The sequence below is a fragment of the Psychrobacter sp. ASPA161_9 genome (assembly GCF_051970275.1).
In the GTDB taxonomy this organism is placed as follows: Bacteria; Pseudomonadota; Gammaproteobacteria; order Pseudomonadales; family Moraxellaceae; genus Psychrobacter.
The window spans coordinates 173,015-230,685 of sequence record NZ_JBEFNI010000002.1 but is presented as its reverse complement, the minus strand read 5'-3'; the positions used below and the strand labels follow the sequence as shown (position 1 = coordinate 230,685).

Sequence of the window (57,671 nt, the reverse complement as noted above, 5' to 3'; positions counted from 1 at the left end):
TATATAAGCTATAGACAAAAATTAGTACGATTTGCCAATTATGTAGACGTTTATAGTCATTTTTAATATGCGATAAATGGCCTACCATCCACCAAAAAAACAATCCCATCAGCGTTATGGTTACCCATATTGGATATAATAGCGCCATATCTACATAGCTGCCAAAGGCATCTTGCCGTAACCATACAAGTAGACACCATAACCAATGCATGGTGACTTCCATCACAATGAACAAGGCTAACAATGATGCTCTATCCGCAGCTTGCCACTCAAAAATCATTTGGGAAAGTTTTTTGTAGCCTAGCCGATATATCGATGTAACCATATACGCGTTACCACGTGCACATTCAATCTGTCGTTAACACTAACCCAAACGGAATCGTTTGTTGATAGCCACTGACAGACTGATAGATAAGTTCAAAGCATTAAAAGCGTTGCGCCTTTATTACTATATTAGTATTAATCCTAGGATATGGCAGATGAGCATCTTATTGGTTTACTCTTTAAATGATTGATATGCTTTGTAATTTTTATCAAGCCATCCATCGACGCAGCACTATACTCGTTTTTGTGAATGTTATTCTTACTCGTATAATTCTAATATGTTTATTATTGAGTTTGACAACTTTCAAATAGTTTAGCAATACGATTGTTATAAAGGGTATCTATATACGATATATGGTTGATAATTGCTTCATAATTAATAACTAGTATTTTCAAAAAGTTGCCAGACTCCGAGCTGCTCAGTAGTCAGACTTGGCACATCACCCAAACGTCGCCATGGCATATTACTACCATGAAAGTCACTACCAATTGAAGCGACAAGCTCATGTTCAGCAATACTACGATCAACCATTTTTCGGGTGCTGATCGGCTCACTAGTCGCTGGTAACTCACAAGCATCACCGCCAAGCTGAGCAAACTCTTCGATAAGCTTACGTACTCGTGTAGCCGAAAGCTGATAACGCGTTGGATGCGCGAGCACTGCTTTACCGCCGCAAGCATGAATCAGCTCAATACCATCCGCCATACTCAGGGCATCAATCGCCACATAAGCGGATTTATTGTCGGCTAAATATTTATCGAAAGCCTTTTGTACGGTCTTAACTTCGCCACGCTCAAATAACACTTGCCCAATATGCGCACGCCCAACTGCTTGTGGATTGCCACCAGCTTTATCAAGTACGGCTTGCCAAAGCTCATCATAATCAATATCCAGCAGCTTACTGAGTTTTTCAGTGATACGCTGACCACGAGTTGCCCGGCTTTCTTGCAATTGTAATAAGGTTTCATGCATTTTTTCGCGATCTGTAAAATCGAGTCCAAGCACATGAATGATTTTATTAGTTGATTTATTCTTACCATAACCACCGTTTAGCGTATGCTCACAGCTAATCTCAACGCCATTGATAAGCGTCATTCCATATGCAGTTGCTGCTGCTCTAGCTTCATCAATGCCTAGTAAAGTATCGTGATCAGTTAATGCCAGCACATCGACACCAGCTGCATGCGCGCGCTGCACTACATCTGCCGGTGCATAAGTGCCATCAGAACAGGTACTATGGCAATGTAAATCGAATTTCATAAAGTTGGCCTTAGGTTTTTAATACGGATATTGATGGATTAATTGGGAATAATTGAATAAATAATATAATTGATTCAATTTAAAAGATGTACAAGGCAACCGAGTGCAGATGTATAAGTGATACTTCAAACGAGGTTAACGCTGTAACTCTTTTATAGTGGATTGACTATAGCTAAATGGATGAATAGTAATGATACGTATTATGGCTTACGCCTATTATCGAATATGATTGTAGTGTTGTCTGCTTTTTTTTAGCGCAGTAGACGTGTAAACTACCCACTACGTTTTTGTTGGACATCCCACTTGTTATGAAAGCATTACTAGACTTCATTCCTCTGATTGCCTTTTTTATTACTGCCCGTCAGAGCGGTATTTTGGCAGCAGCAGGTGCCTTGCTGATTGCAACTATTATCATTTATGCGATTCATTTCGTGCGCCAAAAAGGTAAATTCGATAAGCAGCAATGGGTTGTATTACTATTAACCATTGTGTTTTGTGGTGGTACGCTACTGCTACGTGATGACATCTATCTACGTTGGAAATCACCAATTATCAACGGTATCTTTGCCTTAACGTTGTTTATTAGTGCGGCTATCAACAAGCCTCTAATGCAACTAGCGATGAAAGATGTGTTCACCCTAACGATGAGTGGCTGGAAAAAGCTAACTGTCGCATGGGCACTGTTCTTTGCCTTTATGGGCGTATTACATTATATCACGGCATTTACAATGTCTGATGAAGCATGGATTAACTTTAAAACCTATGGCTGGATTCCGATTATGTTGGTGTTCGTTGTCGCTCAATTTGCGGTATTAAAAAAGCATCTAAATCCAGCCTTAACTGACAAGTCTGCGAAATAAAGGTTAATAATAGTATCCTGCTTGCTTACTTCTATCAGCATTAAAAATAAAATATACTTTGGTATTCGTTATTTTATAATAAAAGTTAAATGGTTTCTAAATACCCATAGCGACAATAATTAATTGTTAATGACAAATCAGTATTATTCTTACCGATTATAACTCTTTATTCTTACTACTTATTAAGGAAGGATTATGTCTTTATTTGCTATCATTGGTCATGATGTGGCCAACAGCGCAGCACAGCGTCAAATTACGCGTGCTGAACACGTTGAACGTTTACAAGCTTTAAGTCGCGAGCAACGCCTAGTTATTGCAGGGCCAACCCCTATTGAACATGGTAAAAGTGATATGTCAGGCAGTCTCATTATTGCAGATTTTGACTCACTTGAAGCAGCGCAGGCATGGGCAAGCGCAGAACCTTATCTACGTGATGGCGTGTACAGTCACGTTGATATCAAGCCTTTTATAAAAACGTTGCCAGCACCTACTAACGACATAGCAGATAAGGTAGTGCCATCGTGAGTCAGCGCTCATCTTTGTTAAAAAAATGTTATAAATATAATCTTGCTAGCATCATTGTCATCACTGCGATATCAGCGCAAGCTGCCCCAACGGTCACGAATACCGATCCGGCAGCAACGCCGCCTGCAACGAATCAAAATAACGCTAATCAATCAACGACACCAGCTAACAATACTTTAGCAGCACAACTACAGCCTTCAGATAAAGCATTATCCGATGCCAACCAAGCGCTACTCAGTCGCAATGCACAGCTACAAAGACAAGTTAATGATCTGCAAACTCAAGTTAACGTCTTAGTCTATGAGAGCAAAGGTCAGTTGTTTTTATATGGTGCTTTCACGGTGTTGATTAGCTTATTGGTCGGTATTTTTGTTTCGTGGTTAGTGTTTGTGCGTCGTGAGCGCTGGTAGTATCAGCAGTTGTTATTGATAGACTCTATTCGATATTTCACGCCTACTACGCCTAACTATTTCCAAGCTGATTTAATGTTTAAGCTTCTCTAATAGAGCCATCAACGCTCCTAAGAACGTTTTCATGCCTACCGCTCAAATCAAAAATGCTGAACCATCAAACGTCATTACTCCTGCCAAGATTGATTGGCAAATGGATGATACAGGTAATATGGTGCCAGTGTCAGGTGAGTTTGAGGATGTTTACTTCTCACATGCCGACGGACTAGCAGAGTCGCGTCATGTGTTTTTGGCACATAACCAGCTACCAGAGCGACTGGCAAACCTTGCACCAAAGCAATGCTTTACCATTGCTGAATTGGGTTTTGGTACTGGACTAAATCTCTTGGCAACTTGGCAGCTATGGCGACAACTGCGTGAAACGCATCCACAATTAGCGACTGCGAAACTGCATTTTATTACCACCGAAAAATTTCCTATACCGCTTGCGGATTTAACGCAGATACTGGCATTATGGGGACAGCGTGCGCCCGAGCTGACAGAGATAATTGAGCTATTTTTATCTGCCTATCCTCCTCTTATCGCGGGCTGTCATCGCTTGCATTTTTTCAATGATAATTTGACCGTTGATATATGGTTGGGCGATGCAGCTATCAGCTTAGCCAAATTAGCTTTGGATACTTCTACCAAGCCAGCGCCCTACATTGATGCATGGTTTTTAGATGGCTTTGCACCTTCTTGCAATAGTACCTTATGGGCTGAAAATATCTTTGCACAAATTCAGCGCCTGTCACGTTCAAAGACGACTGCAGCCACCTATAGCTGTGCCGGTATTGTCAAACGTGCGCTACAAAATTGTGGATTTGAGATTAAAAAAGTTAAAGGCTTTGGGCGTAAGCGTGAAATGCTAACGGCGGTCATGGCTGATAAAGTATATTCGAATGATAGTGATAGCAGTTCTACGCTATCTAGCGCTCACAATCATATCGTAGTTATTGGTGCTGGCGTCTCTGGACTGCTAACAGCATGGTCGCTAGCCAATCGCGGTATCATTGTCACCTTACTAGATAAATCAGCCCCCTTAGCCGGAGCATCAGGTAACCCTCGCGCCCTACTCGCACCCAAAATGACGCCTATCCATCATGTCGACGAGCATCTGCATACCATAGGTTATCTCTATAGCAGCAGACTATATCGAAAGCTTAATGACAAGGCTGCAAAGCAAAATACAGCGCCCGTACTTGAGTTAACTGGCGCCCTTGATCTACTTATTAAAGCCAATATCGGTACGGAGCAAATTTTAGATTATCCCGACGATATGGCAACCACGCTATCGCTTGCACAAGCAAAAGAGACTACTGGATTAAAAGATCAGGATTTATCAGAGAATTTGTACTTACCCCAATCCGGTTTGGTCAATCCTCAAGCATTAAAAAATATAATACTGACGCATCCGCTAATTCACTTTCAACAATTAGAAGTTAGCAGCATTAACGAGATGGAAAGCCATGTTTGTATTGAAGGCAGTAATCACGAAAAAGGCACGATGACTATTAGCGCTGATAATGTGGTGATTTGCGCCGCTTATGAGAGTCATCAGCTAGATAAGCGTATTTTTGATTGCCGTAAAATCCGTGGGCAACTCTCTTGGTTTATACCCTCAGCAGCACAATGGGCAAAACTGCCCAAACTTCCTCTCAAGTACGGTGGCTATTGCACCTCATTTAGCGGGCAAGCTGGTGACAGTAAGTTGAATGAGGTAGTAGAAGGCGAACAGTATTTATTACTAGGCGCAAGCTTTGTGCGCAATGATACAGACACTGATATTCGTAATGAAGAGCACCAGATTAGCCGCGAAAAACTAGTCACTGCCATTCCTGAGATGGAATCGGTCATTCCAACAGATACCAGTCTGTGGCAGGGACGCGCAGGCATTCGCACCCAGACCCCTGATTATCATCCGATGGTTGGGCAGTTAGTCGGTAGTAAACGAATTTGGACAATGAGTGCAATGGGCGCTAAAGGTTATGCGCTGGCACCAATATGTGCTGAAACGCTAGTAGATATGATGCTAGGCTCGTTTGCACCATTGTCAGCGGCGATGCTTGCACGACTCTCGCCAAATCGCACGCGTTTGCAAACGCCGCTCAATTAAAGAACCTTGAAGTGAGTTTCGTCCTTCTTAAGGCATCGCTTTCAACGCCTACGAATATCTTGTAATATTAAGTATTGAAAGTAATTTTAATACCGTTCCCAAAAATCAGAGTATCAAGCAAAACGAGGTTAAGTACTATGCCTTATGGGCTAAATGAGTTTGACACCGCTAAGTATATTTTTTGGGTTTGGTATAATAACGAGACATATTCAAATGGCTTACCAACAAACCACTCTTACATTGCCTGCCTATGCGCGCGGTATTCATATCATAACACCAATGATTGAAGATGCCATCGAGGCGCTAATACCTCATACATCTAAAGCAGGTCTAGTACACCTATTTTTACAGCATACTTCCGCCAGTCTCGCTATCAACGAAAATGCTGATCCAGATGTCAGATTAGATACCGAAGACTGGCTTAACAAAATAGCACCAGCCGACCAGCCAGAATATCGACATACGCTAGAAGGTTCAGACGATCTGCCAGCTCATTTTAAAAGTATAATGCTTGGGGTCAGCTTAACCGTTCCACTTATCAATGGCGCATTAGGACTAGGAATGTGGCAAGGTATTTACCTATGTGAGCATAGAGACAACCTCGAAAAATATGGCGGACAGCGAAAGCTAGTTATTACCGTAAGCACTTAGTCATATATTGTCATTCAATAGCAAATTACTGCTCACAGCTTACTATGCTTAAATAAACCCCTCTTGATGGATAACAACCTCATTATGAAAGCCCCTACTTTAGCTTCACTAAAATCCAAGTCCTACTTGCGTGTTTTTCCCGCCATTTTTTTTAGTGTGCTGATACTGACTGCCTGCCAAAAGAAACCAGAACCTGAAACAGCTAACGAAGCCCAAGCTGAAACAACCGTTCAAAGTACGCCTGTTAATGATAACAGTGATAATGATGTAGCTATAGACAGCTCTCAAAACTCGGTTGATTCCATCACAGATTCAGAGCACGATGTTAACTTAAACGAGCTTGAAAACGATATCGAAACGGTAGAAATAGAACCAAATACTGCAGCCGCGACCCCTAATCCAGAACAAGCGATTAAAGGCGCGCAAATCACTGATGTACGTTATAAAAGCGCGTCAGGTGAAACTTTATCCGTCGTCTTTGAAACCTCGGCTGCGGGCGTACTCAATGCCATCGTAACCTTACCTAATAAACCCAAAATGACCCTAAGCGCACCAGAAGGCCAAGGTAATAATCCTACTTATCGCTCAACAGATGGTAGTATTCAGCTGGTCAGTCATGGTGGTGGTAGCGCTATAGATCTTATTCAAAACAATAAAGTCACCAGCTTCGATGCTGTCAGTGCTGAAGCTGAAGTCATCACTGAATAATTTATTAGAAGACACATAGCTTAAGCCCATTAAAAATAATATTTTAAGCAATAAAAAAGGCGGTACACGTTACGATCGTGTGCCGCCTTTTTTATTGCTTTGGTTTAGCCAAAGCCAGTTGTTTGCCCAAACAGGCTGACCAGCCAGCTCATCACGGCCCACAATCCCCAAACAATAAATATCAAAACGACTAGCCCTAATATGTCAGGTATATGCAGATAGAGCCAAGCAACGATTGGATTACGCCAAAAGCGACTTTGCTGCTGTTTGTCTTCTAGTGATTGATGTAAAAATGGCCGATCCATATGCATGGTTTCAGTGATGCCATACTCATCTTGTAGGTGCTGATGTACGATGCTCAATGTTTTACGACTAGGACGTATAAAGATATCCAGCAGCGTCCCGATACCAGGTACGATGCCAACCACCATATCGATGAGCGCCAGTCTGACTGCTGGTGTCATTTTATGCGCTGGGACACCTAGCTGACGACCCAATACAAACGCATAGCTGGTCAAGGCAAGTCCAGCCAAATCTCCTGCTAGCGGAATAGTCGATAGTGCCGCATCAGCGCCCATCCCTTGTTTGGTAAAAGGGATACGTACTAACGAATCCATGGTATTAGCAAACTTCGCCAATTTACGTTCGGTAGCGATGACTTGCTCGCGTGTTAACCCATGCTCAGCCAGCTTTGCTTGATAGTCTGCCATAGGTTTATCTGTTGGCTTTTTCGCTTTTAATCTCGAAAATTTATTTAATTTATCCATTAAAAGTCGTCCATAGACAAGCAATTGCTATAAGAGCAAAGACGTAACGCCCTACCCAAATATTGGCTAAAAATGCCTGAAAACATGCTAAAGCTTGACGACTGGCACAAGCACTGTTTTGCTTGGTAAACATCATTGCTACTAGCGCCAAACCAAATACTGGAGTGACACCTAACGTCGTCGGCGCAAAATAATGCCACATAACCACGCCCATAATGAGCAAGAACAACGTTTGTAGCAGCGAGATAATAACTACATCATAGCGACCAAATAATATCGCCGTTGACTTAACCCCAATCTTTAAATCGTCCTCACGGTCAGCCATGGCATACTGGGTATCGTAGGCTACTGTCCAGCACATGTAAGCTATAAACAACAGCCAACACCAGATATCAGGGGAGCCTTGCACTGCTACATAAGCCATCGGTATTGCCCAACCAAAAGCGGCGGCTAAAAACACTTGTGGCAAATGCGTAAAACGCTTCATAAACGGATAAATAAACGCCAATATGACCGCACCCAGAGACCAATAAAACACTTCAACGGGCAAGAAAAATAATAGACTGGCACTTAACAACACCAACAGCAAAAATGCAGCGATGGCCTCTTTAGCAGATAAGCGACCATCTGCCAATGGACGGCCTTTGGTACGGGTCACATGACCGTCTACTTTGCGATCGGCAAAGTCATTAATCGCACAACCTGCTGCCCGCATAAAAATCGCGCCCAGAGCAAATAACACAAATATCTTCAGACTTGGCAGACCTGCCGTTGCTCCTTGCTGCTGCGCTTGACCCATCGCTGCCAGCATTACGCCCCATAACGTTGGCCATAGTAATAGCTCAATGCCTACTGGCTTATCAAAGCGCGTTAGCTGCATGTAGGCGTGTAACTTTTCTTTGAAACTCAAAGCTGAGGGACTGTTGGTCATTGAATCATCTCTAAACATATAGCTTCTAAATATAACGGCTCTAAGTATCTATAGCCTCTAGATATATAGCTTCTAAATATCCTGCCACATCCGATTTGCTTCAATCAGTGATATCTCAGGATATTGTTTACGTAAAGCTTTGATAGCAGGGATTTTATCTTTTTGTGCTGCTTGTTGACGCAAAAAGGCTAATTGCTCTTGTGGGTTGCTCAATTCTTTTAAACGCGCCTCTAACCTTAAAATTCGAGTACGCAGTATGATGTTTATCAATAATAGGCCTGCACCCATGGCCCAAATTATTAGCGTTGTCACTACGTGCTCCTGAGCCTATTGAATTTAAGCTTGTTAATTAGTTTGTTTTACATAGATAGCTAAATAAAATAACCATCAAAGCGTACTGCTTCATTATTCCAGCTTTCACTTGGTTGTTGATTAGCAAGTAACGGCGCAAACTGCGGCCGCTTCACGACCACGCGACCTTGTTTTTCACCATTTTGACTAACAACAGCTTGCGCACTTTGTAGCAATTGTCGTTCTTCTTCTGATGTTGGCGGGCTAGCTAATTGATGCAGTGCTTGCATATGCTTACCTACTTTAGCACCTTTACCTGTCTTGCTATCTTGGTAGCTATCCTCTGGAAACATTGGATCCAAATACACCACATCAATCATTTTGCTATCTGCAGTTACTGATTGAGTTTTTAGATCTGAAAAATAGCTGAGCGCATCGGTATTTATAATATGTAGACGCGTCATCAACTTTTGCCAATTCGGTAATGCACTCATCCGCTGCTGCTCTGCTAACAATAGCAATGCCATCAAGGGTTGCTGCTCAAGCATCGTTACTTGCGCGCCGGTACTGGCCAATATCAGACTATCATGACCAAAGCCTGCTGTCGCATCGATGACCATGCTATCCGATGTGATTTTAGCAGCTTGTAGTAGCAATTCAGATTTACGTCCAGCACTCACCACACGGCGTTGTAGCTTATCCCATTCCGGTGCCACACTCAGTCCATTACTAAGCCATGACAGCTTATTTTTTTCTTCTAACAATAAAATAGGCTGGGTAGATATCTGACTTAATTTCTGGCGACGTTTTTGATTGAGTTTATCGGTAATTAGCTCGGTATTTAAAACGATTGGCAGTTCATGTTCAGTTATTAACGTCTGCAAGCTATCAATCTGCGCTTGCTGTGATTCGCTAACATAGAGTAGCTGGCAATGCACAAAGGCGGTAGCCTCTCTAAACTCTTGCTGCAAAGCGGTCATACCTGCCCTCCCTTTATGTTATCTGTAAACCTAGTAAAACAACGTGCAAATCTAGCCAGCCATCTGATAACCAAACAACCAAGACGCCAGTAATACCACCACCCCAGTAATAATGCGTAGCCACGCAAAAATCGTAAAATCACGGCGACTCACCCACGCGACTAACCAGCGAATACAAAGTAGCGCTACGATAAAGGACACTACTGTGCCTACGCCTAATACCAACCAATCCTCGCTACTGGTCAACACATCACCGTGTTTGAGCAAGTCCAACAAGGCTGCACCTACGATGACTGGGATACCCAAAAAGAATGAAAACTCTGCTGAAGCTTTACGCGAGACCCCAAGCCAAAGGGCACCAATAATAGTGGCCCCTGAGCGTGACGTACCTGGTATCAATGCTAAACACTGAAACAAACCAATCATTAGCGCCGTTTTTAAACTGACCTCTTCGGCTTCTGTAGCAATGATCGTCTTGGGACGTTTTTCCACGTAAAAGATCAGCAAACCACCAATGATTAGCATAATGGCGACAATCATAGGATTGAACAAATAAGTTTTGATTTCATCCGCAAAGGTGAAGCCAACGAGCATAACCGGAACAGTGGCAACGATCAGACTCAGTCCCAACTGCCTTGGATTGGTCATGCCTTCTGCTTTGCCCGTCAGCAGACCCATCAATGCTTGCCATAACCTGCCCCAATAATCATAAATGACCGCTAATATCGCACCTAGCTGAACCACAACAATGAACAAGTCAACTTTGTCTTTGGTCCAAAAGCCCATCAGATCAGCTGATAAGATTAGGTAACCAGTACTAGAGATGGGCAAAAACTCAGTGATACCTTCAACGATACCCATGATGACAGCTTGAATTAACAAGAGTATATCCACAATTATTTTCCTAAAAACAGACCTGTTGGCTGTCCTATATTGTCGTTGCTTTTATAAGGTTTGGCGCATGGTTAATACTACGCATCTAGCTATTATGAATGACGTTTACATTACTGTATTTAAATGACTATATTAAAAACTATGCTTTACCTTGTTCTTTTAACGTTTTCCACGCTTGGTTGCGCAGATACTTTGGTAGTGCATGCGCCGCATCGGTGCCGCCAGAAGTTATAAACTGAGCAATACCCAGTTGTCCAATCACTGTCGCATCCGGCCAAACATCGTCATGACATATTTGTCCATCATATAGTTTTAATAGCAACGCGCCATTACCAGCAATAGGAATATCGAGTACTGTTTGGCTATCATAATCCAGCAGTTGCTCAGTGCTCTCTTCATCATTGACTAACACTGGCTGCATGACAGCATGATCTGATTGAGGATCTGATTGCTCGCTATCTTTTATTGCATATTGCCCAAAGTAAACTTGCTGCATACGTGCGTCAAGGGCGCTATATACTTGCGTTACACCATATTGTTGATATGCCCGCTGCGCAATCGCTTGCAGACTTGAGACTCCTATGCAAGGTAAATCATGTGCCACTGATAGCGCTTGTACCACCGCAGTATTAATACGAATACCGCTAAATGCACCTGGACCTCGATTAAATATTAATGCCTGCATGTCCGCAAGGCTCAGTTTAGATTCGGACAGAGCTGCATCGATCATTGGTAAAATTTGTTGGGTCTGCTGGCGCTTACCAGTCTCGGTATGACTCGACAGTACTTGACCACTCGCATCTAAAATTGCGATTGAGCACTGATCGAACACGGTATCCATTGCTAAAAACATTGTAACCTCGGCTTATACTTTTGGCACTATAGTCAGTCCACTATAAAAGTGTTGCTGCGTTAACCTCATTTGAAGTATGACATAACCATCTACGCTCGGTTGCCTTGTCCCACTCTCAAAGTACCACTTTCAAATTGAATCGACTACATAAAAAATACGCCCTAATAAAATAGCGCCTATCATAGCATTTAGGGTAAGCGATTTTTATCACTTTCTACGTTTTTCACACTTTATTCATGAGAAGACATATAAACATAGGTATTCTAATAGATGTTCTAATAGGTGTTCTAATAGGTGATCTAAATAGCATCCATAAAAAAACCCAAAACTACTTTAGCTCTGGGTTTCTATTAGACTTATAGTACTAATAAATTTAACTACTGTTTAAAAACGCGTTTTAAACTTTTTTGGCGCTTGGTTTTCCATCTCTTGCATCTGCTTTTGCATCTCTTCAGTGCTAGGCATATTATTAGGATCAAGTCCCATTTGCTTCGCCATTTGTTGCGGGTTCACATCTTTAGGACCGCCTTGCTGACCGCCGCCGCCAAATAAAGGACCGCCGCCCCCAGCTCCGCCACCGCCGCCGCCCATTAACCCTTGCATAGACTTCATCATCTTACTGATGCCTTCAGGCTTGGATATCATTTTCATCATTTTTGCCATTTGCTTGTGCTGCTTGAGCAAACGGTTGACGTCTTGGATCTCACGCCCCGAGCCTGCAGCAATACGACGCTTGCGACTAGGGTTAATCTTATCAGGATTCTGACGCTCAAATGGGGTCATAGAATTAATTAACGCTTCCATTTCACGGACTTTTTCTTCAGGTTTAGCGTCTTCGACAGCTTTTTGCATATCCGAACCGCCCATGCCTGGCATTTTATCAAGGAAGCCCGACATACCGCCCATATTTTTCATCTGCTGGAACTGAGTCAATAGATCCTCAAGGTCGAAGTCGCCGCCCTTTTGCATCTTTTTCGCCATTTTTTCGGCTTTATCACGGTCGATTTTTTGTTCGACTTCTTCAACCAGACTCAGTACGTCACCCATACCAAGAATACGCTGGGCAATACGCTCAGGATGGAATAGCTCTAAGGCGTCGAGTTTTTCACCGCGACCTAAGAACTTAATCGGCTTACCTGTGATAGCGCGTACAGAAAGCGCTGCACCGCCGCGAGCATCACCGTCAGTCTTAGTTAAGATAACACCCGTCAATGGCAACGCATCGTTAAAGGCTTTGGCAGTATTGGCTGCATCTTGACCTGTCATGGCATCAACCACAAACAGCGTCTCGGATGGATTAACCGCAGCGGTTAACGCCTTAATCTCATCCATCATGGTCTCATCGATAGCTAGACGACCCGCCGTATCAATAATCAAGATGTCTTGGTATTGAATTTTTGCTTCTTCGATAGCGCGTAGGGCGATATCAATTGGGTTCTCGTCGCTACTTGAGTTAACGAACTTGGCGTCAACTTGACCGGCTACTTGCTGAAGCTGCTGTATTGCCGCTGGACGATAGACGTCAGCTGAGACCAGCATGACCTTTTTCTTATGGCGCTCTTGTAGATATTTGGCCAGTTTACCTGCAGTGGTGGTTTTACCCGCACCTTGCAGACCCGCTAGTAAGTATACGACAGGAGGCTTACCCGTCATCTCAAGCTGCTGATTAGCACTGCCCATCATTTCGGTCAGCTCATCGTGGACAATCTTTACAAACGCCTGACCTGGAGCTAATTCTTTTAGCACCTCAGCACCAAGCGCCTGCTCTTTAACGCGTTTAACAAAATCGCGAGTGACCGGTAGCGCCACGTCGGCTTCTAACAACGCCATACGCACTTCACGTAACGTGTCTTTGATATTGTCTTCAGTCAGTTGCCCCGTGCCGGCGATATTGCGTAGGCTCGACGATAGACGTTCTGTTAAGGTATCAAACATAAATAACTCTCAATTAAACAATTAAAATATTTTTATAAAAAGGCTTCTTGTTAAGGTATATGCAGTCAAAAAGCACTTTATTAAAGATGGATTAAACAAAATGGTTTAGGGTATCGCACATTTACATCGAATATGATTTATCTAAAAATGATTGACTATCAATACTATAGCGTAATTTCCGCTAAGACTTTAGACGCATTTGGCTTTAATCTAATGCATTGACAGCCATATTAATACGGTTAAACAAATACTGTTATATAAATACCGCTATATAAACTGTTACCTATTGAGTGGCTTATATAAACCTTTATAGGTAGTTGCTGCCTCATAATGAATAACTATTTATGATCTTAGCATCTATGAATAATAATAGAGATGATTCTCAACTAGCCTTCATTTTATGATAGATTGGACGATTATTCTAATAATACCACTTTAGCGTTAAATTGAGCGGCGATTTTGCGCTCATTATGGGATGAGGCTTTTACCTGTGCACCTTGCGTTCATAATTGCTAGTATGGCTTATATAGCAGTCAGTATCCATATCAGTTGGGCGTTGACGAAGAGCAACCCTATTCATAAAGGCTTAAGCCTTGGCTTACTGGTCGTCGGTATGCTCGCACATGCCGCCCTATTATATCCGTATGTGGTTACGTTATATGGGCTAAATTTTAACTTATTTAACATAATCAGCCTAATTAGTCTGTTTTTCTTGTTTTTCTATGTACTCTTCTGTCTGTACCGTCCTATTCTTAGTCTAGGTATCCTAGCCGCACCGACTGCGCTTATTGGTATGACAGTGGGCTATGTTGGCCGCGCACCTTATCAGCCACTAACTGATGTCAGCATCGGTCTTGAAGCGCATATTCTATTATCACTTGCTGCCTACTGTGTGCTGCTGATGGCTGCAGTGCAAGCGCTATTTTTGCGTCTGCAAATTCGTGAGCTTAAGCATCATACCATCCATCGTTTTTGGGTCAATAAACTACCGCCTCTACAAAGTATGGAGAGCTTATTATTCGATATGATATTGGTAGGCTTTATACTACTTAGCATCGCGCTGGGAATTGGCTTTATCTATGTAGAAGACTTGATGGCGCAGCATATTGTGCATAAGACGGTATTTAGCATGTTATCTTGGTTGCTATTTGGCATACTTTTGATAGGCAATTGGCGCGCTGGCTGGCGTGGCAAACGTGCGGCTAATATTACTTTCTATGCCTTTATCTTATTAGCAATTGGCTTTGTCGGTAGCAAGTTTGTCTTAGAGCTAGTGTTATAGAGTAAGCGTCACAGTCGGTCATCATAAACGATATTGCTGACCGTAACGCTTATTTAATAAAATCTTCTCTCTAATTAAAGACCACTGTTTTATTGCCTGTCACAATGACTCGATTTTGCACATGCCAGTTCACTGCGCGTGCCAATACATTGCGCTCAATATCACGACCAATAGCACGTAATTCTACTACGCCCTGACGATGGGTCACACGGTGCACATCCTGCTCAATAATAGGGCCTTGATCGAGCTCTGCAGTGACGTAATGCGCAGTCGCACCGATAAGCTTAACGCCTTTGTCATACGCCTGACGATAAGGATCTGCTCCGACGAAAGCTGGTAAGAATGAATGATGAATATTGATAATCTGCATTGGCCAGCGTTCAATGAAATCAGACGATAGTATCTGCATATAGCGTGCTAATACTATTAAGTCGTTACCTGCCATCAATTCATCAACTCGCTCTTCCGCCTCAGGTTTATTATCCTTAGTTACCGGTACGTGATGAAAAGGTATACCGAAGTTTTCTACCGCTTGACGCAGATCTTCATGATTACTTACAACAGAAGTAATCTGGCAATCGAGCAATCCGCGTTGATGACGCCATAACAAATCCAACAAGGCATGATCAAACCTCGATACCAAAATACCGACCTTCGTCTTAATGGCATTGTCATGTAAATGCCAAGTCATATTATGGCGTTTGGCAACCGTATGCCCGAAGCTGGCCTCAAAGTTATTAATAATCTCGCTCAAACCTTCTAGAACAAACTCTAAACGCATAAAGTACTGTCCACCTTCATGTGCAGTTGAATACTGATCAAGAGTGATAATATTGCCGCCATAGCGATGAATAAATTCTGATACCGCCTGCACAATACCTGCTTGATCGCGGCATTTGATTAAAAGTGTTGCAGTATCGATAGCAGTAGTAATAGGCAGCACTTTAGATGCCACTTGAGGTGAGGTTTTTGATGAAGTATTCGTTTCAGTGTCTGACATAATGCATCCAATTTAAGAAGAAAAACTTTCTACCACTAAGTATTAAAGCCCAGCTTAAAAATCAGCGTTAGCATAGGAATTGGTTATTTTAATCGTTTTTGCCATGTTTTGCTTACTGAGTTGGTTTTTTTTGGTTATTTATATTACCAATACAAAAACCCCCAACACGAGGGTTGGGGGTTTGAATATTTTTATTTTAATATTATTCATGATAAGAGCAATTTAATCAGCGTTAGTACAACTTTCTGTGTTTGTTCCAAATGGACTTATCATATTCGGACGCATAGGAATGTCGATGTCTACATCGTCCACTAAGTCTGGAAACTCTACTAAGCGCGCTTGCTGCGATTCGCTACCATCGACGCGAGTGTTGACGGTAATTTTTGCTTGATACCATTGTGCATACTCTTTAGGGTAACGTACTGAGAAGTCAACTTTACCAAAGGCATCAGTTGAGAGGTTGAAGCTCTGATTTGAGTTTGCGCTGACCTCATTGCCATCTTTATCGAGTACAGCGACCACATTAACAGGATCTAACTGACCATTATTGTTAATATCTTCACCTGAATCTAAAATGCCATTGTTATTGATATCTTCGTTACTACATTCGATATATGGACTTCTCAACCAGACATTTTTATCAAGAATAACATCTCTAACAACTCGAAACACTCCTTTACCATATCTATTTGGTATGAGATTTACCGATACTTGCTGATTGACAGCAGGCTTTCCAGTATTATTTAGTACGCTGATAGAACCCTTTCTATAATAATAGACATTTCTATCACCTGAGGACACTGTATTGGCAAAAGAGAAGCTAATAAATGTCGATTTGGTTTGTACAGTAATGGCTGAACTATCAGGCGGTGGTGGTGCATCAATAGTTTTTTCCGTACCATCTGGCAGTTTAATAGCTTGCACTTCAGCCTCAATGACTACGCCATCTGTTTTTGTTGGGTTCTGTCCTGCATTGTAAGTCACCACCGCCTGACCATTATTATCTGTATAAGCGACTGCTTGATCCAGACTACCACCTGATGCATCTTTGGTGGTTGTAAACTGTACAATGGCGTTTTTAACTGGTGCATCATCATCATCCAGTACTTTAGCAATTACCTCTGTTGAGCCACCAGTACTTATTACTGCACGCTCTATTTGTAATAGTAGCTTCTTAGGATCAATAGAAACAAAGTTTATCGTCGTAGCTTTATTGTCATTACCATATCCTGCGGTAATGGTAGCATTACCCGGTACCGCAGACTCTACATAAAAAACAATTTTATTATTCCTAACTAGAAAAGTACGGCGTGAACTGGCTTTCGTATCGTTTGTGCTATTTAATATTTTACCTTTATTGGTTGATAGTACTACTGCTTCACCATCATTCACATTCGGTAGAATGAGTGTCATTGGTTGTGGTTCATTAACCTTAATATCTGATGTCGGTGCAAACGTGACATCAGAGCTATTAGCAGCAACTACAGTCAATAAATCAGAGATACGCTGAGTAGTTTGATTGCCCTTTACATCAAGACTAAAGTTATAGTCTCCATTTACAGTAGTAAGTGTGGCTGCATTGGTATCAAATATGAACTCGCCTTTGTTATCGGTCGTTACGCTGGTTACTTCATTTCCATTGTTATTTAGCACTACAGTTGTATTAGCAAGTACTGCCCCTTGACCATCCAAGATACCACCAGATATACTAAAATTTTCTGTGGCTGTGACTGAGTTTTTTGAAGCAATAACATTATTAGCACGAGTGCCTGATACTATAATTGGTAAGCTTTGTTCTACTCCACTGCCGTCATTTGCTGTTACGGTTAATATACTTTCATGGTTGAGTCGTGAATCGATACCGACTGAACTTTGTCTTAATGTTACTCTAATTAAACCATTATCATCAGTAGTCTGAGTCGAGCTGCCCTCTATTGATAATCCATATTGTGCTGCATTATCAATACTAATGGTTACTGGTACACCTGCAACGATACCACCGTTTTTATCAATAGCTCTGATTTCAGCCGTCGTGCTATCCTCACCAGTTAACAGTTGGTTTTTATCCACAGAAATATAGATCTGATCAACTTTAGTTGTTGATGCATCTGAATCACTATCTTCACTACTACCACCCGTTCCAGGCTGCGTAACACCTAAATCAGGTTCTGGTGCAATCGTATCACCGCCACCGCCGCCCCCACAACCAGCCAAGGTGAGTGCTAAAGTCAGTGCTGTCAAATGAAACAGCTTAGAAGTAAAAGGTAGCGGGCTATATGACATTTTTTGGACTCCGAATCAACAATGATGTATTCGAGAAGATAAGCAAGAATCGTTCCCAATCTACAAATATATAAGCAAAAGTAGATAAGGTTACCGTATGTTTACTATATATATAAATTGTATTAAATTTCTAACAGCAACTTTACTGACTTTTGTTATAAGTTACAACTAAAAATTATACCTATGGGTTAAGTAATCGATGACATACGAACGTAGATTCAGGGTATAATAGGTGACTTTTATGACGACGATTATCACAAAATAATTTGAATGTTTACTGATTTTATGGTATAAATGTCGGCTTTAAAATTTTCTGAATTGGTCAGTCTGTTATTTGCCTTTAGATGACAGCGAAAACCAGCTCAACCTTCATATAGTTTTGTTTGGTGCAATGGTGCCGCTTGCTGTGTCCATGCCGCAAATACGCGCAACTTGCCCAGACTGGTATGAGAATCCCTCATACCTCATAGATCAGGAGTTCGCCATGTCTAGAGTTTGCCAAGTGACTGGAAAGCGCCCTATGGTGGGTAATAATGTTTCGCACGCAAACAACAAAACCCGTCGTCGCTTTCTACCAAACCTTCACAACCATCGTTTTTGGGTAGAATCTGAAAACCGTTTTGTACGTCTACGTATATCTACTAAAGGTATGCGCATCATTGACAAAGTTGGTATTGATAAAGTGTTAGCAGATTTGCGCGCACAAGGTCAAAAAGTTTAAGCCACGCGCTTGTCTGCCATCATTTAAAGGAAAGCTATCATGAGAGATAAAATCAAGTTGGTATCAACTGCTGGTACTGGGTATTACTACACCACTACTAAAAATAAGCGCACAATGCCTGGCAAAATGGAGATCAAAAAGTTTGATCCTAAAATTCGCCAACATGTGATCTTTAAAGAAGCAAAAATCAAATAATTTGTATTTTTTATAGAATAATTTTCTATAAATAAAATTATTTGAACAATAAAAAAGGGCCTATCAATTGATAAGCCCTTTTTTATTTTCTGCAATTTATATCTTATTATGAATAAATTGCCTTAAGTTCAATCATAGCCTGTTAGCTATAATTCGTAGGTTCTTTATCATAGACATGCGCATGCCACTGACTCATCTGCTTTTGCATAATCACTTGAATAGCTGCATGAATCATATGCTGACCGATAGCTTGAGTATCACTACCAAGCAACTCTTTAAGCTTATCAGAAAAGTCGATGGTCATTAGTGGTGCTTCATCTTGTTCAGCATCACGCAACAATAATCTACCGTCATCTGCTTCTACCAGTTCAAGAGTCGTCTCTTTAGCAAATCCTGCAAACTTATCTTGGGTATCGTTGTCTACTTCTATCTCATTATCAATATCATATGGCATTTAATGTATCCTCAATTATACCGTCTTGTCATTGCATAGAGTTTTACGTCTCAAGACAACATGGGTAAATGTATCATACTCATACAATGGACGCTTTGACCCTAGAATTCAAGAGCATTAACGCAAGTCTTATAAATAAGCCGATATTGACTACGTTATAATAACTGTTCAATTAACGCCAGTAGCGCAATTTGGCTAAGGTAAATAACAAGGCGACGAACATACCCAGATAATACATGAGTTTTAACTCTAGCGTCGGGTCACGATATTTAAATGGCAGTGCGACGGCGGCAGTAGCGGTGGGAAATATTAACAGCATCAGTAGCCAGCTCTCAAAAACATGTAACCAGCCCTGAAACCCTTCGCCATGACTCAGCGAAGCTAACCCTAACAATAGACAAGCAATAATAAGGCTAGTGAACAAAACATTAGGTAAATCTTTTGGGTAAATAATATTCGCAATACGGGTGGGCATAATTTGCATATAAAATTCCAGTCAAGACGAAAATCATGACTTAATAATGATAAAAAATTTATGAATAATGTGAAATTTAGCTATAAGTGCCCATCAACCATAGCAATGAGATACAAGAAGTCAGATAACCGAGACTTATCGCATTCCAGCCCGCAATGTCAGTACCATTCAACTTGTTGAATACACGCGCACCAAGCCAAAAAAGTAACGGAATACCGAGCACAAAAGCAGGTACTATTACCGCCGCATGGCGTAACACATCTCCGACATCATCCCCCACCATTAAGCGAAAACCATATCCAGCAAGGCTCAGTATCAACGAAAATATCGCTAAGCCAATGGTAATTCCTTTGGGTACTAAACTGCGTTTTTGTTGTCGATTAGACGAACCCTTATCGTCATGGTTTGGTGAGGTTGGCTTATCCATAATGCACCTTTTTGTGACGTAAGACTATTCTTACCTGTATCACTATAATGGCTATTTGCTGCTATTTACCAAAGCCAACTCTTGACGCATGGCAGTAATAGCTTCCTGATAATCATCTTGATTAAAGATAGCAGAACCAGCTACAAACATATCAGCACCAGCCTCAGCGATAGCACGGATATTACTCGCTTTGATACCGCCATCTACCTCTAACCTAATATCACGGCCGCTAGCATCGATACGCTGACGGACTTCGCGCACTTTATCCAAGGTACTTTCGATAAACGACTGCCCACCAAATCCTGGGTTGACGCTCATCAGTAATATTTGATCGACTTTATTCATTACATAATCTAAATAATGCAGTGGCGTGGCTGGGTTAAGTACCAAACCACATTTAGCCCCGCCGTCTTTAATCAGTTGCAAGGAGCGATCAACATGTCCACTAGCTTCTGGGTGAAAAGTAATGACGCTAGCACCCGCTTCTAAGAACTGCTCAATCATACCATCGACTGGGCTAACCATCAGATGTACATCAATGGGTGCATCAATACCATAATCACGCAACGCCTTACAAATCATACTACCAAAGGTCAGGTTCGGTACGTAATGGTTATCCATCACATCAAAATGTATGACGTCGGCGCCTGCTTTTAAAACAGTCTCCACTTCTTCGCCCAAACGCGCAAAGTCAGCAGATAATATTGAAGGGGCGATTAGATATTGTTTAGAAGGGCTAATCATAATTGAGCTACCTAATTAATGTTTTGATAAATTGATAAGTTTGGTAAATTGACAAAAACGAGAAGGCTTACCTCAACACTATTAATGCTAGATAAACCGATAAACTTTCTATTCTAAAAAATGATGCCTTAAAAGCTTATTCTTCGGAGACTTGTGCCTCGAAAACTGATGTCTTAAAAATTGCTGTCTTAAAACTACTATCGTGGCTTATATTGGGTTTTACAATAGGCACGGCCTATTTCGAAAGATCGTTTCGCTTGATGCTTAGTAGAACGGCCGGTTACACGTTGTCGCCATAAACGAAAAGACGAGGGTTTTAGCTGTTGACGCATCAATTTAATGACGTTAGCTTCACTAAGTCCATAGCTATGCTCTATAGCGCCAAAAGGCGTTCTATCTTCCCATGCCATCTCTATCACACGTGATATTTGCGCGGCATCCAGTATTTTATCAACCGCTAGATTATCTGGTCTTGACTGCAACTGATCTGAGCTCACAATATCTAAACTGAGCGTATCTTTGGTCTTATTACTGGCTGATCGTTTTGTGCGTAAAGCTGTATCTATGTCAGCCTGCATAGTAGCAAGTGATGATTGTATATTCTGTTGCTGATTATTTAAACGTTCACCTACGGATGACGCTTGATGATATACCATAAACTCTTACCTTTTGCGTATTAAGCATTTAATTAACCAAGCCCTATTTTATATCAATAACTGAGCTTGGTTAAACTATCCGCTAAGCCGTCTATCTACAGTACAGTCACAAAAATTGCTTTATAAATAATAGTTTAGGGTAAATATACAGATAAGCATAAGGGTATAACTAGCTCAACTGCGCCATACGCCAATGATGCTCGATATGATCATTAATCACGGTTTGAATAAAGTAATAGCTGTGGTCGTGACCTGCTTGATAGCGTAGTGTTAACGGCTGTTTGGCTTCTTCACAAGCTTTTTGTAGTTTGGACGTTTGTAGCTGACCTTCTGCTAAGAAGTTATCATCGGCACCTTGATCAACTAAGATACTTGAATACTTGCGACCAGCATTTTTAATCGTCTGCGCTGCATCAGCTTGAGCCCACAGATCGTTATCATCACCGAAATACTCGGTATAAGCTGCTTGACCCCATGCTGACTCACTGGCGGCACACACTGGCGATAGCGCTGAGACACTGACAAACTTACTTGGGAACTTAAAACCTAGTAGCAGCGCACCATGACCGCCCATTGAGTGGCCTGTAATACCAAGACTACTAATGGCAAACTCAGAGCGAAGCAAGTCATACAACTCATCTACGATATAACTTTGCATATTGAAGTTTTCAGCCCATGGTGCATTAGTCGCATCGACGTAATAGCTTGCGCCTTGACCCACAAAATAACGCTCATCGTTCGGCACTTCGTCATCTTCGCTACTTCTAGGAGACGTATCTGGTGCAATAAATATCATGCCAAGCTCGCTACATCTTTGCTGAAAGTGCGCTTTATGAGTAACGTTATCGGCGTTACAAGTCAAACCTGACAAATACAATATGGCGGGGCAAAGCTTTCCTGCAAGCGCTTCATCTGGCAAATAAATACTAAACGTCATTGGCGTTTTGGTCGCTGTTGATTGATGACTATAGTAATGCTGTTCACCGTCAAAGCAGCGGTTCACGCTTTTTTGCGTGAGCTGGGTGTTGGCAGATAGACTATTATTGTAAGAATTATTCATGATTGATATCCTTTTTATCGAAATTAAAACAAATGATGCTTATAAAAATTATGCAATAAGACATTTATCCAATAAGACCATGATACCATTTTCAAAAATTAAAGGAGCGCTGAAAAAAGGAACGCTGAAAAAGGACGCACGTATCAACAGCAATTAGGCAAAACGAATAATAAGAAATCTCAAGTAGTAAGACTTCATAAATAGTGTAGTCAATAATTTTTATAGAAACAATTTTTAGGATGAGCTGGAGCCAAGGTAATTGCTATAACATATAGTCATTTCGAAATAAAATCGATACTTTAATAGCCACATGCTACTGGTATAAATTTTTATTGCGTGCTGTTCGCAAGCGTGACAGAGGCTGCAAAAAATTTACCCCAGCAGCACTGTATCGGTTTTAAAATGATCCAATTATAGAAAATTAGCGTTTATCTTCTACTCTGTAGTAGACGTAGCAGTATTCTCCAGCCTATCAGTAGAATCTTCAGGGATAATATTAATAGGGACAGCAGTATTGTTAGTGATGTTCGCTACTGAGGAGCGCGTCTTATCAAATAACGTCTTTTCAAATGCAGGCAAGGCGGTTTTCATTAAGCTACCGACGACCATTTGTGGCTCTGATGACTCAAAGCCCATAAAGCTTTCGCGCTCACTAACACGTAGGCTGGCATCCTTGAACGCTGCCGCAAAACTGGTGTTTTCACGTAAACTTTCCGCAAAGAAGGCTTGACCAAAATAGGTCATTTCAGCCGTATTAGTACAACCAAACGACATTTTATCGGCTGCTGAAGCGGTAATAACCACAGTCGTTGGTGACGTTAGCTCATCAATGAATGAACCAGAATAACAGGCTGATACTACGATCACGCGCCAGCGAATGCCTGATGCGTCAAGTGCCTCTCGTAGCCATGCGGCATCTAGATTATCCATCTCTAGTGGAGGGTTGGATAAATGAATAAAGTCTTGGTCACCATGCGATGATAAGGTCATAAATAACACATCTTCATCAGCATCCATTTGCTGACCGATTTTTTTCAAGCCTTGTAAAATACTAGTCTTAGTCGCCACTGGCTCATCTAACCAGCTATAAGTATTATTAATTAGCGCCAGTGAATGGCCACTGGTTCCAAAGCGCACATCAAACAATTCTCGCACTTTATTAATTTCAGAGCGAAAGACGTTTTGATCAGAGAAGCCTGCCACACCCATGAAATACCAATCACTCTTACCAGGCATACTTGGGTCAATACTGGCTAATGCTTGCTGCAATAAGCGTGGCTGCTTATAAAGTGCCGCTTCCTCTAAAACAGGCTGTACAGGTATTTGCTTAAAAATAGGTTGATCAGCCACGTTACGTTGCCAAATAGTCAATAGTGCCACAGCGCCTATTAGTATAATAATCCGCTCCCACCACGGTGTACGTTGCCTACGAGCAAAGATCCACAATAATGCTAGCGTTTGCCATAAGAACAGTACTAGAAACAATATCGGTAAAAACGAATAGCTCCATTCAGGTAACCAGCCGTGACTGCCTAAAACTTGCACAATGCTTTGTAGCAGTGCAGATAACGTGTCGGCCACTAACCATAGCACTACTGGTACGAATACCAGCATCTGGTTGCCAGAACGCCTCGCAAGAATAATACCGACCAAAGAGATGATTGCGGGCCAAATCAAATAGCTGACCAATCCTTGTTCATTGAAGACACTACCCGCTTCAGCAGCTAACCAAGAAAACAGTACGTTGCTGCCTAGCGCTAATAAGGCGAATAAGGCAAATTGTACAAAGGTTGGTTTTACCCAAGAAAACGCACGGGTCGACCCTACCAACATCCAAAGGGCAGCGATAATATTGGCAGCGAAATTGAGCGAGAAGCGCTGAAGTGAAATGGTTTTTAGCGACGAGAGTGGCAAAGACTTAGACCTCTATCCAGTCGAGAGAAATGACTATCATCATACCGATAACATAACCTCATAGTTTATCCTGCTAATCTATCGCGATTGTAACGGATTGTCAGCTAAGACGATAAGCATAATTTGTAAAAACCCATATAAAATATTAACTTAAAAAGCGAATAAAAAAAGGAGGCCTTGAATTCAAGACCTCCTTTCACATCAGCTACTAGACATTACCGCATCAATAATTCATTGACACGTTTAAGATAAGCAGCTGGATCTTCTAACTGACCGCCATCAGCCAATAATGCTTGGTCAAAGATGACTTGCGCAAGGTCGTCAAACTGCTCACTACTCTCAAGCTTTTTGATAAGCGGATGATCAGGGTTAACTTCTAATGTTGGCTTACTCGCTGGTACATCTTGACCCATCTGCTGAAGCATTTGAATCATTTGTGGTGACAGCTCGCCTTCACCAACGACTAAGCAAGCTGGACTGTCTACCAGACGTGTTGAGACTTTGACATCTTTTGCACGTTCGCCTAACGCCACTTTAAGTTTATCGACGACTGGCTTCATGATTTCTTGTGCCTTTTCAGCTTCTGCCTTTTCTTCATCGTCCTGCAAGTCGCCCAAATCTACAGCGCCTTTAGCGATGTTTTGTAGCGGCATATCATCAAACTGAGTCAAGAAGTTCATTGCCCATTCATCGACACGGCTAGTCATTAAGATAACTTCGATGCCTTTTTTCTTAAACAGCTCAAGTTGCGGACTGTTTTTGGCAGCGGCTAAGTTATCAGCCGTTAGATAGTAGATAGCCTTTTGACCGTCTTTCATGCGCGCTTTATAATCTTCAAAGCTAGTCTCGACCTTATCATTAGTGCTGGTGGCATAACGAAGTAACTTGGCAATACGTTCTTGATTGCCCATGTCTTCGCCAACACCTTCTTTGATAACATCGCCAAATTCTGCGTAGAACTGCGCGAATTTTTCTTGCTTGTCATTGTCTTCGCTATTGGCCAAACTTGATAGCATTGTCAGAATGCGACGCGCGTTACCATCACGAATAGATTTCACATCACGTGATTCTTGTAGTAATTCGCGGCTAACATTCAATGGCAAGTCTGCTGAGTCGATAACCCCTTTTACAAAGCGTAGATACATCGGTAGCAGTTGCTCAGCGTCATCCATGATAAATACGCGTTTGACGTAAAGCTTAAGACCATGCTGCTGTTCACGAGTATATAAATCTACTGGTGCTTTTTTGGGGATATACAGCAATTGCGTATATTGAACGCGACCTTCAACACGGTTGTGCGTCCAAGTCAGCGGCGCATCCATGTCATAAGTGATGTTTTTATAAAAATCGACATACTCGTCATCTTCAATCTCAGACGCTGAGCGGGTCCAAAGCGCACTGGCTTTATTGATAGTTTCCCACTCATCGGTAAGTACCATCTCGCCGCCAGCTGGAGTATTGCTCGCCTCAGAGTCTTCCCCTTCTTCCTTTACATCTTCTTGCCAGACTTCTTTACGCATCTGAATCGGCAGGCTGATATGGTCTGAATATTTATTGACCAAACGCTTAATTTTGCCGCGATCTAGGTAGTTATCTTCGCCTTCAGAATATTCTTCTTTTAGATGCAAAGTGATGGCTGTGCCACGCGCTGCTTTATTGATAGGCTCAACCGTAAAGCTACCAGTACCATCTGATACCCAGCGCACCCCTTTATCCGCGGGGTCGCCTGCTTTGCGCGATTCAACACTAATCGTATCAGCTACGATAAATCCTGAATAAAAACCAACACCAAACTGTCCGATCAATTGACCGTCTTGCTTTTGTGATTCAGACAACTTATCTAAGAATGCTTTAGTACCTGATTTAGCAATCGTACCCAAGTTTTCGATGGCATCCGCTTCATTCATACCGATACCATTATCAGTAAAGGTAATGGTTTTGGCCTCGATATCGACTGCAATACGAATACGCAGCTCACCATCGTCTTCATAAAGACTATCGTCATTGGTAGCTTCAAAGCGCAATTTATCACACGCATCAGAAGCGTTAGAAACCAGCTCACGCACAAAAATATCGGCATTAGAATAAAGCGAATGGGTCACTAAATGCAGCAGTTGCGCAACTTCCGCTTCAAAAGTGTGTTTTTTTAATTCAGGGGTACTTTCATTAACGTTACTGTTATTAGTATTGAGATTATCAGCGTTGTTATTATCCGCTTGGGTCTGTTCACTCATAAAAAACTCCTATTATTCTTACCAAAGATGCTGTTAGCAGCATATATTAATCACAAGAACTGCAAGTACTAGCAAATAAGCGCAGCTAATTGATAAAAATCTGCGATAAATACTGCTAGGCTGGTTAATCAAATAGGGGCACGGTCAAAAATTTCAAGCATAAATGGGAGCTTTATTAAGTTTAAAGCATCATTTAACTTCTTTTTGCTTATCCTGAATCACAGATTAGCGCGGCATCGGTCGAATAGTTAGGATTTGCTCGCTGCGACCAAAAGGCCCATGCACATCATGCAGTACTGCACTGGTAAGCCCTATTCCGTCATCGCCATATTGCTGTACCGCTTCGATGCCAAGCCAGCGACCTTTAGGTGCGCGGTGCATATGAATTTGCAAATCAGTATTGGGGAACATCCACTGGGCGGCTGACAGCTCTATTCCAAGCCGTGGCACGACGCCATTGGCCGTATCAACCATACCTAATAGATGTACCAAATCATCGGTTGGTTCGCCTGCCACCATCTCGATATCATTGGTTATCCAGACCATGCCTTTACCCGCACGACGATCTGGAGAAGCAACCAAACGCACGCTTTCAATAAAACCGCCAGGCCAGCCTTTCATGTCGTCCCAAACAGGCAACCCATCTGGCTGATGCAACGCCTTTTGATCTTCTAACCCTGCAACAACGCTAGTATCTTGAGTCATCAGTCGCCACGCACGAGCGATAATACAATCGCGGCCACGACTGCTCATTACTGCTTCTATTAGCTCGATGGTCTTGCCCGGACGAATGCAACGGGTAGTAACCGTAAACTCATCAAGCGGAATCAGTCCCAAGATATCAAGACTAATACGGGCAACGCGCATATTGACTTGCGGTGCAAACTTTTCTAATTCAACCGCCAGTAACCCAGTCGCTGGCGCCATGTGTTGTTCATGTTCATTCCACGCACCTTGCGCATGCTCAGTTGGCTGATAATGCGCAACGCAGGTACCATCTGTTTGCTGTTCACGTTTTATAAAGTTGTAATAAGCTGACATAACCATCCTTAGTTTTTTATAAAATCTCTCGGACCAATCCATTGTTTCGATTGTTATGAGAAGTGGCTGTATGTAAAAAACATCACTACGTTTTATTATGAGGGTTTATTAAATACACTCTAATAGTGTTTTTTTGAACTCAGTATTTTTAGACTCAGTATTATTGTGTTACTCATAGACTATTTGGGCGCTGGTTTACCTTTACGCCCTACCTAATAAGCTCTTGTTTTCTTATATTAAGAATCTTGCGACTCTTTATAATTAAGAATAACAAAAAAATCATAATCACAATTAAGGCACTATAAAAAAGACTATTGTCTTTCATAAAATGCACGATATTCAGCCCAAGCAACACGACAACCAATCCAATTACAAACATATTTATTTTCAATTGCTTGTTAACCTCGTCAAGAGTCGCTTCTGCTAGTACAAACCTTTTTTTCTGTTTTTTCATTCTACCTAACCTATTAGTAGATGGTTTTTATTAAGCACTTTATTTTGAACGGATTATACCTCTACTTGCCTACTTGGGTAACCGGAATACGCAAGGCTTTCGGCAAACTAAACGTCACGTTTTCCTCAATACCCGACAACTCACTAGGCAAATCACCGCCCCAATCTTGTAGTTGTTGTAGCACTTCTTGAATCAGTATTTCAGGCGCTGAAGCTCCAGCGGTTACCCCAACACTTTGAATCCCATCGAACCATTTACGATTCATCTCGCTAGCATCATCAATCAGATATGCTTGGCAATTCATGCGCTCTGCTAACTCACGCAGACGATTAGAGTTTGACGAGTTTGGTGAGCCCACCACTAAGACGACTTCACAGCGACCGGCCAAATCTTTGACCGCATCTTGACGGTTTTGGGTGGCATAACAGATATCGTCTTTGCGCGGACCTTGAATACTAGGAAACTTGTCACGTAATGCATCGATGACACGAGCGGTATCATCCATCGAAAGCGTGGTTTGGGTGACAAATGCCAAACGTTCAGCATTTTGCACTGTCAACGCTTCGACATCAGTTTCATTTTCAACGAGGTGGATTTGTCCACCATGACGACGGTTAAAGCGCCCCATCGTGCCTTCAACTTCAGGGTGTCCGGCATGTCCGATTAGTACTGCGTCCATACCGTCTTGCGCAAATCTTGCGACCTCGATATGTACTTTAGTGACCAAAGGACAAGTTGCATCAAATACAGTTAGGTCTCGACGTGTCGCTTCGTCTTCAACGGCTTTTGAAACTCCATGTGCGGAGAAAATAACGATTGAGCCGTCCGGCACTTCATCTAGCTCTTCGACGAATACCGCGCCACGATTGGCCAAGTCTGAAACCACAAACTTGTTATGCACGACTTCATGACGCACATAAATAGGTGGCTCAAAACGGGTCAATGCTTCGTTAACAATCGCAATTGCGCGATCCACACCAGCACAAAATCCGCGTGGATTAGCAAGATAAATTTGCATAAGGCAGCCTATCATTGGATAATTTAGATTCTAAAAAATTAGGGTGAAACGAATACTCTACTTTAGCATAATTTGCTTTTATTGCCTTTTAAAATACCACCGTTCCAGTCGTAATTGAACTGGAGAGGCGACTAACTAAAATAAAAGTATTAAAAGCAGTTTATAATTACCAAGCAATCATGCTTTCTATCACTCTACATGATGGCATTTTATCTTTTTACCAGCCTTTATCCGTTCATTAGGACACACTGTATGACAGGTTCATTATTTATCATTACTGCCGCCTCCGGTACTGGCAAGACCTCACTGGTTAAACAGCTACTTGCTACCACCAACGATTTGACTGTTAGTGTCTCTCATACCACGCGCGCTCCACGACCTGGCGAGATTGACGGTCAGCATTATCACTTTACCAGCATAGATATGTTTACAAAGGCTATCGGCGAAGGACAGTTTTTAGAGCACGCCGAAGTGTTTGGTAACTATTACGGCACCTCAGAGTCAAGTGTACGGGCGCAGTTAGAAGCGGGCATTGATGTCATTTTAGAGATTGACTGGCAAGGCGCGCTGCAAGTTAAAAAGATATTTGCCGAGGCAATCATGATTTTTATCTTGCCACCGAGCGTTGCGACGTTACGTCAGCGTCTATCGACACGTGCGACAGACAGTACCGATGTTATTGAACAGCGCTTAGCAGGCTCAGTTAATGAGATGTCGCAGTATGTACATGCAGATTACGTGGTAATTAATGATAATTTTGAGGTTGCCTTGACTGAACTGAAAGCCATTATCGTTGCTGACAGACAGACTTTAACACGTCAACAACAGCGATATAGTCGCGTTATTACAAGCTTATTATCAGGCTCGCCTGACCAATCATAAGCCTAATATCCAATCTTATATCCTCTAAAAGATTAGACGTAAAAAGCAACTGCGCGTTTGGGTAAATAAATGCTATAATAGCCAGTTATTACCCCTTATATTTTTGATACTATTTTTATCGAGTTGCGGGCAATGTCCGTTACTGATAAAAACAACCGAGGTAGCTATCTATGGCACGAGTGACGATTGAAGATTGTTTGGAAAATGTTGATAATCGCTTTGAATTGGTATTAGTTGCCAGCAAACGCGCTCGCCAGCTGGCTAAAGGTATTGCTGAGCCGCTAGTAGAAGTCGACAATGACAAACCTACCGTATTGGCGCTACGTGAAATTGCCGCTGGCAAAATTACTCGCGATATCCTAAATCAGCCGGAGCATACTTTTGCGAGCAGCTCACTAGATTTAGCATTATCGGGTGATCATAGCTTTTAGAGCTGTATAATCTTGATTTTATTTAATCTGTAGCAATATAATTTATATTACAGTTTGAAATGAATGCTATAACAAAAACCACAGTGTCATGCTGTGGTTTTTGCCGTTTAAGTCCAATAGGTAAGTCCAGCATGATTTTCTAAACGATTGTCAATAGTCGTTACTCGGAGATAGCTGGTATCATTTATTATTACTTAAAGGTTTTAAACTGTCTACTCGCTTAGTAGTTGACATTCAACGCAATTTACGATTAATTAGAGGGTGGCGTAGTGATAATGAAGATGAAAAACAGTAATTTTCGAGCTTGCCTATTTTCAAAAAGCATAATCTTTTAAAAGCATTATCGTCCAACCAATATTTAAATAGCATTGTTCTATTTAACATATAGGCATTGGGCAAGTAGCTTCTACCAAAATCGTAACGAACAATAGGATCGCCACTCTATGAGCCAAACCTTACCCAAACTCAGTCACTATTTGGTTGATGAAGCTCAGTATAACTTACTGCGTTCGGTTGGGTATCTATGTGCAGCTGAGCGCCATGACATTATTGATGCTTGCGCGTTTGGTGATGTTGCGCACATAAAAGACAAGCGCAAGTCAGGAGAGCCTTATATTACGCATCCTATTGCGGTCGCTGAAATATTAGCCGGCTTTCGCTTAGATCGGGATACCATCATTGCAGCTATTTTGCATGATACAGTCGAAGATACTGAGGTTAGTGACGAGCAGCTTGAAGAGCGTTACGGTAAGATAGTCGCGAGACTGGTCGATGGGGTCACCAAATTAAAATCCTCCACTCATAATAAGCAACAAAATAAAGCCGCTACCTTTCATAAAATTCTCACCGCCACTTTGAACGATCCACGCGTATTAATTATCAAGCTTGCCGACCGTTTGCATAACATGTCTACACTTGATGCCGTTCGCCCTGAAAAGCAACGCGCTACTGCTCAAGAGACTTTAGATTTTTATGTACCATTTGCACGCTTAATGGGGCTCAATGATATTGCCGATTATATTGAAGTCTTATGTTATCGCAATCTTAACTCTGATATGTATAACAAAATATCTGACAAACTGTTACAGCATGGTCTTGGGCGTAATTTTCAAAGGGAAGCTATTCATCGCTATCTGACTATAGTACTCAATAATTTAGAGCTTGGTGGACACGTAAAAGTATTAGACAACCGCGTGGTTATATATCGACAATTTTTCCGTAATCGCGGTGAAATCAACGCCCTGCTCCGTCATTATGCTTTTGAGATTGTGCTCGATAATATTGAAGCTTGCGACAAGCTGGCTTATTATTTAATCAAAAAATACCAGATTGATGATTCTCATATTGAAGACAATATTCGCAGACCGCTACCTGGTGGCAATCAGTCGCTCACCCTCATCTATGAGCGTGATAACGACTGTGTCAAAGTGACTATTTTAACCAAGCAGATGCAGAGTGCGGCAAGACTTGGCGTAATCGGAGCAGAACACGCTTCTGACGTTAGTCAATCAGTCATTCAAGCTTCGTTACGCAATATGAAAGACTTGGTCGATGAAGACACTTTAGATGAAAACAGTCCTGACTTTACGGCGGCTGTCTCTACCATTAATGAGCTGATGGATTATTTGCATTCCAGTAAAATCATTTGCTATAGTCCGCAGGGACGCGCTTATGAGCTACCGCAAGGTGCAACCGCACTAGATTTTGCCTATGCGGTCGGTCCTATGGTCGGAAACGTCGCCGTTGGTGCAAATGTCGATGGCAAAAAAGCCAAGCTTGGTACGGTTGTGAAAAACGGCCAGCTGGTTGAAATTGAAGTCAATAGCCACTCAGAACCAAAAGCTGAATGGCTTGGTTTTGTGGTCACCAACAAAGCACGTGAAGAGATTTTACGTTGGTTCAAAGATTTATCTGCCGCTGACAAGCAGCATCATGGTCAACAAGCTTTAGATCGAGCGTTAAAAACTTACCAAAAAAATCTTGATGATTTGACTGATAGCGATTGGAAAAACTTAATTGAATGGCGCGGCTTACCAGAAAAAAGTGCTCTGTTTGAGCAGATAAGTTCTGGCACGCTACTACCGCAGCTGGTGGTATCACGCTTATTTAGCGATGAGGTAAGCAATCTACAAGTGCAAGGACATAATGACGATATGACGCAGCCGCAACAGCTGATTGCCAATGCTGCAGGTGTTGAGATTGATTTTGCCAATTGCTGCCATCCTATCTATGGCGACCCTATCGTTGGGCATTTATCAAAGCATGGTCTGGTTGTACATCGACATAAATGCTTCTCACTGGACGATATTCGTAAAGACAATCCTTATCAGGTCATACAATTGCGCTGGCGTAGTGATAAGGGGATAAAACAAGGTGAGGCAGTTGAGCAAAGCGGGAAAGAAGGCGGAAAAGTTCGTTTTCCAGCTTATCTAAAACTATCTATCGCTCTTAGCGACGAACAAATCACTGAAGTCATCTACCACTTGCGTCAGCTGAATATCGGCGTCGAAACGGTCGATGTACGTAGCAGTGATACCATTGTTCATATTATTGTCCGTAGCCGCGATCACTTAGCGCAAGGTATTCGTGAGCTGCGCTCTTTATTGGGCTTTCCTAATATCGTACGCCTATATCAGCTCTAAAAAAATTTATAACAATTATCTAAATTTTTATTGATTAGGGCGTGTCCTAGATAATCTGTCAAAAAATCGATACTTTTAGCCTAAAATTTTAGAAAAATTCAAAACAATGCTAGACTCTTCTGCTAACTTTTTAGCATACTAAACTAATGAACATACAATAAGGATATAAAATGAGCCGTCAAACCATCCAAACTGATAAAGCTCCTGCAGCCGTTGGCACCTATTCACAAGCAGTTAAAGTGGGTAACACTGTTTATATTTCAGGACAGCTTGGTTTCGATCCTGATACGATGGAATTACGAGACGGTTTTGAGGCGCAAGCGAAGCAAGTATTTGCTAACTTGAAAGCCGTTTGTGAAGCAGCTGGTGGTAGCTTAAATGATGTGGTTAAGTTTAATGTATCTTTAACTGATTTAAGCGACTTTGCCGTACTTAATGAAGTTTTCGTTGAAAACTTAAGTGAGCCTTACCCTGCCCGCGCTGCTGTACAGGTTGCTGCATTGCCTAAAGGTGGCGTGGTTGAGATTGAAGCTATTTTATATATTGAGTAACGTTATATATTGGATTAGGCCGTGTCACCAATTAGCACATTGGTACATTTAATGGTCTTAAAATATTAAGTCAAAAAAGTTACTGCTAAAAAACTTCTAGAGTAAGCCCAAATATAGCTATTTGGGCTTATTGCTATTATCCTCATCAATATCATTTTCTAAATATCTAAAAGCTAAATATAAAAGCTAAATATCTAAACGTTGGGGATGCATTTATGTTGGTACAAGTTGCTCTACCCGTGCCCCTTTATCGGGTATTTGACTATAGCGTACCGGCCGATATAAACGCCTTATCAAGCTCTTCTTTGCCTCATGTTGGTAGTCGCGTCGAGGTATCATTTGGTCGTCAGACCCTAATCGGTATTGTGGTCGCTCATATCTTGGAGGCGGATAGTAACGTACCCAGCAATAAGCTTAAGCCCATCAATAAATGCCTAGATACTGAGTCTATTTTAGATGCCAGTATGTTAAAGCTTGCTTATTGGCTAGCGCGTTATTACCACTATCCTCTCGGTGATGTCTTAGCAGTCATCTTGCCAAGCCTAGTTCGTCAAGGCAAACCACTAGACTTACTCATTACCCACTGGCGAATTTTGGCGAATGCGAGCGACAACGACTTTCGTGCCAATGCAAAAAAGCAAAAGCAGCAGTTTGATATGCTCAAACTACATGGCGAGCGCGGTGCAAGTGAAGACGTACTATTATTGGAAGGTATGGAGCGAGCTTTTTTAAAAACGCTAGAAGATAAAGGTCTTATCGAGCGCTATATTGAGCCAAAACAAGCGCCATCTCCTGTCAAATTAGCAAAAATGCCACTCGATCTCAATGATGAGCAACAGCTTGCCGTTGCAGCCATTGTTACCGCCCATGAAGCTGAACGCTATACAGGATTTTTACTAAACGGCATTACCGGTAGTGGCAAGACCGAAGTCTATCTACAAGCGATGCAAGCTGTATTAGAAGCTGGCAAGCAGGTTTTGATTTTAGTGCCGGAGATTGGACTGACCCCGCAGACGCGTGCGCGTTTTGCCAGTCGCTTTGCCGCTCATATCGTCTTACTGCATTCAGGCATGAACAATACTCACCGCCTACAAGGCTGGCAAGATTGCCGCACTGGTCATGCTCAAATCATTATCGGGACGCGTTCAGCGGTACTATATCCTTTTAAAGATTTAGGACTTATCGTCGTTGATGAAGCACATGATGGTTCTTATAAGCAGCAAGATACACTGCGTTATCATGCTGCCGACGTCGCGCTTTATCGTGGTCTGCAATACAATATCCCAGTCGTGCTTGGTACCGCTACCCCTTCTCTTGAGCATTTAAAACTGGTCGATGACGGCAAGTTAGTAGAGTGCCAACTGCTTACTCGTCCTGGCAATGCGAAGCCTGCAACGATGCAACTGATCGATGCGCGCTTGCAAAGTACTCATCAACAAACAACGGATGATGGCGCGCGCTATGATACAGGTTTGACTGATGCGTTAATTGGTGCGATACGGCAAACGCTCGAATCGGGTAATCAAGTATTGATATTCTTAAATCGTCGCGGTTATGCCCCTGTCTTATTGTGTGAGGCTTGCGGTTGGCAGGCGGACTGCCCGCGCTGTGATGCCCATTTAACCGTTCATTATAATAGCCAAGCTCAGCATAGCAATTACTCAAGCAACTCATATCTGAAATGCCATCATTGTGATTGGCAAGCTTATATTCCTACTGTTTGCCCTGATTGCAGTAGTCAAAACTTAGATGCCAAGGGTATGGGTACCACAAGGCTGAGCGAAAATCTACACGCTATCTTTGCCAATCCGCAAACCAGTAAAGAGCTGTATCCGATTATTCAAATCGATCGCGATACTACCAGGCGTAAAGATAGCTGGGAGAATATTTATCAGCGTATCAATCAAGGCAATCCTGCTATCTTAGTCGGCACGCAAATGGTCGCCAAAGGTCATCACTTTCCCAATGTCACCTTAGTTTGTTTGCCCAATGCTGATCGTGGCTTTTTATCAGCAGACTTTCGCTCGCCTGAACATACCGCTCAGCTAATGGTTCAGGTGGCAGGCCGTGCTGGACGCGGTGATAAATCTGGTCGCGTACTGATTCAAACGCTGCAACCAGATAATGAGCTATTATTAAAGCTGGTGAAAGACGGTTATCTGTCATTCGCGCGTGAGCTATTGCAAGAGCGTAAAATGATGGGATTACCCCCTCATAGCCACGCCGCACTAATACGCTGTGAAGGCAAAACCCTTGAGGCTACTACTCAAGCCCTTAAAGATGCCATTGCCAATCTGCCTCATGGGCACAACCTCGCCGTACTTGGTCCTATCGATGCACCGATGAGTAAAAAGAACAGCCGTTATCACGCACAATTGCTGCTCTTAGCAAAAGATCGGCAGCAATTACACCATGTATTAAATCAATGGTGGCAGCCAGTACTCGCCTTGCCCAGCGCCAAATACCTCAAGCTTACTTTAGACATTGATCCTGTTGGTTGGTAGTCTTAGAGCGTGTCCTCAATCTGAACATTAAATTCTAAATGGGCTAAAAAGGGCTAAATAATTTTCCGTTATATCTATTCTCCATTATTTATCTACCGTGTTTTTACCTCGTCATTACAGCTTCTAATACTCGACTATGTTAAATTCATAATTAACCTTTGATAGATTCTGACAAAAATGCAGCATCTACTTTGTATAAAGCATAAATTAATATCGACTAGTTTATTTAAATTTCAGCAAACCTGAGTGTTGTTATGAATCAAAAAAATTCAAACCCTGAACAAAGTAACCACTCTTATCAGAATGGAGCGGCTGTGCCTGAGCATCTGCACAAAGATGATGAGAGCAACTACACTCATGACAATCAAGACACTCACGACCACGATGAACACTTAGAGCAAACAACAGCGCCGCGTGATACCAAAGGCTATCAGCGCACTTTGCTGTTTAGCTTTATTATCATTACTGGCTACATGTTTATTGAAGCTATCGGCGGCTGGCTCACTGGCAGTTTAGCGTTATTATCTGATGCAGGTCACATGCTAAGCGATGCTATAGCACTTGGCGCTACCCTAATGGCTTTTAAAATCGGTGAAAAAGCAGCAACTCATCAGAAGACTTTTGGTTATAAACGCTTTGAGATATTAGTTGCTACTGTCAATGGTGCCACACTTGTTATCATTGCGCTGATGATTTTCTATGAAGCAATCAAACGCTTCAATTCACCGCCTGAAATCGCTACCCAAGGTATGCTTATTGTTGCCACCATCGGTATGCTAGTCAATATTTTGGTTGCGTGGCTTATGCATCGAGGTAGCCGCAGTGGAAATGGAAATGAACACGCTCACAATCACAGTCATAGCTCAAATAAAGATAATGCAAAAGCCGGAATTTCTGACACTAAAGAACCCGTTAACCTCAATATGCAAAGTGCTTACTTACATGTACTGAGCGATTTAATGGGATCCGTTGCCGCTATTGTTGCTGCGCTATTGATGATGAGTTTTGGTTGGGTTTGGGCAGATGCAGCGGCGTCAGTGATTGTGGCGATACTAATCTTAATCAGTGGTTACCGCGTCGTACGTGATTCGGTGCATATCTTAATGGAAGGTACGCCAGAAGGAATATCACTGGTTGATGTTGAGGATAAATTGGTTGCCCATCCACAGGTACAAAAAGTCCATGACCTGCACGTTTGGAGCATCACCAGCGGCTTAAACGCCTTATCTTGTCATGTGGTGGTCGATGGTGACATGAGAATCTCGGATGCCAGCTTATTGATTGCCAATCTTGAACAAAGCTTGTTAGAGCTCGGTATTCATCACGCCACAATTCAGGTCGAAAGCCTATCGCATCCGCAAACTGAGGCACATAGTGATGCGCTAGTCTGTGATATCTCAGAGCGTCCTGCTGATGGTAATAGCCATATTGGTCACAGCCATTAGTAACAGTCATTAGTAATGAAGAATCAATTACTGGCCATTAGGTTAGAATCGTAGACGATACAGATGCAGCTAATTAGTGGTTACCTCTAATGCAGCGATAAATATAGCGTAATATAGGCCAGAATAACCAAGCTACTGTGATAATCCAAACGATAAATCCAAGACCTAACAACTTCATTCTAATCCAAAAGTCTAAACATCCATTACACACATTAGTCAGATAAGCTGGCCCCATATTCGACGCCATTACTAACCAAAATCCAGAGGCTAGTGCTAAGACTGCAACCAGTATTCTGACAAATACTTTTCCGATAGATATTAGGGCGTGTTGAACATTCATAATTTAAGCCAGATAAAGGCACAAGCTAGCGCCACTGTATTCTCATAGCTTTGTTTAAGCTTGTCGTATCTAGTGGCTATTGCTCGGAACCGTTTTAAGTGAGCGAATGCATTTTCAACTAAGTGGCGAACTTTGTACAAGTCCCAGTCCATATGGTTATTATCCAATTTTGTATTCTGCTTTCTAGGAATATTATCGAAGCTTCCTGCTCGTTTAATATGTTCTCGCAGCGCATCAGAGTCATAGCCTTTATCAGCACATAGAATATCTGTATCACTCAGATCGATATTATCAACTAAATCTGGTGCTACCTTAACATCGTGAGTCGTACCATCTGATACGATAAAACTGATCGGGTTATCGTGAGCATCCACTGCTAAGTGAATCTTAGTAGCGCGACCTGCCACACTTTTACTAATAGCTTGCGCAGTCTCATGAGCACCACTACTGTGCTGATGCGCTTTTATATGAGTACCGTCTATAAACACCCATTCAAGGTCTGAGTCTTTGATTAATAAAGCAAACAGTTGAATCAACTTATTGCTGCGAAACCAACGCTGATATGCCTTATAGACGGTGTTGGGCTTGCCAAAGTAAGCTGGCAGATCACGCCAAGGACAACCAACACGCATCCGATAAAGGACGCCTTCAACGGTTAGTCTAAGATTTCCTTTGTCATAGATGTTAAGTTCTAGTAGTATAAATCTTAGTCTTGTCCAGTTCTCATTCGTGAGCATTGTCCGAGGCATAGCGAACGGTATCTTTTTTGTGTGAGAACTTAAAGATTACTGCTTCGCTATTTTTTTTGCCATCAATTTATTCCCAATGTTCAACAGACCCTAATAATGCATGTTGCTTATTTATAGTAGGAAGGGAGTTTGGTTGATGCTCCATGATAAATTAGTCTCGATTTTTACTTTATTCCATTTTTCTCAATCCTATAAAGCCTGTCCATTTATAACCTCGTTTGCCTCTTCCGTTAAAATCACCTTAACAACTTTTATCAAGCTTTTGCTTACCCGATTTCAAAAAAAACCATTCCAAGCAGGCTTATATGGTTATAATAACTATTGTAAACCACCATTTAAGCTATAGATTGACTTTGGCAAACATACTTATTAGTATTTTTTCAACTTATCTATTGATGATATAACACTATGTCTAGACGCTCGGCGCCCTTTGTCGCCCCCGACTATATCGACAACCCTACTTCAACAGACGGCAAAAAACACGCCAAGGTTTTGCTATCAACGCTGCAAGAGGATATCTTCAGCTTTCGTAATGAGCAGTTTCCGCCTGATATTTTGCGCCAAATTCGTGACATGCCCATTTATGAAGGTAACTTAGCAGAAGTCCAAGCCTACCAACAACGCTGGCAAAATCTGCTTGAGCGCGCAATGGCATTTTATCCTGCTGCCAACCTACCACCCGACTATCTACCATTGCCGGCCAGTCTTGAGATTCCACAGTTTATCTACCATGTTCAGCGCCTACATCTAACCAAGACCCATGCAAAAGAATCCAAAAGCTTTGGGTCGGTCGGTGCGCTTACCGATAAATGCGGTGATTACAGTGCTGATGAGATCGCGCGTATGTCGTCAGTATTTGATAATGACGATGAGGCGCGCTTAGTTGCCCATCGTGAATTTATTGATTTGCGAGCGTATGTTTTTTGCCGTGACCATAAAAGCGAGATGTTAGAGCCTGAACGCATACGCTTTTATCGTACTGGGCTTATCGTCCATGCGCTGCCAGATTTCAAAATAATTGATAGTCGGCAGACGCCGCGTAAGCGTCGCAATGACGCATATAGCAATCCGCTAGCGGACAATGGAGTGTGGAAAATTTACCGTAAAAAATAACCATATTATTATTTTATTTACGCGTGTCATTGATTATATTTTGAAGCTTTAAAATAGACAATAGCGTGCTCTATAGTTTATTTAAGCTTATTTGGTTACAGGAAAGATGAGTGAAAGTACTATCAATAGTAGACTAAGCGAACCTGACACCGTATCTAATGTAGATTAGATTGACTATATTTTTATATTGATTGCTAAGGATTTTATATGTTCGCTGCCGCTGCCGGCTCACCAAACTTGATGTTACAAGCCACCATATTTTTGGGTGCAGCGCTGCTTTTTGTTCCACTTGGTAAACGCTTCGGTATAGCCACTGTCCTCGGTTATCTGATTACAGGACTGATATTAGGCCCAAGTGCGCTAGATGTGGCAGGTGATGCCGAGAGCTTGCTACACTTTTCTGAGTTTGGTGTGGTAATGCTGCTATTCATCATTGGTCTTGAATTGCAACCATCACGGCTTTGGGCACTACGACGCTCTATATTCGTCCTTGGCGGCTTACAAGTTGGGCTTACGGGCACGCTATTGATGGTAATTCTGTATCAGTTTTTCTCTCTAAGACTAGATACTGCTTTCATTGTCGGCTTCGGCTTAGCGCTCTCTTCTACTGCCTTTGTACTACAGATACTGACCGAAAAACAGCAACTCTCTAGTACACATGGGCGTGAAGCATTTACTATCTTACTATTCCAAGATATTGCCGTTATTCCATTATTAGCAGTGATTCCATTTTTATCAGGTGTGCGCGAACAAAGCTACGATTTGATTTACTTTGGCAAAGTTTTTGCCGTCTTTGGTGGTCTTATCCTTGCTAGCCGTTATGTTATCCGACCATTTTTTAAGTTTGTAGCATCCAGTGGTGCTTCAGAGCTACTGACCGCTGTCGCCTTGTTTATCGTCATGGGCGTATCTATTTTGATGGGACAAATCGGTCTGTCAATGGCTTTAGGTGCATTTTTGACCGGTGTACTATTAGCTGACTCTGAATATCGTCATGAGCTAGAAGCAAGTATTGAGCCATTTAAAGGTTTATTGCTCGGCTTATTTTTTATGTCAGTAGGTATGCTGACCGATATCAAGCTTATCTTAGCGCATCCTATATTCATAATAAGTTGTGCGTTGGCGTTGATGTTTATCAAGTTTGCCGTGATTACTGCTATTGCAAAAATATCAGGCAATCGCTGGCCGACCAGTATTCGGCTTGGTGTTACCTTAGCTCAAGGCGGTGAGTTTGCCTTTGTTTTATTCAATGTCGCGGCGACTCAAAATGTATTAGCGCCTGAACTGGAAAACACGCTTAATCTAATCGTAACCATTTCTATGGCACTCACACCGTTGGCATTTTTATTACTAGATAAAGTCGGCGAGCCTTTGTTCGCTAAAAGTAAGCCTAGTCGCGAACACGATACGATTCCCGACCATGAGCATCCAGTCATTATCGCTGGTTTTGGACGAGTCGGACAAATTATCGGGCGAGTACTACGCATGCATAATATCGAATTTACTGCCATTGAACGCTCGGCAAATCGAGTGGATTTTGTGCGTAAATTTGGTAACCAAGTCTATTATGGCGATCCAAAAAACCCTGAAATTCTGCGTGCTGCCGGTATCAGTAAAGCACGTATTTTTATTATCGCTGTTGATGATTTAGAGCGCTCTATCACTACCGCTGAGTATCTTCGCAAAAACTATCCTGATTTAGTTGTGCTAGCGCGAGCTCGTGACCGTCAGCATTATTACCGCTTACGTGAGGTCGGTGTGCGTCATATCTGGCGTGAGACCTACTTATCCTCGTTAGATATGTCGCGCGAGTCCTTACAGCTGCTTGGAATATCACCTGAAAAAGCACGTGAGACCATTCAAACTTTCCGCAACTACGATGACGATTTAATTGAACGTCAGCAAGCGATCTATGGTGATGAGGCGCGCCTGATTGAATCAGCACAATCGGCTATGGCTGAGCTTGAAAGCTTGTTTGATGAAGATATCGGTAAAGCGCGCAAGATGGACTTAGGTGAGTTTTATGAAGTCCTTAAGAATCAAGCAACGCCCGTTGATGACGCCCCAGATGATGTCGTTACTGACCCTAAGGCTTAGATGATTTGTGGTTTATTGCTCAGTTTATCGATAGCTCGGTTTGACAGTTACTTAGCTTGATAGTTACTTAGTTTGACAGCTACTAAATTTTAAGTGCCAAACATGATTTAATTAGCCATGCAGCGTTTGGGAGCCTGTTTTTTATTAAGTGAGCTTATACAATTCCAGCTATCGCTATCAGGGTTATGGTGAAACACTAAGGTTTGACCATTTAGATAACGTATAGGGAACTTGGCATTTTCAACTGTCGCCACCACTGCACAGTCAGTAGCGGATACACCTTCTACTTGCGTAGTAATATGCATGCGTACCTGCTGTGCATCGGTGCTGAGAGGTAATTTGGTTGGGCACTCTCCCGTTTGCTGATAGATTAGAGCGACCCTATTCTGCGCATTTTTAGTGATGTCATAAGCATCAAACAATACCTCATTTTCCTTTTGTTTGGCGATAATCGGCAAAAACTGCACATTGATCACCATGAGCGCAAAAGCAAAAAATCCAAAACCAAGCCCCAAACCAAATAAGCTCACTCCTCCCTCACGGCGTAGATGCGCTTGTTGCGCTGCTTCGTCTCGTGGATGGTCATTAATAGCATCCGCAATTTCACGTCTTGCCATTCGGTAATAATAAGCATCGGTCCAGCGAGCCACTATAAAAGCCCAAAACAGCCAAATAACTGCTGCAATTCCAATACGTGTTGCCATCTGATAGACATCTGGAATATAAGGCATCGCCACAAATTCAAACGTGACTAGCGCGATGACAATATTAAGTTGAATAAAGGACCAGCCAGCTACGCTATAGACAAGAGCGTCCATGTAACGCTTACGATATAGCAGCCAAGGTAAGGTAATAAAGAACGCAGCCCAGTGCCACTTGGGTGACAGATATCCTTGCTGATCAAACTGCGCAAAGCGCTTAAGGTAATAACCTTGTGTACGATGACCAATAAACCATTGATCAAGCTTTTTGCGCTTGAGAGGAATCAGCTGTTCTTGATAAAACGGTGGTGGCGAATCCGTCTCAATAAATAACATAGCAGTAGGCTCTATTAACTGTGCATGATTAAAAATTACTTGAAATTTAGGATTCTAAATAGGGATTTATTGGGTCGATAGGTGACCTTTATTATATGATAATCAAAAGGCAGATGCGATATCACTTTAGTGCCGATAGGTAGCTTAATATAGCGTCTATCTAAGCGCGTTAGTAAGCGATTGATAACTTACTAATAACCACGTCCATTGTAGTTTGGTCATTCATTATAAGATTGGACGTTCACACCCAGGTGTATTTAACTTATAATACGCTCATATTCGTCACTTAATTAAGTTCTATAGATCTTATGAATGAACATTCTCACACCGATAGCCCTTCTCAAAGCCATAACGACATGGCCACTGATACCGATATCGACACTGATATAAATACCAATGAATCTGCATCGACCGACGCAGAAGCGTCTGATAGCAAACACATTCGTATCGTCAATACGTTTATGAAACGCCGCACGCATATGAATAAAAATGCCGAGCTGGCACTAACTGATCCAGAATTTGCTCAGTATTTAGTGAATAATAGTTTCGGTGATGGCAATCTAGAGGGCATAAATGATCTGCGCTCGCTATTTGCTGACACGCCGAATGGCAGTGACGCTCCGCTTACCTTAGAGATTGGTTTTGGGTTGGGTGATTCGTTTATTGAGATGGCTGCAGCTGACCCTACACGCAACTTTGTTGGAGTCGAAGTACATGAGCCCGGTATTGGCAAATGTGCCTATATGGCTGGTACACAAGGCTTGACTAACGTTAAAATTATCAATGGTGATGCCATTCAACTACTGAAGCAGCTGCCAGAAAACCATATTGACCGTATTCAACTTTATTTCCCTGATCCGTGGCAAAAAAAGCGTCATTATAAGCGCCGTTTTGTCAGTCCGGAACGCATGGCTATAGTTGCTCGCAGTCTAAAGCAAGGTGGCTGGTTTCATACGGCAACCGACTGGGAACATTATGCATTTTGGATGGTCGATGTGTTAGATAACTTTGCTGGCCTCAGTAATCAGGCAGGTAAAGGTAGCTTTACTGCACGTCCTGACTTTCGTCCAATGACCAAGTTTGAACGTCGCGGCTTAGAACGTGGTCATGGTGTTTGGGATTTGATTTATACTAAAGACTAAATTTTTATCTTTTTTATAGTTTATATTCAGCATTCAGCGGCTAATCGACTTAGCCGCTTTTTTGTAACATTATATAATCAATTCATGTGCTCAAACTACTCGATTCATGAGCTCAAACTACATAGTATCGCCCTACTTACTCTTGTGGTTGTGCGCTACTCTAGCTTATTGTTATATCATTCATTCTTTTGCCACCCTTCTTATTTTCTAGTATCTATTCTCTGACATCTGTTTCTGTTCCTGCATTTACCAAATATCTACTTCCTAGCTGATAAAGTTTCATTCTACATTGCGGCTATGCAACATTACGCCAGTCTAGTCTTTATTTGAAGCCAAAACTTTATCTTCAGAATAATGCAAAGAGCTCTTGCTATTTTCAACTATTGTTTTTATCAAAAAAAATTTTAGCATTCCAGTTTTTCTTAAAGTTTAGGCTAATAATGACTATAAAGGTAACGAGACAATACTACGTGAAACATCGTCAAAAAATATAAAAATTAGCACGATTTTCCTATAAAATCTGAGCTACAAAAACATCTCGACTGAATCTCAAGCTTTTATCATCATCGCAAACATTGATAGCATAAGGGTTTGATGAGTTTTCCCCATAAGCTGTGGATAAGTATGTGGATAAGTGCCTACTTGACACGTATCTAGCTTGATACACTAATGCCTTAGGTAAAATCGTTCATTTTTTGTACAATTTAAATTAATATTAGAATCAATAACTTATGTTATTAAAAAAGTAAAAATAACTTTTTAGAAATTAATTTCAAATATTTTTCATACTAACCTATGTTTCACGAACGAGACTTTAGAGCCTATTATTTTCTGTGGACAACTTAATATTTTTATTGACAAATTTGGCTGGTAGTGAGTCTAAGTTACCATATTAATAGTAAGAATTTCTACTATTTCATTTAACTTTTTCGTCAATTTAAATCATGCGACAGCTGTTGTCGCTTGTTCTGTATCAGGTCAAGATGTAGCAGTCAGATTTTGCTATAATTACTTCATCAAATAACACACCTAAAGACATCACTTCTCCAAACTTTTTTCTACTTTTATTATCGATATTTTTTACTGTATAGTGGGACAAAGTATTCTTATAGCGTTTTAGCTAAGATAAATATGAAATTAAAAGTAGGTTAAGATAGACGACCCATGTATTAAAAATTTTTGTTTAATTATCACTATACATTCAAACTTTCGAATTACTCTTTTATGATAAGGACTCCATTATGGACGACAATAAAGCCAAAGCACTTAAAGCGGCACTGGGTCAAATTGAAAAGCAATTTGGCAAAAACACCATCATGCATCTAGGTGACGACTCTGCCATTTTGGATGTTGATGTGGTATCAACAGGCTCATTAGGTCTAGACATTGCCCTTGGCATTGGTGGCCTACCAAAAGGCCGTATCGTTGAGATTTATGGCCCAGAAAGCTCTGGTAAAACTACCATGACGCTACAAGCTATTGCAGAATGCCAAAAGCAAGGTGGTATCTGTGCCTTTATTGATGCTGAGCATGCACTAGATCCAGTTTATGCGCGCAAGCTTGGCGTGAATACTGATGAACTATTGCTCTCTCAGCCTGATAATGGTGAGCAAGCGCTTGAAATCACTGACATGCTTGTGCGTTCTGGGGCGGTTGATATGATTGTTATTGATTCAGTTGCTGCCTTGACGCCGCGTGCAGAGATTGAGGGCGAGATGGGCGACTCACATATGGGTTTGCAAGCACGCTTGATGAGCCAAGCCTTACGTAAGATTACTGGTAATGCTAAACGCTCTAACTGTATGGTAGTATTTATTAACCAAATCCGTATGAAAATCGGTGTCATGTTTGGTAGCCCTGAGACCACAACAGGTGGTAACGCACTTAAGTTCTACGCCTCAGTGCGTATGGACATTCGTCGTATTGGTGCGGTTAAAAATGGTGATGAAATCATCGGCAACCAAACTCGGGTTAAAGTTATCAAAAATAAGATGGCACCGCCTTTCCGCCAAGCAGAGTTTGAAATCACTTATGGTGAAGGTACTAACCACTTAGCCGAAGTGATTGACTTGGGTGTTGAGATTGGTGCGGTTGGCAAAGCAGGCTCGTGGTATAGCTATGGCGATGAAAAAATCGGTCAAGGTAAAGCCAACTCTGTGCTGTTTTTGAAAGAGAACCCTGCTATTGCCAAAGAGATTGAAGATAAAATTCGTGACGAAAAGCTTGGATCAAAAAAAGAAGCAAAAGCAACGGACGCTAATGAAGCCGATGCAGAACTGGCCTCTGAACCTGTACAATAGCAGCTTAATCACTAATCATTATCAATAATCTTGATTTCTTATGAAAATTAAAACATTAGCCGAAATTCTAGCTGAATCGGAAGCCGATTCAGCTAGTACTCCTGTCTCTAAACAAAAAACAACCACTCAAAAGTATTTATCTAAAAAACCTGCCAAAATAAAACAATCTGTAGATAAATCAAAATATGCAAAATCTAGTCCTAGGCGCGCAGATCTTAAGGATGACGAGCCTTCTCAAACCTTTGATAACTCCGACAACGATACTACCTCATTTTTCTCTCCTGACCACTCATCCAAATCTTCTAAGTCTAAATCGAAAAAGCGGAAAAAGCGCTTTCATCCGGCTGTCAATTTTGAGCCTGAAGCTAATGACATACCTACTTACCAGCTTCCTACATCGCAAAGTATCAAAGAGATGCTAGCAGAAGTTAAACGTAACGTTCATGCTGACGCTATAGTCGATAAGTCCAATATAAAAGAATTTTCAGATATAGATAAAATTAGCGACGACAACACAATTAGTCGCACCGATGAGCACTTATCAGAGCCAGAAAAAGACTGTAGTGAAGTTAATCAAACGGACAACTTACCATCCGCGTTAAAAGCCTACCTACGTACACCTGAGCAGCGACAAGCAGAAGTAGATGCTATCAAAGCTGAAAGCCGCCTACGCTGGTTAGCGTTTTACTATTTATCGCGCCGCGAATATGGCAAAGCTGAATTAAAACAAAAACTACTCGATAAAGAGCAAGATCCTACCAAAATTGATGAACTACTCGATGAGTTTGAAGAGAAGGGTTATCAAAGTGATTACCGTACTACCTTGATGCTTATTCGGGAAAATATCCGTAAAGGTCGTGGACGTGGACGCATCAAACAAGAGTTCTATCGCAAAAAAATAGCCATACCTAGCAATATAGATGAGCTAATTGACATGGCAAATACAGAGTCTGATGAATTTAGCGAGTTCGTTGATGAGGATCCAGAAAGCTTAGTGGAAGGCGTCGACTGGCTAAAGCTTGCGGTAGCTGCACGTACCAAAAAATATGGAAACGACATCCCTATTGAGCAAAAAGACAAAGCACGCCAGCTGCGGTTTTTACAATATCGTGGATTTAAGAGTGATATCTGTTTTGCCGCGCTCAACTATACGTTAGAGACGTTAGATGAACGCTTTTAGCTAATTTTCTTGCAGATTGATTAGGTTAAAGTATTTAGAACGCAATGAATGAACCCTATTAATAATATGTACGCACGTTTAATAATAGCCGAGCACTTTCCACCAAACCAGACCTGCACCTATCCAAACGACTAAGTTAACCACACTCATTATCGCGCCAATACCCCACCACTCCCCTAATGTCACATAATCTGAGTTAAAGATAACTGGAGCGGTACCTGTCGCATAATGAGTCAAGGTCATCATGATGTTGCCTGCTGCCGCAAGTATTAACGCATATAACATTGGCGGTGCACCTAAGCTTAACCCTACTGCGTAAAAGGCTGCGAATAGCGCTGTAATATGAGCAGTCGTACTGGCAAAGAAATAATGGATATACAAATAAACCAAGGTCAAAATCGCTACTGCACCCATCCAACCAACCCCAGTCGTACCAATCATTGACTCGATGTTGCTAGAAAACCAGCTGATCAAACCAAGCTTATTTAGGTAAGACGCCATCATAATTAGCGCACCGAACCAAATAATAGTATCCCAAGCAGACTTTTCTTTGAGCACATCCTCCCACGTGAGTACACCAGTTAATATCAAAGTCGTCAATCCAATAAAAGCCGTCGTCGTGGCATCAACACTAAAGACTTCACCGAATATAAGAGCAGGAATATTCGCCCACAGTATCAACATCAGTGCAAAGACACCGAGCATAATCTTTTCTTGCTTACTGATACTCCCCATTTCATCCAAATTTTCTGTAGCGAATTTTTTGGCGTTGGGTGTAACTTTTAAGTCAGGTGGATAAATGACATAAATGACCAGTGGCATCAATATTAAACATAGCATCCCAGGTACAAACATCGCCACTGCCCATGTTGTCCAAGACAGTTGAATGTCACCACCTGTTGCTTTGTTAACTAAATCTACGACCAGAGGGTTGGGTGCGGTTGCAGTAATAAACATGCCCGAAGTGATTGGGTTAGCATGATAATTCACCATTGCTAAATAACGGCCAATCTTTTTTTGAGTACCTTCTTCTGGAGTTGAATGGAAACTCTGCGCGATGGATTTCATAATAGGGTGAATAATACCGCCACCACGGGCAGTATTAGAGGGCGTAATAGGTGCAATCATTAACTCAGCTGCAGTTAGGGAATAAGCCACACCAATCGATTTTTTGCCGAAAATAGAGATAAAGTAATAAGCAATACGGCGTCCCAAACCAGTCTTAATCAATCCTCGCGATATCATTACCGCGATACCGATCAGCCAAATAAGCGGGCTTGAGTAGCTTGAGAGAGCATCACTGATTGCCTCTTTCGGGCTCTCATTAGTCACGCCAGTGACAGCCACTAATGTCACTGCAATAATGGCAATTGCGCCAATCGGTAAAACTTTACCAATAATGGCAACAATCGTAGCAATAAACAACGCCAGCATATGCCAAGCTTCAGGTGTAACGTCAGCAGGAACTGGAATAACGAACCAGATAATCAAGCCAACTAAGACGGCAATCGCGGCAGGAAAAGGTTTAAATGGCATCATCAGCTCAACCTTATCACACGTATAGTAGGTAGTAATATCTTATTCATCAGCTTCAACAAAACCTGAAACTGTAAATAGATAAAAAAACATATAATGAAGCAGTCATTAACTAATTATATAGCTATGATATAACGATTAGACTAATGCTGCTTTATTGCTCACTTTTTTTAACATAACTATTTAATGTTAACAATGTCACTTAATGCTAAGAGTGCCACGAGTTTCTGATTATTAATTATTGGCCATAAAAAAAGAGTGCGTTATTAAACGCACTCTTTTTTAAACCAAAACATAGTGTACTGAAATTAAAAAATACTTGTCTTATTTCAGCGTACCAAGACGACTAGATAATTGACTAACAATCTGATCAATCTCTTGATTGGCTTCTGATTCATTGTCCAAATTGCCATGTGGCGTTAGCTGATTAAAGACTTCTGGCAGTAGCTCAGCCAGACCTTGGCGTACTTCTACATCATTGGCACCAGTATGCGCAGCGACTTGTTGAATTTCATTCTCGTCAAATAAACGACTGACATCATTAGGATCCAAGTTATCATTAAGTTCATGATTACTCATCCAAGAGCGTGCTTGATTGTCATAACCCATTCCTGTGACTTTAGACAATGCGCCGCTAAGTCCACCGTTACGTTGAATCCAGCTTAGTACCATAGGCATAAGAGCCGCCACTAGCATACCTTTACCACCGAAACCGCTTCTAGTACGCTGACTGCCTAATACGCTACCTAAGATATCACCTAAGCCGCCTGCACCAGAGCTCATACCACCGCGCTGATTGCCACCAGTCAAACCTCCTAAAATATCATCCAAACCAAAGCCATTACCTGGCTGTTTATCATATTGTTGCGGATTATATTCACGTGTTTGATTGCGACTACCTGTTAATACCCCACCTAAAATATCACCAAGACCACCAGTACGACGCGGATTAATATTCTGATTGACTGGGTTGCGTTTAGAATCTTCTGGATCCATAGCACTACGGGCGACTTGTGTAATTAAATTTCCTAATAAACTCATAGTATTATCCTCTTATTATTTATAATCGTATTGTCATACCTGACATCAGAGCTGTTAAAAGCATAATCTGACCTGCTATCTAATATAACAAACCGTTTTAACTAGCAGGATAGGTATTTTGTTATAACGCGTAGGACTTCGTTAGAGAATAATGAAACATTGAATATAAAAAATTTATACAATCATATTACCCATGTAAATTTTGCCTGAAACAGACGACTTTAAACAATTTTTTCACCTGATATATTCGCTAAAATATTTAGCTGTCGCCATTCATTACGACTGACTTGATCACGAAAAACGGTCACTGTCAGAGTGCGCTTAAAAGGCTCGACAGTCATAAACTCAAAAGTTATCAACCAATGATAACGATGTATATTATTAAGCTCAGCCAGCCATAGCTCATCGCCGCGGCCAGTACGCATAAGTAATTGCCAATCCTGACTCACTTGCTTATACAAAGGTGGCTGACTCAAATGTAACAATATTGGACGTGATAAAGCCAAATAGCTTACTACTACTGCACTGACAACCAGTATCACAACATCTTGCCACAATGATAATTCGGCAAGCCATAATAGTAATACCAGCGCACTTAGCAATCCGATATATATGAGCGCACGAAGATAACTGCTAGAATTAACAGCAGTATCAATACGTAACGGATTGGTTTGCGACGGAGCCATAGCGTTGTCAAGCATAAGAGAGAACCAGATTTTTATAGTGAATCTTTAGCATGGCGCCATGTCTTAATTTTATTTACTAATGTCCATATCGCTTCGTTTTCTGGACGAGCTTGATTGGTAAAGTAATCCAGTAAATCTGGGTCTTCATGAGTAAGCATTTGCGCAAAAGCCTCTTGCTCAGCAGGCGCTGCTGTCAAGTAAAGCTCTTTAACGTAAGGATCAATATAGAAATCTAACTCTTTCAATCCACGGCGTGCTTGATAAATAATACGGCGCTGTTCGTTAGTTGGTTCTGGTTGGGTTATTGCTGTCATAGGTACGGTCTCAATTAAAGATATATTTAAATAGAAGTTTGATTTTTAATCATCGAATAATAATTATGATAGTTAGGCTTTATGCTGATTATGAGTGGATAACTGTTTCCATAATGCCACTGCCTGCTGCATCATTGGCACATTATGGGTACGAATAATGCTTGCGCCTTGTTGCAAAGCCAGCAAACCAGCGGCAGTCCCTACTGCATCACGATCAGATGCTTTAGTCTCTGCGATCATATTGACTCCGCTATTGGCCAATACTTCTGCTAAAAAACGCTTGCGCGAAACACCAAACATCATTGGTAACCCAAGTATTTGCAAGCTATCAAGCTGTGTTAATAAGGCGCAGTGATGGTCATAGTTTTTAGCGAAACCAAAGCCTGGGTCAATAACTATCTTATCACGCTTCACGCCAAAGCTTGTTACCTCATCGATACGAGCGGCTAACTCAGCAATGACATCGCTAACTACATTATTATACTGCGCTAAATGATTCATGGTTGTCGGCTCACCACGCATATGCATAAGCATGACTGGTATATCAAGTTTGACCGCCATAGCTACTGCACCCTCGCGCTTGAGAGCACGCACATCATTCCAAATGTCTGCACCTGCTTCAAACGCAGTCTCTATAACTGCAGGATTACTAGTATCAATAGATAGCCAAACTGCATCGCCAAGATGTTGTCTGATGGCTTTGACAACTGGCACCACGCGCTGTACTTCTTCAATAGTATCAACGGCATCCGCATTTGGACGTGTAGATTCGCCCCCAATATCGATAATAGTCGCTCCTGCCTCCAGCATTTCTTGACAGTGTGCAACGGCTTTATCAATGGCATTGAATTGTCCACCATCCGAGAATGAGTCAGGTGTTACATTCAAAATGCCCATTATATGTGGTTGAGATAAATCTAAAACTTTATTGCCACTAGACAGAGTATAAGCTGGTAAAGGGAGGAACAATGCCATAATTAATCCATTATTAATAATTGTTTTATAAATAAATATGCTTTGCTAAATGATCGGTCTCAGTTATGTTCTACAAGAAGATAAATACCGAAGCAAATAAATTTAGCTCATCATACCAGTAAATTTATACCAATAAAAAAGCCCTTTAAGAAAAAGGGCTTTTGCATAAATTATTGAATGACTTTTAACTTTACATCGCTGGCAATGGTGGTGGAGTTAAACCCGTTGGCTTAATATTACCTTTTGCGAGATTGACTTCATGTTGGTAAACTTTTGGTGGACGTGGATCTTCACCTGCTAGGATATCCTGCAACTGATCACGGTCAATCGTTTCCCATTTCATTAAGGCATCAACCATTGCATGCATTTTATCTTGATTACCTTCGATCAGCTCACGAGCAATATCATACTGCTCTTCTAACATCCGGCGTACTTCTTCATCAACTTTTTGCTGCGTCGCTTCTGAGATAGTACGGTTACTAGAACCGAAATATCCTTGCGAGCTATCATCATCTTCATACACCATAATACCAAGGGCATCAGACATACCATACTTAGTAACCATGGCGCGCGCCATTTTAGTTGCACGCTCAAAGTCGTTAGAAGCGCCTGTCGACTGCTGATTAATAAATACTTCTTCAGCAATACGACCACCGAATAATATAGCGATATCGCTTAGCATTTTTGACTTATACATACTAGTTTGATCGTGCTCAGGCAATTGCCAAGTCACACCAAGCGCAAAACCACGCGGCATAATAGTCACTTTATGCACAGGATCCGTACCTGGCAATAGCTCAGCGACCAATGCATGGCCCGCCTCATGATAAGCAGTTGCACGGCGCTCTTCTTCGCGTATCACCATTGATTTACGCTCAGGACCCATGTACAACTTATCTTTAGCATCTTCAAAATCATTCATGTCGACGCTACTTTTATTACGACGTGCTGCAAACAATGCTGCTTCGTTTACAAGGTTAGCAAGCTGTGCGCCACTGAATCCAGGAGTACCACGAGCAAGTGCATTGGCATCAACACCGATAGTATTCGGTAGTTTTCTCAAATGCACTTTTAAAATTTGCTCACGGCCTTTAATATCTGGCAAGCCTACTTGCACCTGACGGTCAAAACGACCCGGACGCAACAATGCTTTATCGAGAACATCTGCACGGTTAGTCGCAGCGATGACAATAACGCCTTCATTACCTTCAAAACCATCCATCTCGACCAGCAACTGGTTAAGCGTCTGTTCACGCTCGTCATTACCGCCGCCCATACCAGAGCCACGATGGCGACCGACTGCATCAATCTCATCAATAAAGATGATACAAGGCGCACTTTTCTTGGCTTGTTCAAACATGTCACGTACACGAGATGCACCGACACCGACGAACATCTCAACAAAATCAGAACCTGAAATTGAGAAGAACGGTACTTTAGCTTCACCAGCAATGGCTCGTGCTAGCAACGTTTTACCAGTACCAGGAGGACCTACCATCAAAATACCACGTGGAATCGTCGCACCAAGCTTGGTAAACTTATCGGGATCACGTAAGAACTCGACAACTTCCACCACTTCTTCTTTGGCTTCTTCACAACCAGCAACGTCTTCGAAGTTGACGTTGATTTGGTCTTCAGTCAGCATTTTAGCTTTAGATTTACCAAAGCTCATTGGACCGCCGCCCTTACCGCCAGCGCCCCCTTGCATGTTACGCATGAAGAACAAGAACAGACCAATAATCAATAGGATTGGGAAACTGGCTATTAACAATTGCATTAACACGCTTTGACGTTTAGGCGCAGTCCCTTGGACTTCGACTTGGTTCTCACGCAATAGTGGCATTAGCTGCTCATCAGTCACAGCTGGCCTAATGGTCTCAAAAGATGAGCCATTTTTCTTCTCGCCGATGATTTGCTCGCCGTCAATCTCAACACTGGCTACTTGGTTTTCGGACACTGCGGTCACAAACTCAGAGTAGTTAAGGTTATCTGGCTCAGATGATTGATCAAAGCCACTAAACACCAGCACCAAAACGCCGATTACCACCAGCCACAATAAGGTATTTTTTACCATGTCGCTCACTAGTTATTCCCATCCCTTACTTATTGGTGTGTTTACTAAACACGTGACGCCCATATATAAATGTAATATAAATTCATCATACATTATCAGACGACTTTGCTTGAAACAAAACAAAGTTAATATATTATGATATGTGGTTTTAACCTGCACAATTCAAGCGAAAGCTGCGTTTATTCAGTTAACAATTGTAGCGGTTTTCGCACCTTATATGACGTACTTTATAAAGTTAATAATAGACTATTTATTAGCTACAACCTATTGAAACAACAAGTTATTTTATTGCTATCCAGAACATCTCTTTTGATCGTGGTCTAGATGCTGCAGGCTTCATACTACGAATCTTACTAAATTTAGACTGCATCTGCTTGCGTAATTCTTGTGAGCCCTCACCTTGAAACACTTTCATAATAAGCGCGCCACCTTCTGGTAAGGTATCCAAAGCAAAGTCTACAGCCAGCTCGCATAAGTACATCATTCGGGGTTGATCAATAGAACTATTCCCTGCTGTGTTAGGTGCCATATCAGACAATACCACATCTACTTGCTTGCCACCGACCTCAGCCATGATTTTGTCAAAAACTTCTGCTTCTCTAAAGTCGCCTTGAATAAACTTCACATCTGCTAAAGCATCCATAGGCAAGATATCAGACGCAATTAAAGTACCTCGTTCACCAACTAGTTTAATTGCAACCTGTGACCAACTGCCAGGAGCACTGCCTAAATCTACTACAGTCATACCAGGAGATATCAATTTGGCTTTATCGTTTATCTCAAGCAACTTATAAGCAGCACGTGCACGGTAGCCATCTTTTTGTGCTTGTTTCACATAATAGTCGTCAATATGCTCTTTCATCCAAGCACTACTACTTTTTGACAAACCTTTATTCTCAATACGCGTGGCCAAAATACCTGCTCCTATTACTTTACAACGTGACAATGTGACAATGTACAACTATTTAAATTTATATTTTTTATATTCGACAGTATTTACCTGTAGTGGGGTTTAAGCATTAAATCTGCAATGCCTATTTTACTTTTAAGACTGCCTATTTAGAATAAATCTATATAGTTAATAAAATTAATAGCATTAGTAATGATTTAACAGCTTTATGACTCAGCAGCGTCTATAATGCGGCAAGTTAATCAGTTTAACATTTTCATCACGTAAAATCGTGCAAAATACTGATGATTTCATGCAAGATGGTCACAGATTATTTATAATGAATATTAACTTTTTTAATAACATTGTTTTAATGATATTGTTTAAATAACATTGCTTCTTATTTATTATGACTCGTTATAACAACGCAACTATTTTAAGACTGTCTTTTATTTTTACTAGAATTTAGGAATACTATGCAACTCGATAACGCTACGATTAAACGCTTAAAAGGTATTGGTCATGAGCTCAAACCTGTCGTTATGATCGGTAATAATGGCATTACTCCTGCCATCACTGAAGAGATTGACCGTGCTTTGACTGATCATGAACTTATTAAAGTAAAACTACCTGCTGGTAGTAAACATGACCGCGACTTGGTCAGTACGGAACTTGCTACTGCTGCTAAGGCTGAGGTGATTCATACTATTGGACGTATGGCATTATTACTACGCCAGAATCCAAATGCCAACCCTAAGTTGTCAAACCTAGTACGCCATGCTCAATAGCAAATGAGCAATGAATGATATTGGTTAAACCCATACAACGGTTATAATTATAAAAGCCGCGACGCATCATTGCTCGCGGCTTTTATGTTATCTCTCACTTAATATATTCTATATTGAAAATCTCTGTTAGGTCACTTTTGTCATGAGTCAGCTATTCAACCTAAAACTTGCAACCGAAAATCTATTTACAGATGCAAAGCAGATTGGTGTACCCATTGATCAGCTCCTGCAAATTCGAATTAGCGTAAGTGCTTCAATCATTTATCAGCCCAAGCGACAACTTTGGCTGAGTTATCAAGTTCAGCTGCCATCACCTACCTTAGCTGCGCAACTAGATTGGCCCGCATGGCAACAAACACAGGTCAGTTTCAATGATTACTTGTGGGAGCAGACTTGCTTGGAGTGTTTTATTAGTAGTAAAGCTATTGGTGATAACGAAACGACCAGCTATATCGAAATCAACGCCAGCCCCAATGGGCAATATGCACTGTATAAGTTTAACGACTATCGCACTCCATCGACGCTACCTCCAGAACCATTACTACAATCAGATAGCAAGACAAAGGCTCATATCATTTGGAAAGACAACTTTTCAGGCCAACAGATAAAAAGCGTAATTGGTCTGAAACCATCTCTTAGACTGGCAAGTCTCGCTATAGATTTAACTGCTGCTAAATTTATTCCATACTATCAGTATCAACGTAGCTTTGGATTGTATTTAGAACAAATATCATCTGACTATTCCAATTCTGAATCGCCTGCTGATATTGGCATCGAGCTGCTACATCCTTGCGTAATTCTACGTTTTGATAAAACCAATTTATACTTCGCATCGGCTCATGCTACCCCGCCCGACTTTCATCAGCAGTATCATTGGTCAAAACTGGATTACCAAGCTGCACTGTCTAAATCAACGTTGTCTTAAATGAGCTTTATAATTATTAGACGACCTTATCAGACAGCTAAAAACAGATGTTTTTGATTGCAGTTTAACAAGTATAAGAATAAACATAAAAAAACTCAGTAATGTCATAAAGAGCATTACTGAGTTAGGAGAAAATGGTCAATTTTTAGCTTACGGCTACTTAATCAGACTTTATTTGTCAGCCATAGCAAGGTAGATACCACGATCTGAAGCATCATCAACGTACTGCGAATCACGCCATGTAGTATAGTTATGAACGCCGCTGTATGGGCTAATACTGTTCTGACGGAAATCAGAAACCCATCCTGAACCGTCAAAAATTTGGATATGGCCATGCGGACGTTGTGAGCTGCGATCATAGACTACGACATCACCTACTTGTGGCGGCATGTCATTGCTGATTTTGGTAAAACCTGCGTTAGCAAGTGTGCCGCGAGAGGCATACTGATAAGCTGAAGGATTAGGCGTAAATTCGTAACCAGCTGACTGTAAAGCTTTACGTACATAACGGGCACAATATCCAGAGC

Annotated in this window: 53 protein-coding genes (2 of these 53 running past the window's edge); 22 read left to right on the top strand and 31 right to left on the bottom strand. The window is 41.6% G+C overall.

Annotation, left to right across the window (positions count from 1 at the left end):
* Both ACTQ9S_RS04065 and ACTQ9S_RS04060 read right to left on the bottom strand, forming a co-directional pair.
* A protein-coding gene (locus tag ACTQ9S_RS04065; RefSeq protein WP_440453880.1) for a diguanylate cyclase crosses the window boundary here: on the bottom strand, positions 1-325 show its 5' portion. It extends 1,139 nt beyond the left edge of the window; only the first 325 of its 1,464 coding nucleotides appear in the window; it begins with the start codon at positions 323-325; its stop codon lies off the left edge, out of view.
* 375 nt (positions 326-700) lie between these two features.
* A complete protein-coding gene (locus ACTQ9S_RS04060) occupies positions 701-1,585 on the bottom strand; it encodes a PHP domain-containing protein (RefSeq protein WP_068329180.1) in 885 nt (294 codons plus the stop codon).
* A gap of 308 nt (positions 1,586-1,893) precedes the next feature.
* Here ACTQ9S_RS04060 and ispZ point away from each other — a divergent pair, with 308 nt between their 5' ends.
* The 6 genes from ispZ to ACTQ9S_RS04030 all read left to right on the top strand — a co-directional run bounded on the left by ispZ (position 1,894) and on the right by ACTQ9S_RS04030 (position 6,894).
* A complete protein-coding gene (gene ispZ / locus ACTQ9S_RS04055) occupies positions 1,894-2,445 on the top strand; it encodes a septation protein IspZ (RefSeq protein WP_068037451.1) in 552 nt (183 codons plus the stop codon).
* A gap of 195 nt (positions 2,446-2,640) precedes the next feature.
* A complete protein-coding gene (locus tag ACTQ9S_RS04050) occupies positions 2,641-2,970 on the top strand; it encodes a YciI family protein (RefSeq protein ID WP_068037454.1) in 330 nt (109 codons plus the stop codon).
* A complete protein-coding gene (locus ACTQ9S_RS04045; RefSeq protein ID WP_440453878.1) occupies positions 2,967-3,380 on the top strand; it encodes a hypothetical protein in 414 nt (137 codons plus the stop codon). Before ACTQ9S_RS04050 ends, ACTQ9S_RS04045 begins: the two co-directional genes overlap by 4 nt.
* Before the next feature lie 124 nt (positions 3,381-3,504).
* Complete coding sequence (mnmD, locus tag ACTQ9S_RS04040) at positions 3,505-5,535, top strand: tRNA (5-methylaminomethyl-2-thiouridine)(34)-methyltransferase MnmD (protein ID WP_440453876.1); 2,031 nt, start codon at positions 3,505-3,507, stop codon at positions 5,533-5,535.
* Between the two features lie 213 nt (positions 5,536-5,748).
* Positions 5,749-6,186, top strand: a complete 438-nt coding sequence (locus tag ACTQ9S_RS04035) for a secondary thiamine-phosphate synthase enzyme YjbQ (RefSeq protein ID WP_068329187.1) — start codon at positions 5,749-5,751, stop codon at positions 6,184-6,186.
* An 84-nt stretch (positions 6,187-6,270) separates the two neighbouring features.
* Positions 6,271-6,894 (top strand): hypothetical protein, encoded by a 624-nt coding sequence (locus ACTQ9S_RS04030; protein ID WP_068037473.1) that lies wholly within the window; start codon positions 6,271-6,273, stop codon positions 6,892-6,894.
* A 104-nt stretch (positions 6,895-6,998) separates the two neighbouring features.
* Here the strand turns inward: ACTQ9S_RS04030 and ACTQ9S_RS04025 are convergent, their stop codons facing one another.
* From ACTQ9S_RS04025 to ffh, 7 genes are all read right to left on the bottom strand, one after another.
* Complete coding sequence (locus ACTQ9S_RS04025) at positions 6,999-7,604, bottom strand: DUF4112 domain-containing protein (RefSeq protein ID WP_440454040.1); 606 nt, start codon at positions 7,602-7,604, stop codon at positions 6,999-7,001.
* Positions 7,605-7,653: 49 nt separating this feature from the next.
* Complete coding sequence (ubiA, locus tag ACTQ9S_RS04020) at positions 7,654-8,592, bottom strand: 4-hydroxybenzoate octaprenyltransferase (protein WP_440453874.1); 939 nt, start codon at positions 8,590-8,592, stop codon at positions 7,654-7,656.
* A gap of 72 nt (positions 8,593-8,664) precedes the next feature.
* Positions 8,665-8,904 (bottom strand): hypothetical protein, encoded by a 240-nt coding sequence (locus tag ACTQ9S_RS04015; protein ID WP_068037474.1) that lies wholly within the window; start codon positions 8,902-8,904, stop codon positions 8,665-8,667.
* Between the two features lie 59 nt (positions 8,905-8,963).
* Positions 8,964-9,863, bottom strand: a complete 900-nt coding sequence (locus ACTQ9S_RS04010) for a class I SAM-dependent methyltransferase (RefSeq protein WP_440453872.1) — start codon at positions 9,861-9,863, stop codon at positions 8,964-8,966.
* Positions 9,864-9,914: 51 nt separating this feature from the next.
* The gene (locus tag ACTQ9S_RS04005; RefSeq protein ID WP_068037476.1) at positions 9,915-10,757 is read right to left on the bottom strand and encodes an undecaprenyl-diphosphate phosphatase; all 843 of its coding nucleotides are present in this window, start codon (positions 10,755-10,757) and stop codon (positions 9,915-9,917) included.
* A gap of 139 nt (positions 10,758-10,896) precedes the next feature.
* Positions 10,897-11,610, bottom strand: a complete 714-nt coding sequence (gene tsaB / locus ACTQ9S_RS04000) for a tRNA (adenosine(37)-N6)-threonylcarbamoyltransferase complex dimerization subunit type 1 TsaB (RefSeq protein WP_440453870.1) — start codon at positions 11,608-11,610, stop codon at positions 10,897-10,899.
* Positions 11,611-11,994: 384 nt separating this feature from the next.
* Entirely contained in the window at positions 11,995-13,545 is a 1,551-nt protein-coding gene (gene ffh, locus ACTQ9S_RS03995; RefSeq protein WP_068329207.1) for a signal recognition particle protein, read from the bottom strand.
* Positions 13,546-14,062: 517 nt separating this feature from the next.
* Here ffh and ACTQ9S_RS03990 point away from each other — a divergent pair.
* Positions 14,063-14,827 (top strand): cytochrome C assembly family protein, encoded by a 765-nt coding sequence (locus ACTQ9S_RS03990; RefSeq protein ID WP_440453868.1) that lies wholly within the window; start codon positions 14,063-14,065, stop codon positions 14,825-14,827.
* A 70-nt stretch (positions 14,828-14,897) separates the two neighbouring features.
* Here ACTQ9S_RS03990 and purU read toward each other — a convergent pair whose 3' ends face one another.
* Positions 14,898-15,827: a formyltetrahydrofolate deformylase gene (purU, locus tag ACTQ9S_RS03985; RefSeq protein ID WP_440453866.1), complete on the bottom strand. Its 930-nt coding sequence runs from the start codon at positions 15,825-15,827 to the stop codon at positions 14,898-14,900.
* Positions 15,828-16,049: 222 nt separating this feature from the next.
* Positions 16,050-18,110 (bottom strand): hypothetical protein, encoded by a 2,061-nt coding sequence (locus ACTQ9S_RS03980; protein WP_440453864.1) that lies wholly within the window; start codon positions 18,108-18,110, stop codon positions 16,050-16,052.
* A gap of 484 nt (positions 18,111-18,594) precedes the next feature.
* Here ACTQ9S_RS03980 and rpmB point away from each other — a divergent pair, with 484 nt between their 5' ends.
* Together rpmB and rpmG are read left to right on the top strand one after the other, a co-directional pair.
* A complete protein-coding gene (gene rpmB, locus ACTQ9S_RS03975) occupies positions 18,595-18,831 on the top strand; it encodes a 50S ribosomal protein L28 (protein ID WP_068037487.1) in 237 nt (78 codons plus the stop codon).
* Between the two features lie 39 nt (positions 18,832-18,870).
* Positions 18,871-19,026, top strand: coding sequence for a 50S ribosomal protein L33 (rpmG, locus tag ACTQ9S_RS03970; protein WP_068037488.1), 156 nt, complete (start codon positions 18,871-18,873; stop codon positions 19,024-19,026).
* A gap of 142 nt (positions 19,027-19,168) precedes the next feature.
* Here rpmG and ACTQ9S_RS03965 read toward each other — a convergent pair whose 3' ends face one another.
* The 10 genes from ACTQ9S_RS03965 to ispH all read right to left on the bottom strand — a co-directional run bounded on the left by ACTQ9S_RS03965 (position 19,169) and on the right by ispH (position 29,503).
* Positions 19,169-19,480, bottom strand: coding sequence for a hypothetical protein (locus ACTQ9S_RS03965; RefSeq protein WP_068037491.1), 312 nt, complete (start codon positions 19,478-19,480; stop codon positions 19,169-19,171).
* Positions 19,481-19,652: 172 nt separating this feature from the next.
* Positions 19,653-19,964 carry a hypothetical protein gene (locus ACTQ9S_RS03960; RefSeq protein WP_068037494.1) on the bottom strand — a complete coding sequence of 104 codons (312 nt, stop codon included), beginning with the start codon at positions 19,962-19,964 and terminating at the stop codon, positions 19,653-19,655.
* A gap of 67 nt (positions 19,965-20,031) precedes the next feature.
* On the bottom strand, positions 20,032-20,382 hold the full coding sequence (locus tag ACTQ9S_RS03955; protein ID WP_068329216.1) for a hypothetical protein: 351 nt from the start codon (positions 20,380-20,382) through the stop codon (positions 20,032-20,034).
* Positions 20,383-20,433: 51 nt separating this feature from the next.
* Positions 20,434-21,126, bottom strand: a complete 693-nt coding sequence (rpe, locus tag ACTQ9S_RS03950) for a ribulose-phosphate 3-epimerase (RefSeq protein ID WP_440453862.1) — start codon at positions 21,124-21,126, stop codon at positions 20,434-20,436.
* 197 nt (positions 21,127-21,323) lie between these two features.
* Complete coding sequence (locus ACTQ9S_RS03945; RefSeq protein WP_440454038.1) at positions 21,324-21,572, bottom strand: TIGR03643 family protein; 249 nt, start codon at positions 21,570-21,572, stop codon at positions 21,324-21,326.
* Positions 21,573-21,951: 379 nt separating this feature from the next.
* Positions 21,952-22,842 carry an S-formylglutathione hydrolase gene (gene fghA, locus ACTQ9S_RS03940; RefSeq protein WP_068037498.1) on the bottom strand — a complete coding sequence of 297 codons (891 nt, stop codon included), beginning with the start codon at positions 22,840-22,842 and terminating at the stop codon, positions 21,952-21,954.
* A 435-nt stretch (positions 22,843-23,277) separates the two neighbouring features.
* Positions 23,278-24,756 (bottom strand): C13 family peptidase, encoded by a 1,479-nt coding sequence (locus ACTQ9S_RS03935; RefSeq protein ID WP_440453861.1) that lies wholly within the window; start codon positions 24,754-24,756, stop codon positions 23,278-23,280.
* Positions 24,757-24,971: 215 nt separating this feature from the next.
* On the bottom strand, positions 24,972-26,990 hold the full coding sequence (gene htpG / locus ACTQ9S_RS03930) for a molecular chaperone HtpG (protein ID WP_082787247.1): 2,019 nt from the start codon (positions 26,988-26,990) through the stop codon (positions 24,972-24,974).
* Positions 26,991-27,215: 225 nt separating this feature from the next.
* Entirely contained in the window at positions 27,216-28,031 is an 816-nt protein-coding gene (locus ACTQ9S_RS03925) for a thioesterase family protein (protein WP_440453859.1), read from the bottom strand.
* 515 nt (positions 28,032-28,546) lie between these two features.
* Positions 28,547-29,503 (bottom strand): 4-hydroxy-3-methylbut-2-enyl diphosphate reductase, encoded by a 957-nt coding sequence (gene ispH, locus ACTQ9S_RS03920; protein ID WP_068037506.1) that lies wholly within the window; start codon positions 29,501-29,503, stop codon positions 28,547-28,549.
* A 252-nt stretch (positions 29,504-29,755) separates the two neighbouring features.
* Between ispH and gmk the strand changes: the two genes are divergently transcribed.
* The 6 genes from gmk (at position 29,756) to ACTQ9S_RS03890 (ending at position 37,958) form a co-directional block, all read left to right on the top strand.
* Positions 29,756-30,385 (top strand): guanylate kinase, encoded by a 630-nt coding sequence (gene gmk, locus ACTQ9S_RS03915; RefSeq protein WP_440453857.1) that lies wholly within the window; start codon positions 29,756-29,758, stop codon positions 30,383-30,385.
* A gap of 170 nt (positions 30,386-30,555) precedes the next feature.
* Positions 30,556-30,816 (top strand): DNA-directed RNA polymerase subunit omega, encoded by a 261-nt coding sequence (rpoZ, locus tag ACTQ9S_RS03910; RefSeq protein WP_440453855.1) that lies wholly within the window; start codon positions 30,556-30,558, stop codon positions 30,814-30,816.
* Positions 30,817-31,259: 443 nt separating this feature from the next.
* Complete coding sequence (locus ACTQ9S_RS03905; protein ID WP_068037516.1) at positions 31,260-33,458, top strand: RelA/SpoT family protein; 2,199 nt, start codon at positions 31,260-31,262, stop codon at positions 33,456-33,458.
* A 170-nt stretch (positions 33,459-33,628) separates the two neighbouring features.
* Complete coding sequence (locus ACTQ9S_RS03900) at positions 33,629-34,009, top strand: RidA family protein (protein WP_068037519.1); 381 nt, start codon at positions 33,629-33,631, stop codon at positions 34,007-34,009.
* 215 nt (positions 34,010-34,224) lie between these two features.
* Complete coding sequence (locus tag ACTQ9S_RS03895) at positions 34,225-36,513, top strand: primosomal protein N' (protein ID WP_440453853.1); 2,289 nt, start codon at positions 34,225-34,227, stop codon at positions 36,511-36,513.
* 254 nt (positions 36,514-36,767) lie between these two features.
* Complete coding sequence (locus tag ACTQ9S_RS03890) at positions 36,768-37,958, top strand: cation diffusion facilitator family transporter (RefSeq protein ID WP_440453851.1); 1,191 nt, start codon at positions 36,768-36,770, stop codon at positions 37,956-37,958.
* Positions 37,959-38,294: 336 nt separating this feature from the next.
* On the opposite strand, the gene ACTQ9S_RS03885 is transcribed toward ACTQ9S_RS03890, so the two are convergent.
* Positions 38,295-39,047, bottom strand: a complete 753-nt coding sequence (locus ACTQ9S_RS03885) for an IS5 family transposase (protein ID WP_440453849.1) — start codon at positions 39,045-39,047, stop codon at positions 38,295-38,297.
* 408 nt (positions 39,048-39,455) lie between these two features.
* Here ACTQ9S_RS03885 and ACTQ9S_RS03880 point away from each other — a divergent pair, with 408 nt between their 5' ends.
* Together ACTQ9S_RS03880 and ACTQ9S_RS03875 are read left to right on the top strand one after the other, a co-directional pair.
* Positions 39,456-40,160 carry a hypothetical protein gene (locus tag ACTQ9S_RS03880; protein WP_068037525.1) on the top strand — a complete coding sequence of 235 codons (705 nt, stop codon included), beginning with the start codon at positions 39,456-39,458 and terminating at the stop codon, positions 40,158-40,160.
* Between the two features lie 207 nt (positions 40,161-40,367).
* A complete protein-coding gene (locus ACTQ9S_RS03875) occupies positions 40,368-42,257 on the top strand; it encodes a monovalent cation:proton antiporter-2 (CPA2) family protein (RefSeq protein WP_068037528.1) in 1,890 nt (629 codons plus the stop codon).
* A 107-nt stretch (positions 42,258-42,364) separates the two neighbouring features.
* On the opposite strand, the gene ACTQ9S_RS03870 is transcribed toward ACTQ9S_RS03875, so the two are convergent.
* Entirely contained in the window at positions 42,365-43,294 is a 930-nt protein-coding gene (locus ACTQ9S_RS03870) for a DUF2628 domain-containing protein (RefSeq protein ID WP_440453848.1), read from the bottom strand.
* Positions 43,295-43,602: 308 nt separating this feature from the next.
* Here ACTQ9S_RS03870 and trmB point away from each other — a divergent pair, with 308 nt between their 5' ends.
* From trmB to ACTQ9S_RS03855, 3 genes are all read left to right on the top strand, one after another.
* Positions 43,603-44,436, top strand: a complete 834-nt coding sequence (gene trmB, locus ACTQ9S_RS03865; RefSeq protein WP_440453846.1) for a tRNA (guanosine(46)-N7)-methyltransferase TrmB — start codon at positions 43,603-43,605, stop codon at positions 44,434-44,436.
* A 1,241-nt stretch (positions 44,437-45,677) separates the two neighbouring features.
* The gene (gene recA / locus ACTQ9S_RS03860; RefSeq protein WP_068037536.1) at positions 45,678-46,736 is read left to right on the top strand and encodes a recombinase RecA; all 1,059 of its coding nucleotides are present in this window, start codon (positions 45,678-45,680) and stop codon (positions 46,734-46,736) included.
* A gap of 40 nt (positions 46,737-46,776) precedes the next feature.
* A complete protein-coding gene (locus ACTQ9S_RS03855; RefSeq protein ID WP_440453844.1) occupies positions 46,777-47,916 on the top strand; it encodes a regulatory protein RecX in 1,140 nt (379 codons plus the stop codon).
* Positions 47,917-47,994: 78 nt separating this feature from the next.
* Here the strand turns inward: ACTQ9S_RS03855 and ACTQ9S_RS03850 are convergent, their stop codons facing one another.
* From ACTQ9S_RS03850 to ACTQ9S_RS03820, 7 genes are all read right to left on the bottom strand, one after another.
* Positions 47,995-49,452: an anion permease gene (locus ACTQ9S_RS03850; protein WP_440454037.1), complete on the bottom strand. Its 1,458-nt coding sequence runs from the start codon at positions 49,450-49,452 to the stop codon at positions 47,995-47,997.
* A gap of 324 nt (positions 49,453-49,776) precedes the next feature.
* Positions 49,777-50,493, bottom strand: a complete 717-nt coding sequence (locus tag ACTQ9S_RS03845; protein ID WP_068037542.1) for a YidB family protein — start codon at positions 50,491-50,493, stop codon at positions 49,777-49,779.
* A 221-nt stretch (positions 50,494-50,714) separates the two neighbouring features.
* Entirely contained in the window at positions 50,715-51,179 is a 465-nt protein-coding gene (locus ACTQ9S_RS03840) for a hypothetical protein (protein WP_440453842.1), read from the bottom strand.
* 32 nt (positions 51,180-51,211) lie between these two features.
* Positions 51,212-51,493, bottom strand: a complete 282-nt coding sequence (locus ACTQ9S_RS03835; RefSeq protein ID WP_068037546.1) for an FAD assembly factor SdhE — start codon at positions 51,491-51,493, stop codon at positions 51,212-51,214.
* A gap of 72 nt (positions 51,494-51,565) precedes the next feature.
* Positions 51,566-52,468, bottom strand: a complete 903-nt coding sequence (gene folP, locus ACTQ9S_RS03830) for a dihydropteroate synthase (RefSeq protein ID WP_440453840.1) — start codon at positions 52,466-52,468, stop codon at positions 51,566-51,568.
* A 190-nt stretch (positions 52,469-52,658) separates the two neighbouring features.
* Positions 52,659-54,551 (bottom strand): ATP-dependent zinc metalloprotease FtsH, encoded by a 1,893-nt coding sequence (ftsH, locus tag ACTQ9S_RS03825; RefSeq protein WP_440453838.1) that lies wholly within the window; start codon positions 54,549-54,551, stop codon positions 52,659-52,661.
* Positions 54,552-54,822: 271 nt separating this feature from the next.
* On the bottom strand, positions 54,823-55,455 hold the full coding sequence (locus ACTQ9S_RS03820; protein WP_068037556.1) for an RlmE family RNA methyltransferase: 633 nt from the start codon (positions 55,453-55,455) through the stop codon (positions 54,823-54,825).
* A gap of 452 nt (positions 55,456-55,907) precedes the next feature.
* On the opposite strand from ACTQ9S_RS03820, the gene ACTQ9S_RS03815 reads away from it, so the two are divergent.
* Both ACTQ9S_RS03815 and ACTQ9S_RS03810 read left to right on the top strand, forming a co-directional pair.
* Positions 55,908-56,219: a YhbY family RNA-binding protein gene (locus ACTQ9S_RS03815; protein ID WP_068037559.1), complete on the top strand. Its 312-nt coding sequence runs from the start codon at positions 55,908-55,910 to the stop codon at positions 56,217-56,219.
* A 142-nt stretch (positions 56,220-56,361) separates the two neighbouring features.
* Positions 56,362-57,144 carry a hypothetical protein gene (locus ACTQ9S_RS03810; RefSeq protein WP_440453836.1) on the top strand — a complete coding sequence of 261 codons (783 nt, stop codon included), beginning with the start codon at positions 56,362-56,364 and terminating at the stop codon, positions 57,142-57,144.
* Positions 57,145-57,315: 171 nt separating this feature from the next.
* On the opposite strand, the gene ACTQ9S_RS03805 is transcribed toward ACTQ9S_RS03810, so the two are convergent.
* On the bottom strand, positions 57,316-57,671 hold the 3' portion of the coding sequence (locus ACTQ9S_RS03805; RefSeq protein WP_068037565.1) for a CHAP domain-containing protein. It continues 373 nt past the right edge of the window; 356 of the gene's 729 nt are visible here — the last part of the coding sequence; the start codon falls outside the window, past its right edge; it ends in the stop codon at positions 57,316-57,318.

Excerpts from the sequence above, each read along its gene's own strand:
- ACTQ9S_RS04060 (WP_068329180.1), bottom strand. The coding sequence starts at position 1,585 with ATGAAATTCGATTTACATTGCCATAGTACCTGTTCTGATGGCACTTAT.
- ispZ (WP_068037451.1), top strand. The coding sequence starts at position 1,894 with ATGAAAGCATTACTAGACTTCATTCCTCTGATTGCCTTTTTTATTACT.
- ACTQ9S_RS04050 (WP_068037454.1), top strand. The coding sequence starts at position 2,641 with ATGTCTTTATTTGCTATCATTGGTCATGATGTGGCCAACAGCGCAGCA.
- mnmD (WP_440453876.1), top strand. The coding sequence starts at position 3,505 with ATGCCTACCGCTCAAATCAAAAATGCTGAACCATCAAACGTCATTACT.
- ACTQ9S_RS04035 (WP_068329187.1), top strand. The coding sequence starts at position 5,749 with ATGGCTTACCAACAAACCACTCTTACATTGCCTGCCTATGCGCGCGGT.
- ACTQ9S_RS04030 (WP_068037473.1), top strand. The coding sequence starts at position 6,271 with ATGAAAGCCCCTACTTTAGCTTCACTAAAATCCAAGTCCTACTTGCGT.
- ACTQ9S_RS04025 (WP_440454040.1), bottom strand. The coding sequence starts at position 7,604 with ATGGCAGACTATCAAGCAAAGCTGGCTGAGCATGGGTTAACACGCGAG.
- ubiA (WP_440453874.1), bottom strand. The coding sequence starts at position 8,592 with ATGACCAACAGTCCCTCAGCTTTGAGTTTCAAAGAAAAGTTACACGCC.
- ACTQ9S_RS04010 (WP_440453872.1), bottom strand. The coding sequence starts at position 9,863 with ATGACCGCTTTGCAGCAAGAGTTTAGAGAGGCTACCGCCTTTGTGCAT.
- tsaB (WP_440453870.1), bottom strand. The coding sequence starts at position 11,610 with ATGTTTTTAGCAATGGATACCGTGTTCGATCAGTGCTCAATCGCAATT.
- ffh (WP_068329207.1), bottom strand. The coding sequence starts at position 13,545 with ATGTTTGATACCTTAACAGAACGTCTATCGTCGAGCCTACGCAATATC.
- ACTQ9S_RS03990 (WP_440453868.1), top strand. The coding sequence starts at position 14,063 with ATGGCTTATATAGCAGTCAGTATCCATATCAGTTGGGCGTTGACGAAG.
- purU (WP_440453866.1), bottom strand. The coding sequence starts at position 15,827 with ATGTCAGACACTGAAACGAATACTTCATCAAAAACCTCACCTCAAGTG.
- ACTQ9S_RS03980 (WP_440453864.1), bottom strand. The coding sequence starts at position 18,110 with ATGTCATATAGCCCGCTACCTTTTACTTCTAAGCTGTTTCATTTGACA.
- rpmB (WP_068037487.1), top strand. The coding sequence starts at position 18,595 with ATGTCTAGAGTTTGCCAAGTGACTGGAAAGCGCCCTATGGTGGGTAAT.
- rpmG (WP_068037488.1), top strand. The coding sequence starts at position 18,871 with ATGAGAGATAAAATCAAGTTGGTATCAACTGCTGGTACTGGGTATTAC.
- ACTQ9S_RS03965 (WP_068037491.1), bottom strand. The coding sequence starts at position 19,480 with ATGCCATATGATATTGATAATGAGATAGAAGTAGACAACGATACCCAA.
- ACTQ9S_RS03960 (WP_068037494.1), bottom strand. The coding sequence starts at position 19,964 with ATGCAAATTATGCCCACCCGTATTGCGAATATTATTTACCCAAAAGAT.
- ACTQ9S_RS03955 (WP_068329216.1), bottom strand. The coding sequence starts at position 20,382 with ATGGATAAGCCAACCTCACCAAACCATGACGATAAGGGTTCGTCTAAT.
- rpe (WP_440453862.1), bottom strand. The coding sequence starts at position 21,126 with ATGATTAGCCCTTCTAAACAATATCTAATCGCCCCTTCAATATTATCT.
- fghA (WP_068037498.1), bottom strand. The coding sequence starts at position 22,842 with ATGAATAATTCTTACAATAATAGTCTATCTGCCAACACCCAGCTCACG.
- htpG (WP_082787247.1), bottom strand. The coding sequence starts at position 26,990 with ATGAGTGAACAGACCCAAGCGGATAATAACAACGCTGATAATCTCAAT.
- ACTQ9S_RS03925 (WP_440453859.1), bottom strand. The coding sequence starts at position 28,031 with ATGTCAGCTTATTACAACTTTATAAAACGTGAACAGCAAACAGATGGT.
- ispH (WP_068037506.1), bottom strand. The coding sequence starts at position 29,503 with ATGCAAATTTATCTTGCTAATCCACGCGGATTTTGTGCTGGTGTGGAT.
- gmk (WP_440453857.1), top strand. The coding sequence starts at position 29,756 with ATGACAGGTTCATTATTTATCATTACTGCCGCCTCCGGTACTGGCAAG.
- rpoZ (WP_440453855.1), top strand. The coding sequence starts at position 30,556 with ATGGCACGAGTGACGATTGAAGATTGTTTGGAAAATGTTGATAATCGC.
- ACTQ9S_RS03905 (WP_068037516.1), top strand. The coding sequence starts at position 31,260 with ATGAGCCAAACCTTACCCAAACTCAGTCACTATTTGGTTGATGAAGCT.
- ACTQ9S_RS03900 (WP_068037519.1), top strand. The coding sequence starts at position 33,629 with ATGAGCCGTCAAACCATCCAAACTGATAAAGCTCCTGCAGCCGTTGGC.
- ACTQ9S_RS03895 (WP_440453853.1), top strand. The coding sequence starts at position 34,225 with ATGTTGGTACAAGTTGCTCTACCCGTGCCCCTTTATCGGGTATTTGAC.
- ACTQ9S_RS03890 (WP_440453851.1), top strand. The coding sequence starts at position 36,768 with ATGAATCAAAAAAATTCAAACCCTGAACAAAGTAACCACTCTTATCAG.
- ACTQ9S_RS03885 (WP_440453849.1), bottom strand. The coding sequence starts at position 39,047 with ATGCCTCGGACAATGCTCACGAATGAGAACTGGACAAGACTAAGATTT.
- ACTQ9S_RS03880 (WP_068037525.1), top strand. The coding sequence starts at position 39,456 with ATGTCTAGACGCTCGGCGCCCTTTGTCGCCCCCGACTATATCGACAAC.
- ACTQ9S_RS03875 (WP_068037528.1), top strand. The coding sequence starts at position 40,368 with ATGTTCGCTGCCGCTGCCGGCTCACCAAACTTGATGTTACAAGCCACC.
- ACTQ9S_RS03870 (WP_440453848.1), bottom strand. The coding sequence starts at position 43,294 with ATGTTATTTATTGAGACGGATTCGCCACCACCGTTTTATCAAGAACAG.
- trmB (WP_440453846.1), top strand. The coding sequence starts at position 43,603 with ATGAATGAACATTCTCACACCGATAGCCCTTCTCAAAGCCATAACGAC.
- recA (WP_068037536.1), top strand. The coding sequence starts at position 45,678 with ATGGACGACAATAAAGCCAAAGCACTTAAAGCGGCACTGGGTCAAATT.
- ACTQ9S_RS03855 (WP_440453844.1), top strand. The coding sequence starts at position 46,777 with ATGAAAATTAAAACATTAGCCGAAATTCTAGCTGAATCGGAAGCCGAT.
- ACTQ9S_RS03850 (WP_440454037.1), bottom strand. The coding sequence starts at position 49,452 with ATGCCATTTAAACCTTTTCCTGCCGCGATTGCCGTCTTAGTTGGCTTG.
- ACTQ9S_RS03845 (WP_068037542.1), bottom strand. The coding sequence starts at position 50,493 with ATGAGTTTATTAGGAAATTTAATTACACAAGTCGCCCGTAGTGCTATG.
- ACTQ9S_RS03840 (WP_440453842.1), bottom strand. The coding sequence starts at position 51,179 with ATGGCTCCGTCGCAAACCAATCCGTTACGTATTGATACTGCTGTTAAT.
- ACTQ9S_RS03835 (WP_068037546.1), bottom strand. The coding sequence starts at position 51,493 with ATGACAGCAATAACCCAACCAGAACCAACTAACGAACAGCGCCGTATT.
- folP (WP_440453840.1), bottom strand. The coding sequence starts at position 52,468 with ATGGCATTGTTCCTCCCTTTACCAGCTTATACTCTGTCTAGTGGCAAT.
- ACTQ9S_RS03815 (WP_068037559.1), top strand. The coding sequence starts at position 55,908 with ATGCAACTCGATAACGCTACGATTAAACGCTTAAAAGGTATTGGTCAT.
- ACTQ9S_RS03810 (WP_440453836.1), top strand. The coding sequence starts at position 56,362 with ATGAGTCAGCTATTCAACCTAAAACTTGCAACCGAAAATCTATTTACA.